At 53.7% G+C, this 51,141-nt stretch carries 40 protein-coding genes and 3 tRNA genes; 29 read left to right on the top strand and 14 right to left on the bottom strand.

All coding sequences use genetic code 11. The annotated features are described in order from the left end of the window. The coding region (locus tag ONB24_08945) for a hypothetical protein (GenBank protein MDZ7316233.1) at positions 1 to 184 on the bottom strand (184 nt) is incomplete at its 3' end. A 186-nt stretch (positions 185 to 370) separates the two neighbouring features. On the opposite strand from ONB24_08945, the gene ONB24_08940 reads away from it, so the two are divergent. Beyond that, positions 371 to 437 (top strand) — tRNA-OTHER (locus ONB24_08940). 65 nt (positions 438 to 502) lie between these two features. Beyond that, positions 503 to 1,528 carry a UDP-glucose--hexose-1-phosphate uridylyltransferase gene (locus ONB24_08935; protein ID MDZ7316232.1) on the top strand — a complete coding sequence of 342 codons (1,026 nt, stop codon included), beginning with the start codon at positions 503 to 505 and terminating at the stop codon, positions 1,526 to 1,528. A 36-nt stretch (positions 1,529 to 1,564) separates the two neighbouring features. Here the strand turns inward: ONB24_08935 and rlmB are convergent, their stop codons facing one another. From rlmB to ONB24_08905, 6 genes are all read right to left on the bottom strand, one after another. After that, positions 1,565 to 2,332, bottom strand: coding sequence for a 23S rRNA (guanosine(2251)-2'-O)-methyltransferase RlmB (gene rlmB, locus ONB24_08930; protein ID MDZ7316231.1), 768 nt, complete (start codon positions 2,330 to 2,332; stop codon positions 1,565 to 1,567). Further along, entirely contained in the window at positions 2,329 to 3,489 is a 1,161-nt protein-coding gene (locus tag ONB24_08925; GenBank protein MDZ7316230.1) for a D-alanine--D-alanine ligase, read from the bottom strand. Before ONB24_08925 ends, rlmB begins: the two co-directional genes overlap by 4 nt. 30 nt (positions 3,490 to 3,519) lie before the next feature. After that, positions 3,520 to 5,334, bottom strand: coding sequence for an L-fucose isomerase (locus tag ONB24_08920; protein ID MDZ7316229.1), 1,815 nt, complete (start codon positions 5,332 to 5,334; stop codon positions 3,520 to 3,522). 20 nt (positions 5,335 to 5,354) lie between these two features. Then, on the bottom strand, positions 5,355 to 6,296 hold the full coding sequence (locus ONB24_08915) for a hypothetical protein (protein MDZ7316228.1): 942 nt from the start codon (positions 6,294 to 6,296) through the stop codon (positions 5,355 to 5,357). 86 nt (positions 6,297 to 6,382) lie between these two features. Further along, entirely contained in the window at positions 6,383 to 7,078 is a 696-nt protein-coding gene (locus ONB24_08910; protein MDZ7316227.1) for a type 1 glutamine amidotransferase, read from the bottom strand. A gap of 46 nt (positions 7,079 to 7,124) precedes the next feature. Beyond that, positions 7,125 to 8,363, bottom strand: a complete 1,239-nt coding sequence (locus ONB24_08905) for a TonB family protein (GenBank protein ID MDZ7316226.1) — start codon at positions 8,361 to 8,363, stop codon at positions 7,125 to 7,127. Positions 8,364 to 8,753: 390 nt separating this feature from the next. Between ONB24_08905 and ONB24_08900 the strand changes: the two genes are divergently transcribed. Together ONB24_08900 and ONB24_08895 are read left to right on the top strand one after the other, a co-directional pair. Further along, positions 8,754 to 15,494, top strand: a complete 6,741-nt coding sequence (locus ONB24_08900; GenBank protein ID MDZ7316225.1) for an InlB B-repeat-containing protein — start codon at positions 8,754 to 8,756, stop codon at positions 15,492 to 15,494. A gap of 84 nt (positions 15,495 to 15,578) precedes the next feature. Then, positions 15,579 to 21,506, top strand: a complete 5,928-nt coding sequence (locus ONB24_08895) for an Ig-like domain-containing protein (GenBank protein ID MDZ7316224.1) — start codon at positions 15,579 to 15,581, stop codon at positions 21,504 to 21,506. Between the two features lie 98 nt (positions 21,507 to 21,604). Here the strand turns inward: ONB24_08895 and ONB24_08890 are convergent, their stop codons facing one another. After that, a complete protein-coding gene (locus tag ONB24_08890; protein MDZ7316223.1) occupies positions 21,605 to 22,594 on the bottom strand; it encodes a hypothetical protein in 990 nt (329 codons plus the stop codon). A 152-nt stretch (positions 22,595 to 22,746) separates the two neighbouring features. Here ONB24_08890 and ONB24_08885 point away from each other — a divergent pair, with 152 nt between their 5' ends. The 6 genes from ONB24_08885 (at position 22,747) to ONB24_08860 (ending at position 25,627) form a co-directional block, all read left to right on the top strand. Next, on the top strand, positions 22,747 to 22,977 hold the full coding sequence (locus tag ONB24_08885; protein ID MDZ7316222.1) for a hypothetical protein: 231 nt from the start codon (positions 22,747 to 22,749) through the stop codon (positions 22,975 to 22,977). Further along, complete coding sequence (locus ONB24_08880) at positions 22,974 to 23,510, top strand: TlpA family protein disulfide reductase (GenBank protein ID MDZ7316221.1); 537 nt, start codon at positions 22,974 to 22,976, stop codon at positions 23,508 to 23,510. Before ONB24_08885 ends, ONB24_08880 begins: the two co-directional genes overlap by 4 nt. Then, complete coding sequence (locus tag ONB24_08875) at positions 23,507 to 23,719, top strand: DUF1858 domain-containing protein (GenBank protein ID MDZ7316220.1); 213 nt, start codon at positions 23,507 to 23,509, stop codon at positions 23,717 to 23,719. Before ONB24_08880 ends, ONB24_08875 begins: the two co-directional genes overlap by 4 nt. Then, positions 23,716 to 24,135: an OsmC family protein gene (locus ONB24_08870; GenBank protein ID MDZ7316219.1), complete on the top strand. Its 420-nt coding sequence runs from the start codon at positions 23,716 to 23,718 to the stop codon at positions 24,133 to 24,135. The genes ONB24_08875 and ONB24_08870 overlap by 4 nt, the downstream gene beginning before the upstream one ends. A gap of 290 nt (positions 24,136 to 24,425) precedes the next feature. Further along, the gene (locus ONB24_08865) at positions 24,426 to 25,019 is read left to right on the top strand and encodes a sigma-70 family RNA polymerase sigma factor (GenBank protein ID MDZ7316218.1); all 594 of its coding nucleotides are present in this window, start codon (positions 24,426 to 24,428) and stop codon (positions 25,017 to 25,019) included. Between the two features lie 29 nt (positions 25,020 to 25,048). After that, a complete protein-coding gene (locus tag ONB24_08860; GenBank protein ID MDZ7316217.1) occupies positions 25,049 to 25,627 on the top strand; it encodes a hypothetical protein in 579 nt (192 codons plus the stop codon). Between the two features lie 38 nt (positions 25,628 to 25,665). Here ONB24_08860 and ONB24_08855 read toward each other — a convergent pair whose 3' ends face one another. Then, positions 25,666 to 26,100: an Hsp20/alpha crystallin family protein gene (locus tag ONB24_08855; GenBank protein ID MDZ7316216.1), complete on the bottom strand. Its 435-nt coding sequence runs from the start codon at positions 26,098 to 26,100 to the stop codon at positions 25,666 to 25,668. Positions 26,101 to 26,510: 410 nt separating this feature from the next. Here ONB24_08855 and ONB24_08850 point away from each other — a divergent pair, with 410 nt between their 5' ends. Both ONB24_08850 and ONB24_08845 read left to right on the top strand, forming a co-directional pair. After that, positions 26,511 to 29,483, top strand: a complete 2,973-nt coding sequence (locus ONB24_08850) for a fused MFS/spermidine synthase (protein ID MDZ7316215.1) — start codon at positions 26,511 to 26,513, stop codon at positions 29,481 to 29,483. Positions 29,484 to 29,621: 138 nt separating this feature from the next. After that, positions 29,622 to 30,974, top strand: a complete 1,353-nt coding sequence (locus tag ONB24_08845) for a hypothetical protein (GenBank protein ID MDZ7316214.1) — start codon at positions 29,622 to 29,624, stop codon at positions 30,972 to 30,974. Between the two features lie 70 nt (positions 30,975 to 31,044). Here the strand turns inward: ONB24_08845 and ONB24_08840 are convergent, their stop codons facing one another. From ONB24_08840 to ONB24_08830, 3 genes are all read right to left on the bottom strand, one after another. Next, positions 31,045 to 32,397 (bottom strand): Gfo/Idh/MocA family oxidoreductase, encoded by a 1,353-nt coding sequence (locus ONB24_08840; GenBank protein ID MDZ7316213.1) that lies wholly within the window; start codon positions 32,395 to 32,397, stop codon positions 31,045 to 31,047. A gap of 20 nt (positions 32,398 to 32,417) precedes the next feature. After that, entirely contained in the window at positions 32,418 to 33,935 is a 1,518-nt protein-coding gene (locus ONB24_08835) for an SUMF1/EgtB/PvdO family nonheme iron enzyme (GenBank protein ID MDZ7316212.1), read from the bottom strand. Positions 33,936 to 34,265: 330 nt separating this feature from the next. Continuing rightward, positions 34,266 to 34,463, bottom strand: coding sequence for a hypothetical protein (locus tag ONB24_08830; GenBank protein ID MDZ7316211.1), 198 nt, complete (start codon positions 34,461 to 34,463; stop codon positions 34,266 to 34,268). A 139-nt stretch (positions 34,464 to 34,602) separates the two neighbouring features. Here ONB24_08830 and ONB24_08825 point away from each other — a divergent pair, with 139 nt between their 5' ends. Next, positions 34,603 to 35,001: a hypothetical protein gene (locus ONB24_08825; GenBank protein ID MDZ7316210.1), complete on the top strand. Its 399-nt coding sequence runs from the start codon at positions 34,603 to 34,605 to the stop codon at positions 34,999 to 35,001. Between the two features lie 37 nt (positions 35,002 to 35,038). Here ONB24_08825 and ONB24_08820 read toward each other — a convergent pair whose 3' ends face one another. Together ONB24_08820 and ONB24_08815 are read right to left on the bottom strand one after the other, a co-directional pair. Next, positions 35,039 to 35,911, bottom strand: a complete 873-nt coding sequence (locus tag ONB24_08820) for a creatininase family protein (GenBank protein MDZ7316209.1) — start codon at positions 35,909 to 35,911, stop codon at positions 35,039 to 35,041. Between the two features lie 22 nt (positions 35,912 to 35,933). Then, a complete protein-coding gene (locus ONB24_08815) occupies positions 35,934 to 36,974 on the bottom strand; it encodes an amidohydrolase (GenBank protein MDZ7316208.1) in 1,041 nt (346 codons plus the stop codon). Between the two features lie 407 nt (positions 36,975 to 37,381). Between ONB24_08815 and carA the strand changes: the two genes are divergently transcribed. The 16 genes from carA to ONB24_08735 all read left to right on the top strand — a co-directional run. After that, positions 37,382 to 38,455, top strand: coding sequence for a glutamine-hydrolyzing carbamoyl-phosphate synthase small subunit (carA, locus tag ONB24_08810; protein ID MDZ7316207.1), 1,074 nt, complete (start codon positions 37,382 to 37,384; stop codon positions 38,453 to 38,455). Then, positions 38,452 to 41,643 (top strand): carbamoyl-phosphate synthase (glutamine-hydrolyzing) large subunit, encoded by a 3,192-nt coding sequence (gene carB, locus ONB24_08805; protein ID MDZ7316206.1) that lies wholly within the window; start codon positions 38,452 to 38,454, stop codon positions 41,641 to 41,643. The genes carA and carB overlap by 4 nt, the downstream gene beginning before the upstream one ends. Positions 41,644 to 41,672: 29 nt before the next feature. Then, positions 41,673 to 42,734 carry an NAD-binding protein gene (locus ONB24_08800; protein ID MDZ7316205.1) on the top strand — a complete coding sequence of 354 codons (1,062 nt, stop codon included), beginning with the start codon at positions 41,673 to 41,675 and terminating at the stop codon, positions 42,732 to 42,734. Next, positions 42,731 to 43,126 carry a DUF2809 domain-containing protein gene (locus ONB24_08795; GenBank protein ID MDZ7316204.1) on the top strand — a complete coding sequence of 132 codons (396 nt, stop codon included), beginning with the start codon at positions 42,731 to 42,733 and terminating at the stop codon, positions 43,124 to 43,126. Before ONB24_08800 ends, ONB24_08795 begins: the two co-directional genes overlap by 4 nt. Continuing rightward, the gene (locus ONB24_08790; protein MDZ7316203.1) at positions 43,110 to 43,847 is read left to right on the top strand and encodes a glycerophosphodiester phosphodiesterase family protein; all 738 of its coding nucleotides are present in this window, start codon (positions 43,110 to 43,112) and stop codon (positions 43,845 to 43,847) included. Before ONB24_08795 ends, ONB24_08790 begins: the two co-directional genes overlap by 17 nt. Positions 43,848 to 43,897: 50 nt before the next feature. Then, positions 43,898 to 43,971, top strand: a tRNA-His gene (locus tag ONB24_08785). A 19-nt stretch (positions 43,972 to 43,990) separates the two neighbouring features. Then, positions 43,991 to 44,065: transfer RNA gene (locus ONB24_08780), tRNA-Glu, on the top strand. Between the two features lie 114 nt (positions 44,066 to 44,179). After that, positions 44,180 to 46,246 (top strand): glycosyltransferase, encoded by a 2,067-nt coding sequence (locus ONB24_08775; protein ID MDZ7316202.1) that lies wholly within the window; start codon positions 44,180 to 44,182, stop codon positions 46,244 to 46,246. After that, a complete protein-coding gene (locus ONB24_08770) occupies positions 46,243 to 47,211 on the top strand; it encodes an acetyl-CoA carboxylase carboxyltransferase subunit alpha (GenBank protein ID MDZ7316201.1) in 969 nt (322 codons plus the stop codon). Before ONB24_08775 ends, ONB24_08770 begins: the two co-directional genes overlap by 4 nt. Before the next feature lie 14 nt (positions 47,212 to 47,225). Then, positions 47,226 to 47,483: a hypothetical protein gene (locus ONB24_08765; GenBank protein ID MDZ7316200.1), complete on the top strand. Its 258-nt coding sequence runs from the start codon at positions 47,226 to 47,228 to the stop codon at positions 47,481 to 47,483. An 83-nt stretch (positions 47,484 to 47,566) separates the two neighbouring features. Then, entirely contained in the window at positions 47,567 to 48,067 is a 501-nt protein-coding gene (locus ONB24_08760) for an HNH endonuclease (protein MDZ7316199.1), read from the top strand. A gap of 98 nt (positions 48,068 to 48,165) precedes the next feature. After that, entirely contained in the window at positions 48,166 to 48,885 is a 720-nt protein-coding gene (locus tag ONB24_08755; GenBank protein MDZ7316198.1) for a segregation/condensation protein A, read from the top strand. Further along, positions 48,878 to 49,537, top strand: coding sequence for an SMC-Scp complex subunit ScpB (scpB, locus tag ONB24_08750; protein MDZ7316197.1), 660 nt, complete (start codon positions 48,878 to 48,880; stop codon positions 49,535 to 49,537). Before ONB24_08755 ends, scpB begins: the two co-directional genes overlap by 8 nt. Next, the gene (locus ONB24_08745; GenBank protein MDZ7316196.1) at positions 49,524 to 50,258 is read left to right on the top strand and encodes an rRNA pseudouridine synthase; all 735 of its coding nucleotides are present in this window, start codon (positions 49,524 to 49,526) and stop codon (positions 50,256 to 50,258) included. The genes scpB and ONB24_08745 overlap by 14 nt, the downstream gene beginning before the upstream one ends. Next, positions 50,248 to 50,928 carry a (d)CMP kinase gene (cmk, locus tag ONB24_08740; protein MDZ7316195.1) on the top strand — a complete coding sequence of 227 codons (681 nt, stop codon included), beginning with the start codon at positions 50,248 to 50,250 and terminating at the stop codon, positions 50,926 to 50,928. Before ONB24_08745 ends, cmk begins: the two co-directional genes overlap by 11 nt. A gap of 3 nt (positions 50,929 to 50,931) precedes the next feature. After that, on the top strand, positions 50,932 to 51,141 hold a 210-nt coding region (locus ONB24_08735; GenBank protein MDZ7316194.1), incomplete at its 3' end, for a 4-hydroxy-3-methylbut-2-enyl diphosphate reductase.

Below are 51,141 nucleotides of genomic sequence, written 5' to 3'. Positions count from 1 at the left end.
AGATTAATTCAAACAGATAATCGGCTTCGAGGCCGAATCGGTCGAGGAAATATTCGTCTACGGCGTCGTACTGACCGGATTCGATTAAATCCAGCAGGTCGGCTTTAGCCTCGGCGATTTCGCGGTCGGCCTCATCAGGCGAAAGACCGTCGCGTTCAATCAGGATTTTTTTTATTTCCAGCATGTTATCGACTCCCCTAAAAATGACCGGTTGATTGACCAATTTTGACCGCCTCGACGGGCGGCGGAAAAGCGGAAAATCGGCGTTAATCATCAGGCCGGCGAATGGATTTAGGGAGGGCGGACGGAGCGGGCAATCAGATTTATTTTGGAATTTTCTGTAAATATATTTAATTTTTGCGGGTTAGTTACTCCCGAAAAGACAGAGCAGCGGTTTCCTAAACCGTTGGTCACAGGTTCAAATCCTGTCGGGGGTACAATTTTATTCGACTTTTCAGCCCTGCCTCGGCGGGGCTTTTTTGAATCGACTGTGGAGGAACCTGTGGAATTTCGCCTGGACGATCATCCGCATCGCCGCTACAATGCCCTGACCGGCGAATGGGTACTGGTCTCGCCGCACCGCGCCAAGCGTCCCTGGAAGGGACAAATCGAATCGCCGCCGCCCGACGAGCGGCCGGCCTACGATCCGCACTGCTATCTTTGTCCCGGCAACAAGCGCGCGGTCGGCGAAGTGAATCCGAACTATACCTCGACCTTTGTCTTTACCAACGATTTCCCCGCCCTGCTGCCGGACGTACCGCAGGCCGCCTGCGAGGACGAGCTGATCCGCTACCGCAGCGTGCGCGGCACGGCGCGCGTGATCTGCTTTTCGCCGCGCCACGATTTGACTCTGCCGCAGTTTGCCTTGCCGGATCTCGTCAAGGTGGTGCAGGTTTGGGCCGAGCAGGTGAGCGAGTTGAAGGCGCAGTATGCGTGGATCCAGGTTTTCGAGAACCGCGGCGAGATGATGGGAGCGTCCAGTCCGCATCCGCACGGCCAACTTTGGGCCGGCGACGCGTTGCCCAATGAAGCGGTCAAGGAGGATCGGCAGCAGGCGGATTATTTTCGAAAACACGGACGGCCGCTGCTGATCGACTATTGGGAGCGCGAAAAAAGGGAGGGGGTACGCGTCGTCGTCGAAAACGAACGCTGGCTGGCGGTGGTGCCGTTTTGGGCGATTTGGCCTTACGAAACGCTGCTTTTGCCCAAGCGGCATGTGCTTCATCTCGACGAGCTGACGGCCGAAGAGCAGGGGGATTTGGCAGACATTTTCAAGCGGCTGGTGACCCGCTACGACAATCTGTTCAAAGTTCAATTCCCCTACTCGATGGGGTGGCACGGTCGGCCGTTCGACGGCGAGGATCGCTTGCATTGGCAGCTGCATGCGCACTTTTATCCGCCCTTGCTGCGCTCGGCTACGGTGCGCAAGTTTATGGTCGGTTATGAAATGCTCGCCGAGGCGCAGCGCGACATTACCCCGGAAACGGCGGCTGAAACGCTGCGGAGACTGTCGGACTTTTACGAATAAATCTGTTATTCAGCGCAGGGGGAACAGGACAGGAGGTCAAAATGCGGTGCGCTGTCTCCTGGCTTCGTAGAACAGCAGCGCCGCCGCAACCGAGACGTTGAGCGACGCCACGCGGCCGAACATGGGGATGCGCACGATAAAGTCGCACTGCTCGCGCACCAGACGGCGCATGCCTTTGCCTTCGCTGCCCAGGACGATGACGGTTTTGCCGCGAAAATCGGCTTTATCGAAGGGGCGATCGCCGTCTTCGGCCGTGCCGGTTACCCAAAAACCTTCCTTTTTCAATTCCTGCAGAAAGCGCGTCAGATTGGTCTCCTGCACCAGCGGCACAAAAGCTGCGGCTCCCGCCGAAGCCTTTACGACCGTCGGCGTGAGGCCCACGGCCTGATCTTTGGGTATGACGACGCCGTGCACCCCGGCGGCATCGGCAGTGCGCAGCACGGCGCCGAGGTTGTGCGGATCCTGCACGCCGTCGAGCACGGCGAGCAGCGGCGGCTCGTTGCGCTCGCGCGCCCGCGCCAAAGCGTCTGCCGGCGTCGCGTAGGAGGGCAGTGCCGCTTCGGCGAGGATCCCCTGGTGCTTGGAGGTTTGGGCAAGCAGATCGAGCCGGCGCGCTTCGACTTGTCGAATGGAGAGACGCTGCTGTTCGGCCAGGTGCAGGATCTCTTTCAGCGGTTTGCCGCCCGCATCCTCAGCGACCAGCAGCGCCTTGACCGGCAAACCGCTTTCGAGCCATTCCAAGACCGGCCGCCGACCGTAAATCCACGCCGATTCCGCCTGCGGTCGATTTTCCCTGTTTTTCATTTGTACCATTCTTTTTTCGGTTGGAACGTCGTGCTGAGCGCCCGCTTTTTGGCGGCGCGATCCAGGGCCAGACGAATCAGCTCGTCGAGCAGGTCGGGATAGCTCAGTCCGCTCGCCTCCCAGAGTTTCGGGTACATGCTGATCGATGTAAACCCCGGAATGCTGTTGATTTCATTGAGAAAAAATTTGCCGGTACGCCTTTCAACCAGAAAATCGACGCGCGCCATGCCTTCCACCTCGCAGGCGACGACGGCGCGCACGGCCGCTTGGCGCAGAGATTCGTGCAGCTCCGGCGGCAGATCCGCCGGAATGCGGCTCTCGGAAGCGCCGTCCACGTATTTGGCGTCATAGTCGTAGAACTCGTTGGAGGGAATGATCTCGCCGGCAATGGAGGCGCGGGGATGCTCGTTGCCGAGCACTGCCACCTCGATTTCGCGCGGGTCCGGCACCGCCGCTTCCACCAGAACTTTGCGGTCATAGCGCAGCGCGGTTTCGATGCCTTCGATCAGTTGCCCGCGATTCTTTGCCTTGCTGATGCCGACGCTGGAACCGAGGTTGGGAGGCTTGACAAAAACCGGATAGCCGAGACGGCGTTCGATCTCAGCTGCGATGCCCTCCTGCGGCAGATTGGCGAGCTGATACGCCGCAACGGGTTCATCGGTCGAGCGCTCGCGCCAATCGATGCTGCGGAACCAAATAAAGTCGACCGTCGGCAGCCCGGCCTGTCGACAGACGAGCTTTTGCAGCACTTTGTCCATCGCCAAGGCCGATCCCAAGACGCCGGCGCCCACATAGGGGATATCCGCCAATTCCAAAAGCCCCTGTATGGTGCCGTCTTCGCCGAACGAGCCGTGCAGCACCGGAAAAATCACATCGAGCGCGTCGCCGAGCGGCTCGAGGCGGTTCAAGTCGAGCAGACGTCTGCAGGTGGGATCCGGCGGCAGAAAGCAGCCGTGCGGCGGCTCTTTGCCTTCTTTGAGCAGCGGGAGCGCGTCGTCGCCGCACAGCCAGCGTCCTGCAGGCGAGATGCCGATGGGGATGACCTCATACTTGTCTCGATCCAGCGCGGCCATCACGGATTGCGCCGATACCAACGACACTTGATGTTCGGTGGAGCGGCCGCCGAACAGCACGCCTACGCGTAATTTCTGCGCCAAAGTTTATCTCCCGTTAAACACGTTCCCACGTTAACGAATGCCGTAGAGCGGACCGAAATTTTTACAGGCGCGATAGTCGGCGCCCTCCAAATCGGCGGTGCCGAAGGCGCTCCAGGCAGCCGGGCGAAAGATGCGCCTTTCGTCCACGTTGTGCATGCAGACCGGAATGCGCAGCATGGCGGCAAGGGTGATCAGTTTGTCGCCGATGTGGCCGTACGAAATGGCTCCATGGTTGGCGCCCCAATTGGCCATCACCGTGTAAACGTCGCGGAAGGCGCCGCGGCCGGTGAGGTTGGGAACGAACCAGGTTGTCGGCCAGGTGGGACTGGTGCGGCGGTTCAGCGCTTCGTGCACCTCGGGCGGCAGCTCCACGGTGTAGCCTTCGGCAAGCTGCAGCACCGGCCCCAATCCTTTCACCAAGTTGATGCGCGACATGGTGACCGGCATTTCGCCGCGCGTCAAAAACTGCGTGGAGAACCCGCCGCCGCGGAAATATTCGAGCTCGGCCGGACACCAGCGCGTCGCTTCGAGGCAGGCTTGGACCTCTTCTTCGGTGATCTCCCAGAACGGCTTGAGGACCGGTTTGCCGTCGCGGGTCTGGCGGCCGGTTCCGTCGAGAGCCGTCGGGCCGGAATTGATGAGGTGGATAATGCCGTTCTCCGCTTTGCCGGTGAGCTTATGGCCGGTCACCCGCTTGACTGCTTCGGGGCTCCAGAAAGTGCGGACATCGGAAAAGATCTGCGCGGTGTCGGTCAGCAAATGGCCGAACAGCATGGCGACGCCGTTGAGGCTGTCGTTTTCCGTCGCCACGATGAACGGCTCGCGAATGCCGTTCCAGTCGAACGAAGAGTTGAGAATCGCCTCCAAAAAGTCGCCGTTGGGCAGATGGTCGGTCCATTGGCGCTGACCCTGAAAGCCGCCGGCAATGGCATTGTGGCCGAGCGCCTCTTCCGGCCAGCCGATTTCCGCCAGGCGGGGATTGCCGATCATCAGGTCGCGGGCGATCATGGCCATCTGCACGCACATCTCCCATTCGCGGTCGAGCCGCTCGCGGCTGCTGCGGATTTCCGGCCGGTTGATGTCCTCGCCTTCACGGCAATTCTTCCGTACCCATTCGTAAGCGCGGCGATACTCTTCCGGGTCGTAAATGCCGCGCTCCATGCGGCGGATGAATTCGGTCATGTCGACGTACTCGTTGCGCATGCCGAGGTAATCGTGGAAAAAGTGATCGTCGACGATCGAACCGGCGATGCCCATGGAGACGGAGCCCATGGCGAGATAAGACTTGCCGCGCATTTCGGCGACGGCCAGACCGGCTTTGACAAAGTTGAGTATCTTTTGCTGCACGTCTTGGGGAATCGAGCGGTCGTCTTTATCCTGAACGTCGCGGCCGTAGATGCCGAAGGCGGGCAGGCCCTTTTGAGCGTAGCCGGCCAGCGCCGCCGCCAGGTAAACGGCTCCCGGCCGCTCGGTACCGTTGAATCCCCAAACGGCTTTGGGGATCAGCGGGTCCGAATCCATCACCTCGGTGCCGTAGCACCAGCAGGGAGTAACCGTCAGCGAGACGCCGACGCCCTCGCGGGCGAATTTTTCGGCGCACTCGGCCGCCTCGGCAACCCCGCCGATGGTGGTGTTGGCAATGACGCACTCGACCTCTGCGCCGTTCGAATGACGGAGGTGGGTACGTATCAATTCAGCCGCCGCCTGCGCCATGGCCATGGTTTGCCCTTCCAGCGCTTCGCGAACGCCCTGTCGTCTGCCGTCGATCACCGGCCGAATGCCGACTTTGGGCAAAGAGCCCCGCAGTCTTTTTCTTCCTTTCGCGCTCTGAAACTTTTCTGCCATCTCATTCTCCTAAGGTTGAATCAGACATTTTTCAACAAATGATAGTTACGAAATCCGCCGATTGGTCTGCCGATTATCTTTTCCAATGCCGATAACAGCCGGTATTTGAGTCGTTCATGCTTGTGCGGTTCCCGCAGCGGATTAGGTCTGCCGCTGTACTGCAGCTTATCCCGCCAATCCATCTGCCGGATGCGCTCCTGCATCACTTGAGGATGAGTATCGCGAAAAACTTGCAGCCGATTGAGCGGCCCATAGTCAAAGAAGGGGGGAGCCTGACGATAATAATCCTCCGCCTTTGCTCTGCCCCAATGGACGCTGTCCAATGCGCGGCGTTTGTTCTGCATGAGGTGCGGCGGACGCACCCAGCCGTAGTGATAGATTTCCGCATCGACCAGCGCCACGTTAAGTTTGCGCGTGCCTTTTTCCTGGCGCGGGTGCTCGTAAAAGTCGAACCAGCGGAACGACTGAGCGCTCTCGTAAGAGTGAATCTGCGGCAGGTTGCGAATGATGCGGATTTCGAACGGATACCAGCCGTGGCCGCCGTGATAGTGATCGTAATCGCCCCAAAAATGCTTGTAGCGGAAGAGCAACCCCTCGACCTCGTGACGGTCCAAGAGTTCCGCACAGCGCTTTTGAATGACGGGCAGATACTTTTCGTGCACCACCTCATCCGCCTGCAGATAGAACAGCCAGTCGCCGCTGCAGGCTTGTTTGGCGATGTCGGTCTGTAGGGCGTTAATGATTCCTTTCTTGAAATAGGCCTCTTCCCAGACGGTATCGATAATCTTGATTTTCGGATCGCCGATGGCGGCGATTTTTTCCCGCGTTCGATCATCCGCGTCGCCGGCGCCGACGGCAATGACAAACTCGTTGCAAATCGGCAGGATGGAGGTAATGGATTCGACCACGGGATAGTAAAGCTTGTCGCCGTTGCGCACAAATGAAAAGCCGCTGATGGTCATGTTTGCGAATTCCTTTTTACGGTTTGCGCATCACCCGCAGAGGAGTCGAGTACCGCGGGGCAATGCCTGACGGGTGCATGCGCCGGTCAGCCGTCCCTGCTTATCAGAAAGGAAAGCACCTCGGCCATGAGGTTATTCATCTCTCGGTATTCGTCCGGCGATACACTTGTCATGACTGTTTCAGATTGCACATATTTTGACGGCAAGAGCTCTGCTCGACAGTGCGAAATGATCTCCCGCACCGACTCCGGAGTCATTTCAAGGTGAAACTGTAAGCCGATGACGGATCGGCCGAGCTGAAATGCCTGATTTTCACAGCCTTCACTTTCAGCAATCCGGACTGCTCCGGGCGGCAGATCAAAAGTTTCACCGTGCCAGTGAAATGCTCTAAACACCTTCGGAAAACGAAAAATCGACTCGTTGTCGGCAGGCACTCCTTGTACAGGAAACCACCCTATTTCCTTCACACGGTTTCGATACACTTGCGCGCCCATCGCACTTGCGATCAATTGTGCGCCCAGACAAATGCCCAAGACGCGTTTTCCTTGCCGGATACATTCCCGAATGAATGCTTTTTCGTCAATCAGCCAGGTCAGTTTATCTTCATCGTTGGCGCTCATCGGGCCGCCCATCACGATGAGCAGATCCACCTCATCGGGAGCGGGAAGCCTGCCCGATTCAAAAAAGCGTGTGCTCGTTAGTTCGAGTCCTTGTGCCTTGAGCCACGGCGCTATGCTGCCGAGTCCCTCAAACGGAACGTGCTGCAGGCAATGTGCACGCATTTTCTCTCCAATGAACGGCCGACGAAAGCATAGGATTAGGGGATGCTTATTCTTTTTTATCGCTTTCTTTTTTATCGATCTTGAATTGCAGAGTCACGACGGCTGTGCCGTCGACTATTTTTTTGCCGCGTTTGGCCGGCTTCCAGCGGGTTGCCCGTACCGCCGCCTCTGCGGCTTTTTCACACTCTTTGTCACCAAAGGATTTAAGGATTTTGACCGATTTGATTTGGGCGTAGCGGGTGACGGTGACTTCCAGTGTGATTTCGCCTTCCACACCGGCTTCGCGCGCTTTTTTGGGATACTTGAGCCGTTTCTGGATGCCTTCCATGCCGCCGATGGGTTCGGGCGGCGTCAGGGTCGCCTCCGGCTCTTTTTCTTTTTGTCCCTCCGTACTCTCCTTAACGACCGCCTTTGTAGAATCGACCTTAATCTTGACGCCCGTCGTATCTGCGCCCTTTTCGATCAAAAAGGTCACAATGTCCGAGTATTCCTTTTTGTTGGCCAAAGTCAAGGCGGTCTCGCCCTTTTCCGATTGGGCATTGAGCGGCGCTCCTTTTTCTACCAGCAGCTGTACCAAATCGGTTTGACCATTTGCAGCAGCGATCATCAGCGCCGTGCGCCCGCGAATGTCGGCGGCCTTGACGTCGGCGCCGGCATTCAGCAGCATCAATGCAATGTCGGGCTGATTGAATTCGACGGCATAGATCAGGGCCGTATAGCCGATGAGGGAGGCATCGTTGACCCGCGCTTTGCGGCTCAGCAAAAGATCGACGATTCTCGCGTGACCATACTGCGATGCCGCCATCAAGGGGGTTACACCGTAAACATTGCGATAATTGACGTCAGCCCCTTTGTCGAGCAACAGCTCCACGATCTCCGAGTGACCGTATTCTATTGCTTTGAGGAGAGCATTGAAGCGCCGCTTGGGTTCTTCACGGCGCGGATCGGCGCCGGCATCAAGCAAGAGACGGACCATGTCCGTGCAGCCCTTGGCAGCCGCAGCCATGAGGGGCGTATTGCCGAGCTTGGAAGCGATTTCGACATTGGCTCCGGCAGCGATGAGTTCTTTCGCGGCCTCAATGCGGCAGGTCTCGGCGGCCAGAAGGAGCGGTGTTTCGCCGAGAATATTCCTGGTATTGACGTCCGTCCCTTCGCCGAGGCTTGACCGCAACGCTTCGAGATCGCCGTTGCGGACTGCCAGGAACAGGTCGGCCGCTTGATTGACTGCTCCCGCGCTGATAAAACAGCAGAAAAAAGGAAAGACGATAAAACCCATTTTAAACATGGCGGCATCCTGTTTCAAGTGTCATAATTTAAACATTTCGTGCCAAGACGCAAAAGGTTTCCACAACGAAAAGCAATTATCAGAAAAAGACAATGAATCAAAATGAAACATGTTGTCATATAAATTGATCATGAAGCCGTGTTCGGTTAATCAAGGAGTTCTGACTGATAAAAAAACTGCCGCTGAAGATTCGCTCTATTTCAAGCAAAGTCATGAACTTTTGCAGTGTTTTGATCCTGCCGGCTTTTTGCAATTGATTTTCGGCAAATCTAAAAAATTGGCCTAAATAGTGCATAGGAAGCTTTGTCATCGTCTATTTTGGCCGTACTATGCGGCAAAGTGAAAGGTGTGTAGGACGCAATAGAGGTGCAGAGAATGAGAGTCGGCAGCATGTTTCGCAGCATAATCTGGCTTTTATTGCCGGTCGCGGTTTATTCGCAAACCCATTTTACCCCGCCGACCAGCAATTACCAACCGATGAACATTTACATCATCAGTGCAAGGATCAACGGCAACAACCTGGTGGCGGGCGATGAAATCGCCGTATTCGACGCCTCAACCTGCGCCGGCATGACGGTGCTCGACCATCCGGCTTCCAGCAGCAATCCGGTTAGTATTGTAGCTTATAAGGCGCATGGAAGCGACACGGGATTCCGCGAGGGTTATCCGATTACCTTCAAATGCTGGATGACCAGTTACGGGGTCGAGCATACGTTTACGAGCAGCGAAGTGCAATTTTACGATCCGGCCACGGGGAATCCGATTGGGCCGAAAAATTTCGAGGGATTGGGCAGCGTTATGGTTTCGCTCAACGGCACCCACGCCATCACCTCCTACACCTTGACGATGCAGGCCGGCACCGGAGGATCGACCTCACCCGCTCCCGGCACCTATTCCTATGCCGTCAATACGGTGGTCAACATTCAGGCGCTGCCGAGCCCGGGCTATCAGTTCGATTATTGGGAGGGGCCGGTTGCCGACCCCAACAGCGCTTCTACGACCGTTCTCATGAATGCCAACAAAACGGTCAAAGCGAACTTTCGTTGTGTCCAATACACCCTCACTTTAGCCGTCTCGCCGACAGGCTCCGGTACCACTTCGCCCGCCGTGGGCAGCCATTCTTTTTGTCAAGGGAGCGAGGTCACCATTACGGCGACGCCTTCGCCGGGCTACGAATTTGTCAACTGGACCGGCGACGTCACCAATCCCAACAGCGCGACGACGACTGTTTTCATCAATTCCAACAAGACCGTCACGGCCAATTTTCGCGACATTTCCGTTACCAATTTTACGCTGACCATGCAGGTCAACCAGACGGGCTGGGGCACAACCACGCCGCCGATCGGCAACAACACCTATCCCGCCGGCACGGTGGTGACGATTACCGCCAATCCCGCTTCCGGGTACCGGTTCGTCAACTGGACGGGCGATGTGGCCAATCCCAACAGCGCCACGACGACGGTGACCCTGAACAGCAACAAGACGGTCATGGCGAATTTTGAGCGGTTACAGTATACGCTGACCATGGAGGTCAATGAAGCGGGATGGGGCACGACGACGCCGCCGATCGGCACGCACAATTACAACAGCGGCGACATCATCAGCATTTTGGCCACGCCGAACAGCGGCTATCGCTTTGTCAGCTGGACGGGCGAGGTTGCCAATCCGACCAGCGCCTCCACCACCGTCATAATGAACGCCAATAAGACGATTCGAGCTAATTTTGAGCGTATCCAGTACACTCTCACCGTTGAAGCCGGTACCGGCGGCAGCACCTCGCCGTCTCCCGGCACGTACACCTTTTACTCAGGGGATATCGTATCTTTGACCGCTATTCCCAATTCCGGATACAGCTTTGTGCGTTGGGAAGGTGACGTCACCAACCCCAATTCGATTTCCACGACGGTGATCATGAACGCCTCGAAAACCGTACGGGCGACGTTTGCCGTCTCGGGCAACTACCCGTTGACCATCAACATCTCACCGGCGGGCGGCGGAACGACCAATCCGCCGGCAGGCACGACAAGCTATCCGCCCGGAACGGTCGTAACCGTTACCGCTACTCCCAATCCGGGATACACGTTCGTTAATTGGACCGGCGACGTCTCGAGCAGTAATGCGACGATTTCGGTAACCATGAACAGCGCCAAGACGATCACCGCCAATTTTACATCCTCGACTCAGCCCCAGTTCACACTAACCATGCAGGTTAATCAGTCGGCTTGGGGAACGACTGATCCGGCTGTGGGCAATCATCAATATACGCAAAACTCGACCGTTACCATAAGAGCTCTGCCGGCCACCGGTTATCGCTTCGTCAATTGGACTGGGCCTGTGGCCAATACGACGGCAAATCCGACTACGGTTTACATGGACGGCAACAAAACCGTGACCGCCAATTTCGAGCCGGTGCCGCGCTATACCTTGACGATCCAGACCGATCCGGCCGGCGGCGTGGGAGGGACTACCTCTCCGCCTCCTGGAAGCATCGAATATGATGCAAATACTTTGGTAACCCTCCAGGCTTTTCCGAGCAACGGCTACCGCTTCGACCGCTGGCAGGGGGATGTGGCGTCAACTACGAGTCCTACAACCACTATTCTGATGACGGGCAACAAGACGGTCATTGCATTTTTTACGGCCATTCCCCGCTATACCATCACCGTATTGCCGCCCGACGACCCGAATCAGCGCTACACCGATCCTGCAGCCGGCTCTTATGTCCTCAACCAGAACGAGTCTATGACTCTGCGTGCCTTTGCCCGCAGCGGCTATCGTTTTAGGAATTGGAACAACAACCCGAGTTTGACCAGCGCCACGATCACCGTCGTCGCCGATGCCAATAAAAGCTATAAGCCTTTCTTTGATCCCGTCACGGATGTAAGATTGACCATGGAAGTCAATGACCCGGCTAAAGGCAATGTCTTCCCTGCCGTCGGTACCCATACCTATCCTCAAGGCCAGGAAGTTACGATAGAGGCTTTTCCTGCCGCCGGTTATCGTTTTGTGGAATGGCAAATCGACGGGGTTCGAAACGCCTATTTTAATCCGCGCATGACGCTGACAATGGACCGCAACCGAACGGCGAGAGCTATTTTTGACAACATTATTTACCGACTGATTATGGACGTTTCCCCTGCAGGCGGAGGCACAACCACGCCGCCCGTCGGCACCAATACCTACAAGTCGTTCAGTACCGTGAACATCAGCGCCGTTCCTGCGGCCGGTTTCAAGTTCGTCGGCTGGACGGGACCCGTGGCGGATCCTTCGAGCGCCAATACGACGGTCTATATCGATGGTGACAAGAATGTTCGTGCTAATTTTGCCCGCGTCGATCGCTATACCCTGAATATTAATGTGACTCCGACAGGGGGCGGTACCACTAATCCGCCGGTAGGGGTACACGAATACGATTTAAATCAAGTCGTCACCCTAACGGCTACGCCGGCTCCCGGCTATGTCTTCCAAGAATGGCAGGGAGATGTCGCCAACCCAACGAGTCCCACGACGACGATAACGATCAACGGCAATAAAAATGTTACGGCTGTTTTCCGTCAACTTCCGCCGACGACCTACCAGTTGACGATTTTGGTAAATCCGACAAGCGGCGGCACCACGGTACCCGCGCCTGCGACCTATACCTATCCCGCCGGACAAGTGGTAACGGTGCAGGCGGTTCCCGCAGCCAATTATCACTTTGTCAATTGGAGCGGCGATGTTGCGGATCCTTTTCTGTTGACGACTACCGTGACGATGAACGGCAACAAGACCATTATCGCCAATTTTGCTCCTGGAGCTGCGCAATATCGACTTACCATTGACATCAACCCCGTAGGAAGCGGCTCAACCGTGCCGGCGGCCGGCACTTATTATTACGCTCAGGGAACGCTGGTCAACCTGCAGGCGATTCCCGCACCGGGGTATGAGTTTGCTTACTGGACGGGAGACGTAGCCAATCCGTCGAGTCCTACGACGACGATTCTCATCAACGGCGACAAGAGCATTATTGCGCATTTCCGCACTGCTTCGCCGCGTTATACGCTGACCCTTGCCGTAAGTCCGGCCGGCGGCGGCACAACCATGCCGGCAGCGGGTCAGTACCAGTATGACGCCGGCGTCGTCGTCGCCGTACAGGCTTTCCCGGCCAACGGTTTCGAATTCGTCAATTGGAGCGGACCGGTAACGGATCCCAACAGCGCTGCGACGACGATCGTGATGGACGGCAACAAGCAGGTGACGGCCAATTTCAGACAAAAGCCCAATCAGGTGCTTTTGACCATGATGGTCGATCCGGTCGGCGGCGGCAATACCGGCCCCGAGCCCGGCGTACATGTGTTCGGGCTGAACGAAAAAATTTACATAACGGCGGTAGCCAATCGGGGTTATCACTTCTCGCATTGGACAGGCGACGTCAATGATCCGGAGCGGCCGACGACGTTCATCGTGATGAACAGCAACAAAACCGTCATTGCTCACTTTGTCGCCGGACCGCCGGATTCGGTGCAGTTAACCATCCGCGTTAATCCGGACGGCAGCGGTTCGACGCAGCCTGCAGCAGGGGTGTATACCTACCCCTACGGAGCGGTGGTCACCCTCAAGGCGACGCCTGCGACCGGTTACCGTTTCGTCGGATGGAGCGGCGGCGTCGATTCGCCGTTGTCTTCTACGACCAGCATTACGCTGAGAGACGACGTGACCGTCTATGCGAACTTTGAGCGAATCGGCAGCGGACAAACTGTGCTGAGCATGAACGTCAGTCCTGTGGGAGCCGGAACTACCTCTCCGCCGCCCGGCATTTCGCTGCATGCTCCCGGTGAAGTGGTCAACATTTCGGCCATTCCTTATGAAGGCTACACTTTTGCCGGTTGGCACGGCGAAGTGGAAGACAGCACGCAGCAGACGACGCAGGTCGTGGTCGATAAAAACAAGGAAGTCTATGCCAAGTTCGTGCGCGGTCAAGGCCGTAAGTTCAATCTGACCATGATCGTCTATCCGCCCAATGCCGGTCTCTGTGCGCCGCCGGAAGGCACCCATAGTTTCGACGAAAACACCTATGTCAACATTGCGGCGATTCCCAATCCCGGTTGGGTGTTCAAGAACTGGACGGGCGATGTGGAGACGCCTACAGCCCAATCGACGCGCATTTTGATGACCGGCAACAAGACGGTCATTGCGCAGTTCGAGCGGGTGGCGCCGAATCAGGTCACCTTGACGATGATCGTCAATCCTCCCGAAGGCGGCACGACCCAGCCTGCCGCCGGAAGTTATGCCTATGATCTCGGCCAGGTGGTTACATTGACCGCCACGCCGCGCAGCGGCTATCGGTTTGTCGGTTGGAGCGGCGACGTCGCAGATCCCACCAGTCCCACGACGACCATCACCATGACGGCCAATAAAACGGTCATCGCCAATTTCCAAGCCTCAAGGTTCACCATTACCATGCGCGTGAATCCGCCGAACAGCGGCACAACGACACCGGCTGTCGGCGACACGACGGTGGAAGCGGGCGCTACGGTCACCTTTACGGCCACACCGGCTTCCGGCTATCGATTCGCTTATTGGAGCGGCGACCTCAGCGGCTCCGAATCGCCGACGACTATGCGGGTGGATAAGAATCTGCAGATCGTCGCCAACTTTATCCCGTTGGAAGAGACTGTCTCGACGCCGAGAATCTTTGCTCCGACCAGCGCATTCCGCAGGCAGCGGGTCGACTTTTTCGTCCGCAATGCGGCGAGCAGTTTGGGGCATGATCTGGAATATCAATTCGAATGGGGCGACGGCACCACGTCGCCGTGGGTTGATTTGAGCGCGCAGCGTTCCGAAAAGATCACCACTTATACCTCTCCCGTCGGCGGAAGCGGCCTGCCGAGCTCGGGTCCGCTGGTCAATTATGCGACGGGCGAGGCGCTGTCGGTAAGGCTCAGCATAAGCGGCGGCATCTATGCCGGGCGGCAGGAAGCGTGGGCTGGAGAAGAACCGGCCGAAAACACGGATGCCGGCGAGGTGTTCGGCAATATTTTGAACTGCCGAGGCGCTATCTCGTACATCGACACACCCAACGATGAGCTCGTTCTGGAATTCAGCAACCTCAATCCGCTGCGCAGCTATCTTGTGGTTTTCTATTCAAACCGCAATGAATTCGGTTGGTTGCGCGGCTCGATCGTTACGCTGAACGGCGCGGAATCGTTCGTCAACCTCAGCTCCGCAGGAAAAGACGACATGGGCAACCCGTTGTTCAGCGGACCGCAATCGCCCAATACCCGCCTGCCGGCCGACAATACGGCTACTGGTTACGTAGCCAAGTTCGGAAACATCGTTCCAGGCAGCGACGGCAAATTCCATCTCACCGTTCGTTTCGGCGGAAAATCCGGTCAGGAATACAAAGGCAAATACGGCAGCGCCGTCATGCTTCAGGAGATCAACCCGTTGACGCAGCAGGCGACTTTTACTGCCTACAACGACTTGGCGTGGGACGGCGGTTATTATTCGCACGCTTATGCCGCGTCGGGCAGCTATCTCGTGCGCGTGCGCGCCCGCTGCAAGAGCCACACTTCGGCCGTATCGAGCTGGTCGAACGCACACAGCGTGCTCATCTCCGGTTGCGTGCTGACCACCGCTATCACAGAAGGGTCGGACGGCTCGCTGGTCCGCATGCCCGACCGCGCCGATTACGATTACGGCTCGCAAGTCGTGTTGACGGCCGCGCCTGGAAAGAATTGGGTCTTTACGCATTGGAACGACGACCGCACCGACACCTTGCCTTCCAAAGCTGTATTTGTTAACAACAGCAAGGTTTTTCGCGCCAACTATCGCCTCATTGCCGACGTACTCAAGGAAAAGAACCTTTTGCCGGAGGCTTTCTCGCTCAAGCAAAACTATCCCAATCCCTTCAACCCGGTTACCGAGATTCATTTTGATCTGCCGCGCAGCGAGCATGTAAGATTGGAAATTTTCGACCTTCGCGGCCGACAGGTCAAAGTCTTGGTGGACGAAGAGTTGCCGCCGGGCAGCCATCGCGTCATCTGGGACGCTTCGGATGCCAACGGTCTAAAGTTGGCAAGCGGAATCTATTTCTATCGCTTGAAAGCGGGAACCTTTGTTGATACCAAGCGATTGGTTTTGCTAAAGTGATATTCCAAAAAACAATGGGCACGTCGTTGAAAGGCGTGCCTTTTTTAAATGCAGCACAAAAAGGGAGGATGTAAGGAGAATCGAATGAAAAGGCTTTTTATTCTTGAGCATCGATATTTTTTCAAAAATATAGTTTTAATGATTGCCGTGACTTTATCTGCAAGTCATCTGAATGCGCAGACATGGTTTACAGAAGTAACCTCGCAGAAAAAAGTCCCGGGCAATATGGTAAAAAATGAAGAAGGCCGGATGGTCAGTGCTTACGGCCACGGCGTGGCGGCGGCAGATATCAATAATGACGGTCTGCCGGATATCTATATTTCGAATGCCGTTCGATATGCGAATAAACTTCCGGAAACCCTTTATGTTACAACGCCCCAAGGCTACAGCGAGGAAGATCAAAAAAGAGGTATTGATGACCCCTACGGCTGGACCGGCTCTCACGGTATATGCTTTTTCGACTATGATAATGACGGTGATTTTGACCTTTTTAATGCCACGACCGACGACCGAAACCGTCTTTATGCAAACGACGGAAACGGATTTTTCCGCCATGTCAGCGATCAGGCGGGCCTTCCGCTCATCCGAGAAGTTTTTCCAGAGTTTGACAGCAAACCTTACGGCTACGGTACGCGCGGCGTTATTGCTTTTGATGCGGACAATGACGGTTACTTGGATTTGTTGGGCGTCAATTGGGGTCCCGCGGAGAATCGCTACGACATGAAAAAAATTATCGTAATCCCTCCGCAACCCAACGAATTTTACCGCAATAACGGAAATGGGACGTTTACTCCGGTTGATAACGGTTTGACCCTGCCGAAAAACCATTCTTATATGGGAACACAAGGCGTAGCTGTAGGCGATATCGACGGCGATGGAGATTTGGACGTCTTTATCGTGCATCGAAATTATACCGCAAAAACAGAGAGCGGGCAAATCATCGGCGATTATAATCCCGCGTACAAGATTTATAACCAGCTCATGATCAACGATGGGACTGGCAGGTTTATTAATGAAACGGTCGCAAGAAGGCTGGATGATGCTTATAATAATGCCAACGGAGCGACATTGGTTGATATCGATAATGACGGTGATTTGGATATATTAGTACCGCAGGTCAGCAGAAATCCTGGACTGTTAAAAGTCTTTCGTAACCGGGGCGACGGCGTTTTCGGCGATCACTCAAAGCAATTCAATATTACCCAATGGGGCTTTTCAACTTTTGTGTTTGACGTTGATAACGACGGAGATGTCGATATTGTAGCGCCCAAAACAGAAGGCGGCATAAGCCTTTACCTTAATGACGGCAGCGGGTCTTTCTCTTTGGCCTCGAGAAGCGGAATCGAGGTCTATATGAATGACCCGCGCGGCGGTGCAGTGGCCGATTTCGATGACGACGGCGACTTGGATATTTATATAGCGGATGCCAATAAAGACTTGCGCGCCGACTCAGGCAATCGGTTTTTCCGCAATGACCTCAACAACACCAATCGTTGGGTCAAGATTTTTGGACGCGGACCAAAGGGAGACTTGGGCGGATTCGGTACGAAAATTTGGGTCTTTGAAAAGGGGTTTTTGGGAGATATGACCCGCTTGGTTCATTATCGGGAGGTCCAAAACGCCTACGGTTATTTGTGCCAGGATGACCCCGTACAGCACATTGGGTTGGGCCAAAGAGATTCTGTAGACATCCGAATAAAACTGCTCGACGGCACCACGCTGCATATGCTTTCGGCTCCAGCCAAGACCAAGCTGTTCTTTTCGCGGCCCCAGCAGGTCTCGGTGGTTGAGGGTAACAATCAAAGCGCTGCCGCGAACAGCGACCTGCCGATCCCTTTGAAGGTTGTCGTCAAAGATGCCTACGGCAATGCCGTTTACGGCGCCAAAGTGACTTTTTCCTCAAACGATCCGAGCGGCACTTTTCTCACGCCCGCCGTCGTTTATACCAAGCTGGACGGCACTGCTTCGGTACGTTATCGCTTAGGGAATATGGCGGAACAAAGAGTCAATGCAGTTATTGCGGAACAGCCGAACAGTCCGGCTGCATTTACTCTGTCTGCCTCGGCTGTTAATATTCTTCGACTGACCATGATTTCCGGCGACGGCCAGGCCGGATTCCCCAATCAGCTGTTGCCGCAGCCGTTGGTCGTGCAGGTCAATCGGGCTGACGGCTCCCCGGCGCCGGGAGTACAGGTAACCTTTCAAGTTGTTTCCGGTCAAGCCACCTTTGAGCCTGCAGCCGTTGTCCTGAGCGGTCCTGACGGCAGGGCGCAGGTCAATGTGCGCTTGGGAAGCGTCTTGGGCGGCATCACGATTCAGGCAACTGCGGCAGGGGCGCTCAATTCCCCCGTGATTTTTCATCTGCAGGCTGTGCAGCGCCTCGCCGTCATGACGATGATTTCCGGCGACGGGCAGACCGGTTATGTCGGCCAATTGTTGCCGCAGCCGCTTCGCGTTCAAGTTGCCTGGAGCGACGGCACTTGGGCGGCAGCTCAAACCGTGACCTTCCGTGCCGTGTCAGGAGATGTTACTTTTGAGCCTGCGGCGATGGTCGTCACCAATCTGCAGGGCATTGCGGAGGTCAACGTGAGACTGGGACAAACTCCAGGACCGATCATCGTCCAGGCGGAATTCAGCGCCGCTCAGAACTCGCCGATCCGTTTCACCCTGCAGGCGCTGCCCATAACGGTTTTGGTCACTAAGCTGAACGGAGATGAGCAGACAGCAACCGTCGGCAGCGTGCTGCCGATCCAGCCGGAAGTGAGAGTGACTTTGTCCACCGGCACCCCGGTCGTCAATGAAACGGTGACCTTTCGCGTAATGCAGGGCGGCGGAAGCTTAGACGGTGTCGTTTCGAAAACCGTAGTAACCGACTCGGAAGGCAAAGCCAAAGTATCCTGGACCTTAGGCGGACAGGCCGGGCAACAGATTCTTTCAGCAAGTGCCGGAGGCTTTACGGTGCAGTTTACCGCCACGGCGCGGCCTGACCGGCCCTTCCGCGTGGTCATGAGCGGCGGCGGCAATCAGACCCTGATCCCCGGCACAATTTTCCCGGAACCTTTTTCCGTTCAGGTCAAAGATCGATTCGACAATGTGCTGGAAGGCATTCCGGTCCTCTTTACCGTTACGCAAGGCGAAGGACATCTGGAAGGCGAAAGGCAAAAGACCGTACAAACGGATATCAACGGCATTGCCTCCGTGCGATGGACGCCGGATCCTTATCTCGGCGCGGCGAATGTGCTTACCGCGGCAGTCCAGGCCGAGCAGCCGGTGCTCAATTCGCCGATTTATTGGGCATTTCCGGCGGCGGACATCAGCGCCGTCAATTCGCTGCTGACGGCCACTACGCCGGTTCTGGCCGACGGCGACGATCGCTCCGTCATCACTGTTGAATTGCGTAACAGTCTCAATCAGCCGCTCGGCAGCGGCTATACGGTTGTGATTAATTCAACCGGAGATGGGAACCGGATTATTTATGAACGACCCATTACCAACGAACAATCGATTTTGCGGGCTTTTTTAACAAGCACGGTGCCGGAGCCGAAAGTCATTTCGGCCAAGGTATTGGGCGCCAATGTAACCTTAAAGGCACAGGCTGTCGTTGATTTTCAGCCGGCGCAGCAGACGCCTGACCGCATGATCGTTCTTTCGGGCAATGCGCAGGTCGGCGTCGTCGGCGAGCCGCTTCCCCAGCCGTTCGTCATTAAATGCATCGATATTGCAGGAATGCCGATGCGTTCCTGCGACGTGCGCTTCGAGGTAACCGATGGCGATGGTCACTTTGGGGGACAGAGGGGTATTACCGTCCGAGTTGCCGGCGACGGCCTGGCGAGCGCGTTACTGACTCTCGGCCGAACCGCAGGAGTACGCACTTTGGTTCGCGTCAGCTCGCCGGGAATGAATAATTCACCGCTTACGCTTTATGCCGAAAGCCGACGCGGCGAAGCGTCGCAGCTTTTTATCGCCGGCGGTGACAGGCAGGTGGGCGCGCCGAATACCGAACTGCCGATGCCGTTGACGGTGCAGGTTACGGATCGATTCGGCAACTCGGTCGAGAGTTACCCCGTCGAGTTCTCCGTGAAAACCGGCGATGCGGTTGTGAACGGCAGCCGGTCGGCTGCGCTGCAGACTGACGCGCAGGGCAAAGCTCAGGTAAAAGTAAAACTGGGTTCGCAGGTCGGCAGCGTTCTCGTTGAAGCGAGGACCGGCTTTAGCTCGGTAATTTTTTCTCTGCAGACGGCGGACAATCGACCGGAAGCCGATCTGCAGCGTTCCACTTTAATTTGTACCTCGCCGGTGCCTGCCGACGGGGTCAGTCGTTCCCAAGTGATCGTCACCTTGTTGGATAAAAACGGAAACCCCGTTGTCGGACAGGCGGTGCATCTTGTCGTCATCGGCGAGGCCGCGCAGGTTGTGCAGGCCGACTCACTCAGCGACTTGCAGGGCATTGTTCGCGGCTATATTACCTCGACGGCCGTGGGCGTCAAGATCGTTTTAGCTTATCTGATGCCGGAAAATTTGGTATTGGAACAGCGCGGACTTGTTGAATTTAAACGCTATCAGGCAATCCTTTCTTTGGTTTCCGGAAACGGACAACAGGGAATTGTCGGCCAAAAACCCGCTGAACCGCTGCAGGTGCGGGTCACCAGCGACGGCATCGCTTTGCCCCGCCAGGCGGTGCAATTCATCGTCGTTTCCGGCGGCGGACATTTCAACGGCTGCGATTCTCTTATAGTGGAAACCGACGCCGACGGCTTGGCACTTGCGGAACCGGTGCTTGGAGTCATTGCCGGTATGAACCGTTTTCTCGCTCGTCTGCCGCAGGCGGGATCGCCGACGGTAACGTTCAACGTACAAGGGATGCCGGATATGCCTTACGCATTGTCTCGAATTCAAGGCGAAAATCAAACGGCAAGCGTCCGGATGCCCTTGCCGCAAAAATTTGTTGTCGCGGTACGCGATCGTTATAATAATCCCTGCCCCAACACGGCTGTCTTTTTCGAGGCGCTCGACGGCGGAACGATCCTTACGCCGCAACCGGTAGTTTCCGACTCTACAGGTCGCGCCGAATGTCAGGCGGCGCTCGGGACGCGCGAAGGCCGTTACACCTTCAAAGCTTCCGTTCGCAGCGGCGCCTTTGTCATCTATACCGCGACGGCCGTTAACAGCAATCGTCCGCCGATTATCATCGGAAAGCGGCCGTTCGATTCGACCGTACCGTTTCATTACGGTGACCGGCTGACTTTTGAAATCACCCAAGTCTACGATCCCGATGAGGACCCAATTCATTACACCTGGTACCTCAACGATAAGCCAATCGGCAGTCAGTCATCTTTTTCTCTCTATATGAATTCCTCTTTTCCCCAAACGAACCGAGTCCGTTGCGTGGTTTCTGACGGTCTCGACGCCGTCGAGGTCGTATGGACACTCGTCCTGCAAACCAAAGTCGAGGTCTCTTCTTTTACAGCCCATTTTATGCCGCCTTCAAACGTGGAGCTCAAATGGCACATCTCCACTATGACAGACATTGCCGGATTCAATCTCTACCGAAAAGGAGAACAGGAGGAACGAAAAAAGATCAATGCAACGCTGATCCAGCAGGAGGGGGGAGAATACAGATTTCGGGATGACGATAATCTGCAGCCCGGCACCTATGTCTATGATTTAGAGGCGGTCGACCGCACGGGTGCGTTGGTACAGGTCGATTCTGCCTCTGTTACGGTTGCCGCGCCGCAACAGTTTGTCCTCCGGCCGAGCTATCCCAACCCATTCAACCCGACGACGACGATCGCCTTCGATTTGCCTAAAGAAGGCCAAGTTTCCGTCTGTATTTACGATGGGCGCGGCAGGCTGGTGCGTCAATTGGCCGATAATTTCTTTGCCGTCGGTCGCCATTCATTGACCTGGGATGCCTGCGATGAGGGCGGCAATCCTGTGCCTTCGGGCATTTATGTCGTAACCGTAGCTTTTAACGGTGAGAGACACAGCGGTAAATTGACCCTGCTCAAGTAGGGAACCGTCGAATAATTCGCGATAAAAGATTTTACCCCCCTAGTAATCGAGCGCGCTGCATCCCGTCAGTTTGCGGCGCGCTCAAATGATTCCTTTAGCTATTGACTGCAATATAGATTAAAAATTTCCCGTAAAAGGCGATCTTTGTTTTTAAGCATTTCCTCTTTCGAGGAGCACGCCAACATGCCGGCGGCGGCTCCAGGATGGCCGCTTCCCAGATTGAGGATGCGCATGATCTCTCCCAAGTTTTTATGGTGCTCGACCTGGTTCATGTTGAGGCTCAGCGACATGGAAAAGGAGAGATTGTTGGTTTTCACCTGATCCTCGTAAAGGTTCGCCACCTGCAGCACCGCTTCGGCTTGCGGATAGACCAGATAAGCCAAATGCTTGATCAGATTCGGGCGTCGATTGTGTCGCGTCAGATCGATGATCATCACCCGATGTTCCGTGTCCTCCGGCAAAAAGCTGATCTCATCTTTGATCTGTTCAATCATCCGCTCTTCTTCCTGCTGATAAAGGCGATAACGCTTTTTCACGCTTGGCATTTGGGCTATCTCTTCCAGCGGATGATCCTGCATGTGCCGGACAAGCTGACGCAGATATTCCCATTTGGCTTCGGCGCTTTCTTCTTTGACTTTGATGGTCGAATCGACAATGCGCGCCGGTGTCTCGCGCCGCCACTCTTCAATGCTTTTATAGTTGAAAGCATCGATGATATCTGCCTCATCGACCAGTTGCGCCATATGAGGCGGGAATGCAACGTCGGCATAATGTTCGAAAATCACCCTGGCACAGGAGTCCTTCACTGAAAAACGGCCGGGCACTAAAGAAGGATCGATTTTTCGGTAAATAAGATCTTCCAGATTGCCTTCATGATGGTCAAACCACATACCGCATACAAGCGGATAAGGAAGATCGCAGACAATGTCCTTTTCGGTCAAAGAGATGCGCGCCTCGGCGATTAGGCGCGGCTGCGTAAAAACGATAAAGTTGATGCCCAAAGCAAACGATACCAACGACGCGCTGACCACGCCGTCGAAATCCGAATGCGTAACAATGCGTTGAAATCTGCTGTTTGTCGAATTCATCTTGTTTCCGCTGCTCCTTTGTAAAGGTTGCGAAAATTATCAGTTTTTCGTTAGAAATCAAATCGGAATTATTTGCTCCGCATTTTGTTTAATGCGCGTAAAGATTCCTATAGAGTGAATCTTTTCGTTTCCTTTTTCATCATATTTTTGCAATGGAAAAGGAAACAGACATTATTCGACATTATTGCGGTGATATTCGAGCGCGTCTTGCCGCTTGCCGCAATCGCAGTGTGGCCATGGCACTAAAAGAAAGGCTCTGTCAGGAGCTGGATGCTCACTGCGTCAGTTCCATGATCAAGAATGTGCTGGTTAGGAACGTCGAACAAATCATGGATGAACTTTTCGATCAAGACGGCAATAACAAATTATTGGAGAAGCAATGAAAAGACTCATGACTCTCGGCATAATTTCGGTTATGGTTTTATCGCTTGTCGTTCCGGCATGTTCCAAGCAGGAAAAGAGCGCCGTCGGCGGCGGCACCGCGTCGGCACAGACCAAAGACAACGGCGGCCTCGATTTTACGATTATAACCATCGACGGTCAACAAATGAAACTTTCCGATTTTCGCGGCAAGGTGGTCATCGTTGATTTTTGGGACACTTGGTGCCCGCCGTGTCGGATGGAAATTCCCCATTTTATTGATCTTTATAAACAATACAAGGGAAGCGGTTTCGAGATGATCGGCATTGCCTTCGGCCGTGAGGGAGTAGAAGCAGTCAAACGCTTCTCGGCGAGTTACGGCATCAACTACACCAACGCCTTGGCTACTCAGGAGATTATGAGCAAAGTCGGCGAGATCAATGCTATCCCTACCACTTTTGTTCTCGATAAAAAAGGTAATATCTACAAAAAATATGTAGGGTATCAGGACAAAGCGGTGTTTGAGAGAGACATCAAAACTCTTCTGGGACTATGACTGATCTCAAGCGCCTTTATATCGAAGAACTGGTTAGTGCCTATCCCCAAGCGGTCGGGTATCTTGCACGAAGAGGTATCGCCTGTCTTTCATGCGGCGAGCCGGTTTGGGGTACGTTGGAAGAAGTGTTGCGTAAAAAAGGCTTTAACGATTCAGAGATTGAAGCTTTTGTGAACAAATTAAACGACTATTTGGAAATAACAAAATGAACGCAATAGTCAAGCAAATTGATGGACTGACTCTCGCCGGTAAATCAGACTCTAATCATTGGGTCGTTATGGATACCGGAAAGGTTTTGGGGGGATCGGAGGCAGGCAACAAGCCGATGGAATTGGTGCTGATCGCCATGGGCGGCTGCACATCCATGGACGTTATTTCGATTCTCAAAAAGATGCGGCAAGATGTGCGGGATTATCACATCGAATTGGAAGCGGAAAAAGCGACAGAACATCCTGCCGTATTCAAAAAAATTCATCTCAAATATGTAATCGTAGGAAAAGGGATCAAAGCTGAAAACGTGGAAAAGGCCATCGAGCTTTCAATGACGAGATATTGTTCGGTTTCGGCCATGTTGAAGCATTCCGCTGAAATTACCTGGGAATATGAAATCAAAGAAGTAGAATAAAGTTGCCCTGCCCTCTCACGCAAGCCCTTCTTGACGAAGGGCTTTTTTGTTTTCGGTATCATTCTTTTGGACGGTTTGGCAAAAGGCATCAGGAGGGAAAGCAGACTCGTATCCAACCGTCCTCGCGCAGGCGGAAAGGTTGCGCCGCGCAGCTTGGCCTATGGATGAGCTTCAGCAGTCAATTGACAAGCAAAGGAGCGTCATCGAAAGCGCTTGTTTTTCTCTTTTGATTTTTCTAACTTTTCGGCGGTCAAGACAAAGGCTTTATGATCGAAGGTCGGTTGAGAGACATGAGCGGGGAGATTCCAGAGACGGAATTGATCGAGTTGGCCAAAAAGGGCGACAAGAAGGCGATGGCCGCGATCGTGAAGCAGAATGAGAAACTCGTCTTTAATACCGCGCTGCGCCTGCTCGGCAATGAACAGGATGCCGAGTGCGTCATGCAGGAAACTTTTCTCAAGGTCTTTCAATCTCTGCCTCAGTTCAGGGGGGACTCTGCTCTTTCCACCTGGATCTACCGGATAGCAGCCAATTTTGCCCTCATGCGTCTGCGTGAGCGTAAAAAGGATTTCGGTCATCTCGACGACGCAGAAATGCAGGTCAGCAAAAGCGCATTGGAGGCTTTTAATCGTTCGGTCGGCAACAATCCGCATCGAGCAGTGGAAAACTCGGAATTGCGCGAAAAAATGGAGGAGGCCATTCGCCAACTTCCCCCCAAGTTCAAAACCGTTTTCGTGATGAAAGATATCGAAGGCCGATCTTTGAAGGAAATCTGCGAACTGACCGACATGAGCCTGCCTGCAGTAAAGTCGAATCTTCATCGCGCCCGGTTGTTTCTGCGCAGTAGGCTGGCCGAATATGCTTACGGCAAAAGAAAAGGTTGAGCTTTGACTTTTTTAAGCGTGAGAAAACCATGAAAAAGACCGGCTTTGTTCCCTTGTTGATTGCCGTTGCGTCACTCGTTCTTTCCGCCTTTGCCCTTTTACAGTCCTTTCAGGCAAAATCTCTGGCGCAATCCGAGATTGCCGTCGAGGAAGAGAACTATCTCGCCTTACCGACCTTCGACGAAGAAAGCAGTTCACTACAATATTTGGTCCTTTTCGACCTCAGCGTCACAAACCATTCCGGACCGCCCGTCAAAATAGCTGAAATCCTTCCTGCAAATCAGGGATTATATGCCTCTTTTCTAGACGGAGAAGAGATTGCATCCGCTGATATTCCGGTAAAGGCTTTTTCAGCTCCTTTTACCATCGCCGAGTTCAAAAAAAATCCCCGACTTTTGAAAGAGGCGAAATTAAAAGATCTAAAGGGTGAAAAGCTGCACATTGCCGCAGGCGAAAGCAAAGTTCTGCATTTGGGACTCTTGTTTTCCCCTTATAACCCAGAAAAAAAACGCCTTGTGTCGACGGCGCTTTGTTCTTTTCAGATTGTATTTGACAACGGCAAAAGCTTTTGGTTTCGCAGGGCGGTGCCCGTTTACCCCATAGAATAAAAAAAGCCCCGAGTATTACGCTCGGGGCTTTTTCACTATTATTTAATCTCGATTTCCCGCGCTTTGGCTTCTTCCGACTTGGCCAGCTTGATGCGTAAAACACCGTCCTTATACTCGGCCTGCACCTTTTTCTCGTCGACTCGATCCGGCAGACGGACGCTGCGGAAGAACTGACCGTAGGATCGCTCGTAATAGCACCGATCTTGATCCTCCTGCTTTTCCTCGTACCGTCTCTCGCCTTTCAACGTCAGAACGTTATCGTGCAAAGAGACTTGGATATCTTTTCTGTCGAGGCCCGGCAGATCGGCAAGAATTTCATAACTGTCTTTGCTCTCTTTAATATCGATTTTCGGCGCCCATACAGTCGAATCCATCGTCAGATCGAGCCACGGAGTGCTGAAAAACTCATTGAACAGTCTATCAGCCAAACGCGGAAAATCCATCTCTATTCTCGGTCTCTTGATCAGCCACATATTCATACCTCCTTTCCGTTTGCTATTTTTCCAGCTGCCGCCTTGTATTTAGCAACCGGTATGCCAGAAATGGATGAAATATTTTCAAATGAGATTAGTCTAATAAAATCAATATTCAATAGCTGCCTATCCGATATTTGCGTTCAAGCTGAAAAAAAAGTGTATGACTGACATTCATCTGTCGATTTTTCTGTGTTGAGCGAAAAATCGGCATACAAAGCGACAAACAATCGTCAGAGTCCAGTCAAGACCGGTTCGACAAAAACTGATAACGGGACAAAACGCCTTAACCCTGCGCATTGTCCATGCGGTTACATCGGCATTCCGACCTCATTCCCGAAATGAGGATTGTTTTTGACTTTAAGAGTCGCTACTTTGTAAATAAAAAGCTTCTAAATGGGAGTTTGACAATGGCTTTTATGCTCTTGTTTCTCTTTTTTCTTTCCGGATTCTCCGCTCTTGTCTATCAAACCGTGTGGATTCGTCAGTTCGGTCTTGTGTTCGGCGTTGATGTTTTTTCCACTGCAGCCGTTCTGACGGCCTTTATGGCCGGATTGGCTCTGGGCAGCTATATATTCGGCAGATATGCTGACCGCCATCCGCGGCCCCTATTCCTCTTTGCCGTCTTGGAATTGGGTATCGGTCTTTTTGCTCTTGCTTTTCCTTTCGCTTTCAAAGGGCTTTCTTGGCTGTACCTCGGACTGTATCAAGTCTTGCCGCTTGGTTTCTATGCCACCCAGATTTACCGTTTTCTTTTGGCTTTTTTATTATTGTTGATTCCTACACTGCTCATGGGAGGCACACTTCCGGTTCTCAGCAAATTCTTTGTCACCAAAATGAATACGATGGGACGGCAGGTCGGCGGGCTTTACAGCGTCAATAACTTGGGTGCCATGCTCGGCTGCTTTCTAGCCGGATTCGTATTGATCCGCTCCTTAGGCCAAACCTGGACCATGACGCTGGCAGCCGGTCTGAATCTATTTACAGGTGCAGCGGCGTTTTTGCTCGATTTGAAGGCCAAGAGGCTGAAACCGACGGGGGAGAGGTTAACCGACCTTAGAGGCACGCCGGTCCAGGTTTTGCCCGAAAGGGTCGTTCGCTTTGTCCTTATTGCCTTTGGAATCGAAGGCTTTACGGCTTTGGCTTATGAGGTTATTTATACCAGAATCCTGCTCGGCTTTTCATATGATAAAAGCCTCTATTTCTACACTACGGTTATTTTCACCTTCATTTTTGGTTTATCCCTAGGCAGCTTTATCATTTCCAAATTTATTGACCGACATAAAAATTTGCTCATGCTGTTTGCGGGGTTGGAAATTGCCATCGGCTCTTTGGCGATCCTTGTGCTTCACGGTTTTGCCCGTTTGGCTGAGTTTTTGGCAAAGTGGCGATTGGACTACGGCGAGGACTGGTGGCGATATCTGGGAAAAGAGTATTTGCTCTTTTTTCTGGTGATGGTTCTACCTGCCGTGCTGATGGGCATGACCTTTCCGGTAGTCAGTCGATTGTGTACCGACAACCTGAAGCGGCTCGGCAGCCGACTGGGCGTTTTGGGCTTTCTCGATACCGTCGGCTCGATATTCGGCTCTTTTGCGGCCGGATTTATCCTTATACCCCTGCTGGGAGTCGTGTATTCGGTGGTCGCGGCTGCGGCGATCAATTTGGTAATTGGACTTTTATCAATCCTTCTCAACCCTTTGCTGACACAGCGCAGCAGAAGGATCTGGACTATTGCCGCTGCGGGGCTTTTTGTCCTGCTTGCGTTGATCGTGCCGGATTCCCGCTATTTTCGCTACTGGCAGACGCGTCGCCCCGGCGATCGTCTCTTGTTTTACAAAGAAGGCGCCGATGCGGCGATTGCCGTGCCGCAGCACAGCGACGGGGTCAGATTTCTTGCCATTAACGGATCCGTCACCGCTTTTGCCGAATACGGCGACATTCGGGTTCACAAAATGCTCGGCTGTCTGCCTGCTCTGCTGCACGAGCAGCCGAGAAATGCTCTTGTCATCGGCTTGGGTATGGGAGTGACGGCAAAATCCTTGGTTGCGCAGGGGATCGAACGCATCGACTGCGTCGAAATCAACCCCGGCGTCGTCCAAGCCTGTGCCGGTTACTTTAAAGATCTGAACGGAAACGTTCTTGATCTTCCAAATGTCCATGTAATCAAAGACGACGGCCGAAGCTACCTGCAGATGACGTCGAAAAAGTATGATCTGATCACCAGCAATGCCGTGCATGCGCGTCTAAGCGGAAACTTGTACACAAAAGAGTTTTATGAAATTTGCCGAAATCGGCTCAATTCCAATGGAATCATGTGCCAATGGACCTCCACCAATTGGCTCTCGCCAATCGAATTCAAATCACTAATTACCGCCTTTTCTGCGGTCTTTCCGCACACCAGCCTTTGGCTGGTCAATCCCGGCCACCTGCTGTTGATCGGCACTCAGGAACCGCTGCGCATTCCTTACGAACGGCTGGAATCCCGACTGGCACAACCCGATGTTCAGGCCGATCTGTATATCTATGCGTTGGGAAATGCTCCTCAACTTTTGGCTCATTACGTAATGGATGAAACGTCTTTTCCGGTTTTCCTCAAAAACATCCCCATGAATACCGATGATCGACCGATTGCCGAATTGAGTCGCGTGGTGAACAAAACGCAGATTCCGGAAATCCTTTTGGAGTTTATTAAAATCAAAGCTTCCCCGTCGGGAAAACTGGTTTTTTCCACCTTGGAATCTAATGAGCAACAAGAGGTCATTACTAAGGTAAATCGATATGCAGAGGCCGAAAAATATTATTTGGAGAGTACTTTTGCGCGCAATTTCTACCGCGAATCTTTACTGGCTCTGCACATGGTCACCGAGGCGCTGCGCATAGAGCCCGAAGACTATCGGTATCGCGAAGAGGCGGCAAGTCTTAACTTGTTGATCGCCCAGGAGTTGGTCTCGCCGGAAAGCGAAAGGCTGAAATTGCTCGACAATGCCGTCGAGCATCTCGAAATCATGATAAGATTGGCGCCCGATTTCGCCTACGATTGGACGAATTTGGGCTTTGTCCTTATGAACCGCAACCGATTGGATGATGCGGAGCGAGCGTTTCGCCGCGCCATCGAACTCGATCCCGAAGTGCCTTTGCCCCGCAACTATCTGGCGGCTATTCTCGGAGGGACCGGCAGACTGTCCGAAGCGGAACAAATCCTCAAACCGGTTCTCACCCTTTTTCCGGATGAGCTCGAGACGTACTATCGGCTTGGTTTGATCTATGAGCTGCAGAAAAAGCCGACATCGGCGGCAGAGTGCTACGCAGAGATCGTCAAACGCGACAGCCATTACCGCGACGCAGCCGATCGACTGCGGAAGATCCAACAACGAAAGAAATAGACGCTTCCAAGCGAACATGTTAGAAAATGTAACTAAATTTGAAAAAGTCCTTGAATTCTTTGAGTTGAATTCATATATTGAATAAATTTCAGGCGAATGAGTCCTGAGAATTGCTAACCAACTCAGAGAGGAGACCGTATGAAGAAACTGGTGATCTTGGTAGCTTTGTCGGCGACGATTCAATTCGCTTTCGCCGGCGGTGTCGTCACCAATTCCAATCAGAGCGCCCAATTCATCCGCAGCATGGCGCGGAATGCATCGACGGAAATCGATGCCGTCTACTATAATCCGGCAGGCTTGGCCAACCTCGCCGACGGTTGGCACTTTGCGCTTTACAATCAAACCATCATGCAGGAGAAAAAAGTCAACAACACTTTTCCGCTTCTGGGCACCAAAGAATTTATCGGCAAAGTGAACGCGCCGGTATTTCCGAATTTTTATGCAGCCTACAAGCGGAATGAATGGACGGTGGCGTTGGGATTCGCCCCAGTCGGCGGCGGCGGCTCGGCTGATTTCGACAAAGGCCTGCCCGCCTTCGAGATGCCTATCTCCGGTTTGCCGGCGGCCGTCAGCAAGCTGGGCATTCCTACGACCGGCTATAAAGCCGATATTGCATTCAAAGGCAGCTCCGTTTACTATGGCGTTCAGCTGGATGTTGCTTACAAGCTGAGCGATGTCACTTCGATTGCCTTCGGCGGACGGTTCGTTTCGGCCGTGAATACCTATGAGGGAAGCATTAAGGGCATTCAGATCAATCCGACTTTCCCAGCGTTGGGATTGAACGGCAACTATATTCCCGCGACGGCTTTCTTTCAGCAGCTTGCTGCTGTAAATCCGGCTGCTGCAGCCTATGCCGCCCAGGTCGCCGATAAAAAAGTCGATGCCAAACAAACGGCGAACGGCTTTGCTCCGATTCTCGGCGCCAACGTCAAGGCCACGGACAAGCTGAATGTGGCCGTTCGTTACGAGTTCGCCACGCCGTTAGAATTCACCAATGATACCAAAGTCGACGATGCCGGTCTTTTCCCGGATAAGGCCAAGTCCAGAAACGATCTTCCGGCGTTGCTGGCATTGGGCGCGCAGTATGAGGTTTTCAAAAGCCTGCGGGCTGCGCTGGCCGTCAACTATTACTATGATCAGGAAACGAATTGGAACGGCCGGGAAAAACTGATGAAAGACAACACCTATGAGGTTGCTTTGGGTCTCGAGTTCGATGTGACCAAATGCCTGCTGGTCAGCGCCGGATACAACCGCACTCAATCGGGTGTCAGCGAGGCCTACCAAACCGACATCAGCCACCATTTGAGCAGTAATACGGTCGGCGTCGGTTTGCGCTATTTGCTTTTCAACAAGCTGGCCCTCGATTTGGGCGCCGCCTATTCGCTCTATGACGAGATGAGCCGCAAAGGCGCCTATGCCGGCGTGCCTTTCGTCGAAACCTACAATCGCAACAATATCGCTGTTGCCGTAGGATTAGGATACCATTTCTAATCCAAGGTAAATCGAACAAAAAAAGCCGCCTCCCATATGGGGGCGGCTTTTTTTATCTGCTAAAACCGGATTAAGCTTGGCCGACCACCGGTATGACCGGCTTGACGACCATTTCGTACTTTTTCGTAAACTCGAGTTCTTCCGGTTTGGGACCAATCTGCAGGTTGCTGTTCATCACCTCGTCCCAGGTGACCAGCTTGCCGGAATAGGCCGAGAGGCGCCCCATGATGGCGACCATTGTCGAGATCGCCGTGTTTTCTGCTTCGACGATCTGATTTCCCGTGCGGATGGCCCAGATCAGATCGACGTGCTCCTGTATATACGGACTGATCGGCTCGGCAGGCATACCTTCGGACTTGACGGCATCGTTGTAAGTCCAAATCACTTTTCCGTTGCGGTCGAGCAGGTAGGTCTCTTTGGGCGACTGATTGCTGGTCGAATTGGCAAACCCTTTGGTGCCGCTGAAATATTCAGAAACGTTGTTGGTGCAGCCGTTGATCTGTCGGCAGGTGCTGTGCATATGCCGGCCGTCGTCGAACGTATAATCGACGCTGAAATTATCGAATTGATCGCCGGTGATGCGGCGCTGACGGCTGCCGAACCCCAACGCTTTGACCGGATGCTTGCCGAAAAACCAATAGGCAACGTCGATATTGTGCACGTGCTGCTCGACGATATGATCGCCCGACAGCCAAGTCCAGTTCACCCAATCGCGCAGCATCCACTCCAAATCGCTCCAGCCCTTTTCACGCGTACGGTACCAAAGTTGACCGCCGTTCCAATAAACGTTGGCGGAAATAATGTCGCCGATCGCCCCGGACATAAGCTTTTTATACAGCGCGACATAGTGATGTTGATGCCGACGCTGCGTGCCGGTCACCACGCTCAGGCCAAGACTTTCGGCCTTTTTCGAGGTCGCCATGATCGAACGCGCGCCGACCGGATCCACAGCCACCGGCTTTTCCATGAATACGTGTTTGCGGGCATTGATCGCCGCTTCGAACTGATAGGGTCTAAAATAAGGCGGCGTGGCGATGATGACATAATTGATCTCTTTGATCTCCAGGAGCTTTCGGTAGGCGTCCAGACCGACAAAGCAGTACTCCTCGGGAATCTCGATGTTTTTTTCCTTTTTGAGTCGGTCTTTTAACGATTGGACACGGTCCTTAAAGGCATCGGCCAGAGCTATCACTTTGAGATTGTTGCCTGCACTCAAAAAATCCATGACTGCGCCGGAACCGCGCCCGCCGCAGCCGATGACGCCGGCGCGGATTTCCGCCCCATCCGGCGCTTTGGGAAGCAACGAGGTAAGCTTATAGTCGACCGATTTTCCTTTGCTGCTGCAGGCAAACGCCAATACCCCGGCAGCGGTCGCCGCGCCGATGAATTGTCTTCGATTGAAACCGCGGAATTCTTGGTCCATGAGTGCACTCCTAAGGTTTATTATCTTTGGGTTATGATTGATGGGTCTGGTTCACAAACGACGCGAAAACCGACGTCTTTGACATCCGAATACCACCACTTGCTTTTAGGCTGCTGCGGATCGGTTTTCCACCAGGCAGCGCTGTCCGTATGGTCGCGCGCAGCACAGCGAACATCGCCGGCATCGCTCATGAATGAGCCGCCGCGAACAACACGCTCGGTTCCGGTTTCCGGACCTTTGGGATCGCGCACACGGCTTCCATAAGCGGCATAGGCATCCGGCGCGTACCAGTCGGCGCAGAATTCACGGACATTCCCCAACATATTCAGCAAACCAAAGGGATTCGGCTTGACAAAGGAAGGCTCCTGAGTCTTGTTGCCGCTGTTCAACTGATAGACGATGTAGGAGGCAATGCCTGTCGTGTCGGGCTTGAAGAGGAATCTCAAAGCGCCTTTAGAAGAAAATCGGCGCGGATCGCCCGCAAAAAAGTAGGGAGTTTGTGTGCCGCCGCGGGCTGCATATTCCCATTCGGCTTCTGTCGGCAGGCGATATTTCTTGCCCGTCACTCTCGATAGCCACTCGCAATATACGGTTGCAGCATGATGCGTCATGGTGATGGCCGGTCGGGAGCCGCGGCCCCAGTTCTGATCCGGCGGCTGATAGGGCGGGGTGGGGCCGGTGATCGCATCCACGGACCGCTCCCGCATCAGATCCTGCGTATCGGATCGCCCTTCTGTTGCCGTGGCGGCGTAAAAGGCCTCGTATTCATCCCATGTGACTTCGGTTTTGCCCATCCAAAAGGGGCTGATCTCCACTTCTACCTGGGGTCCTTCATTCGGTCGTCGGAACGGCTCCTTTTCCGGACTACCCATGAGAAAGGTACCGCCGGGTATGGCAATCATTTCAAAACTGACAGAGGTTGCGGGGATGAATTCAATGAAATTTTTGAACGAATTGACCCGCGCCGGTGCGGTATAAATCGGTCCGGAGATCTTTTGTACCACCTGATAGCTTTCCGCCTTTTGTTCTTCGTGCGAATAGTGTCCGACGCGCAGATGGCAATTCAGGCAGTTAACATTCCCCTTTTGCTGGAGATAATACAAATGGGCATCCTGCCCTTTTTGATTGAGGGTAAGGGGAAACAGGTTCTGATGACAGCGCCTGCAGGATGACTCGAACGTATGTTCGACAGCCGCCTCGACGGTTGATCTCGCCTCCCAATCCAGTTTGGACTTGTCTTTAAAAAGATAGCTATACACATCGCGGCCGCCGGTTATCGCCTTGGCAATATAGTAGCGGGGACTATCCTTGGGCGGCAGATGACATTCGACGCAGTGTACATAAATGCCCGCCGAGTTGTCATAATGCGGCGAGGTTTTCCAACTCGTCGTCGAGTGGGGATGGACATGGCAGGCATCACAAAATTTGTCGGTGGATGTGACTTTTGCCCCCCATTCAATGGCAATGATGATCATTACACCGAAAAGAAGTCCGACAAAGAAGTAAAGGCGTCGGTGCGGCTTGCGGCGTCTCTCCATTAAGGGAGGTCCTTCCAGAGCTTGTGTTTCGATTAAAGGTCGATTTGGCCGTTCAACGGCTCAAATATATCATTTTAGCCTTATCAATGCAAGGTAAAACCCCTTTATCGTTTTCATTAAAGATTGAGAATAGTAAAATTGTGTCAGATCGCTCCGACGAGTGTAAAAAGCGGCAACTTACAGAGTCGACCCCAAAAAGATTGGGAACTTGACGATTAGATAGGCATTAAAGAGCTGGACATTGGAAACGAAGACCAGTCGATGTCCCTTTTCATGACTCCCTCCTCAGAAAGCGCACGGCTTCAAGTCGTGCGCTTTTTTATTGCAGGATCATTTATTGTGCAGTATTTCGCTTTCGGCAAAGAGGGGAAGTTGGCGGATCGAAAGATAGCTGTGCATTGAGGAGCGGCATTCTCCCGGGCAACGAAAAGAGGCGACTTTAGCGGATATTTCCTCCTCGCTTTCTACCTCCAAATGCTCGACATGGCCGCATTCTTCGCAAATAATAATTAATTTGATGTTTTCCATGTCATGCCTCATTTTACCCAGGTGCTTTATCTTTCATATTATACCGAATAAACTGCCGGAATGCGCAGAAAAAGAGTTCTTGAAAAAGTGATTTAAAAAAGCAACATTAAAAAGCCATATTAAATAAAAAGGTGCCTCGATGAGACATTGGGCGGCTGAACAATGGGAAATCCAGTTGGATCAACTCATGCATGAGCTCGATGACTATTTTGAGCGGAAATATTCGGGACGCTATAGTCTTCATCCCGCGCGCCCCGCTAAAGGCACGACTGCGAATCCCTCTCAGGACGGTCTGTTCAGCATCACGGCTTTTTTTACCCTTGGGCTGGGTTCGGAATTCGGCAAAGGGTATGTGGTGGACATTAAACTCCGCACGCTCGAACCCGTGCCTGAGACGATCCGAGAAGAGATTGAAAACGAAGCCTTGCGCTTTCTGCGTCGAAAAATCGGCCAGGCCTTTCCGGGGCGAAAATTGTCCGTCACCCGAGACGGAACGGTCATCAAAATATTCGGTGATCTCAGTTTGGGCATGGCTTAAAACGCCCTACTTTTTCGTCGTTTAAATTGATTCAATTCTATTGCGGCGTTTTTGTCGGTTGTGCGGCCTGTTTGTAGAACTCGCGCAACAGTTCCAGCGGCCGATGATCAGTTTTCAGACGCTTAATTAGGTCGGCCAACTGTCTTGCTTCGGAATTGATCAACAAATTTCCGATGCGCGGGTCAGCATATCGGCCGTCGCCTGCATAGTGATTCGGATACTTGGCATACCACCAGATACCGGTGTAGGCGTGCGTGAGCCCCGCCAGTCGATTCAAATCCTCACCTGATTGTTCCCCCGCCTTCTCAGTATGCACCAGATCCGGCCGATGCGACAACAGGGTTGATGTTTCCTCCTCATCGGCATGGCCGCCCGTTGCGGTTTTGCGCAGTTTGCGAACCTCCTCGCTGATCGCCGGATCCTCTTCCGGCTGAAATAAAAAGACTGCATAGCTGCGCGGTGACTGCAGCTGCGCCTGACAAAAATAGGGCAAAAAGTAATTGTTGCCGCCGTGACCATTCACCAAAATAATTTTTTCAAAGCCGTTGCGTCCCAACTCATCACAGGTTTCCTGCAGAATGTTCCACACCAGCTGGGGACTGTAGGCGATGGTGCCGGGCTGATGCTGTGCTTCGTAAATTTGGCCGAAATAATAGGGCGGAAAGACGACCGCATATTCCTGCTCCGCCGCCGACAAACAGATTCGACGGGCATCCAGCAGGTCGGTACCCAACGGCAGGTGCGGCCCGTGCTTTTCCAAGATGCCGAGAGGAATGATGCAGATTTTCCCGGATCGCTCAAGTGCCTGCAGAAACTGAGGAGCCGACAGTTCTTCATATTGAACCGGCAGCGGCTGAGCAGCGATCAAACAGCCGGTGAGCGCGAGAACCATCCTCCATGTTTTGGTCATGGCATTTTCCTCCTACAAGAAATTATCGTTTAAAATCCGTCTCCAATGCAAACCATTTGACGGCGTTATCATGATAGATCTTTTTCAGAACGCTTTTCGGCAAATCCAAGCCGCAGAAGGGCGTGCGGACAGTGGGCGAAGTCAATTTTTCCTTTGTCGTAAAATAACGCCAATCTTCCAACCATGTCGAAACATGGCGGGCATAGGCATTCGCATTGTCCGTGACGAGAATATCGGTGCCGTAGATCAACCGGTCCTGGTACTTTAAGAAAAATCGCCGCACTCTGTCTCTATTCTGCACCTGAAAATGGCAAATGCGCGCCGCCATATCCACCGCCATATTGGGAAAACGGTCAAGACGGGCGGCGAGTTCATCCACATTCCATTCCAGACTGCCGAGATGAGCGCCGACAAAGCGGAGATCGGAATGCCTGGCGAGCATATTGTCGCGCGCTCGGATTTGCTGTTCGTAGGAAGGAAAATCGGGATGCAGGTACATGTGATATTGGGGATTCTGAGCAAAATAGCTGCTGTCATTACGGACGGTCATCGAGTCGAGCGGCAGCCAGCAGTTGCGGGGTTCGCCCAGATGGCCGACGAGGGTTTTGCCTTGGGAAGCAATAAAGTCGAGAATGGGATCAAAGCGAGAGTCGTCGATGAAAATAAAGCTGCCGTCCGAATCGCGAAAAGTCATGCCGATATCTTTCCAAACCTTGACGCCGACGGCACCGGCCGCAAAGTCTTTTTTCAGCCCGTCGATGACGTTTTGCTGCCAGGATTCCGTTCCCCACCCCTGCATGGAAAAGGTGGTGATCCAAGCAACCACATGGGGAAAGCGCTTTTGCTGCTGCATTGCCCAGGTCTTCTGACGGTTTATATTTATCGAATCCTCGGAACCGGTGCAGATGGTAATTAGTTGGAAATTTAGGCCTTGGGAGAGGAGCGGAAAATCGGGTGAAAAGGCGTGAATATGAATATGAGCGTCGATTTTTGGAAAGGTCTCCCAAGCCGGACCGGCACCGCAACGGCATAGGAGGAGAAGTAGAGGAAGCAGCTTTTTCATTACAGGCCTCTTGCTGGAATGGGTTGCGAAAGCAGAACAATTTAATTTTATTCCTTTCCGTTATCAAGGGAAATATTGAAACCGAAACTCGAAAAACAATAGTGTTCATATTTCGCTTATCCTGAAACGACCTCGCCCACCTTAGATCTGTTCAATTGATATTTTATGCGGCTAATTTCTATTAATTTCTGAAAGTTAACCATTCAGCGCCGACGGCGTCGACGCGGCTGCTGAAAACGAAATTTTACAAGTTAGTGCAGAAGCAACCTTACCGGAAAAGAATCCCGAAATGAAAGCGTTGTAATTTTGTCAAAAACTTGATATTTTCCGTTGTCAAGTTAAAACCCCAAAACACGCCGTAACGGTTGTGTCTTGGGGTTTTCAGTACCTATACGACAGGGAAAGAGATGGACAGAAAGAAAATTAAAGCCCGCCTTGAATTGGAAGACGGTTCGGTTTTTTACGGATGGTCTTTCGGTGCAACGCGCTCGGTTACCGGTGAAGTTGTTTTCAACACCGGCATGGTCGGCTATCCGGAAAGCTTGACCGATCCATCCTACTACGGTCAGATTCTGGTGCTGACCTATCCTTTGATCGGCAACTATGGCGTTCCTGAATCGCGAATCGTCGACGGCCTCGAGCAATGGTTCGAGTCTACCGGCATCAAGATTACCGGGCTCATCGTTTCGGAGGTCTCGCAGCATTATAACCATTGGAATGCCGTAAAAAGTCTGAGCGAATGGTTGGTCGAGCACAATGTCCCGGGACTCTACGGCATCGACACGCGCATGCTCACCAAGCGTCTGCGTGAAGAAGGGACCATGCTGGGCAGAATCCTCTTTTTCAACGAGGAGCTTCCCTTTTATGACCCGAACAAAATCAATTTGGTCGAAAAGGTGAGCTGTGCGGAGCCGATTGAATACGGAGAGGGAGAAAAGACGGTCGTTCTTGTGGATTGCGGGGCCAAGGATAACATTGTACGCAGCCTCTTGCAACGCGGGCTGCGTGTACGCAAGGTACCTTGGAACTATGATTTTACCCAAGAGCCGTACGACGGCGTGATGATCTCGAATGGACCCGGCGATCCCAAAATGTGCCGCGAAACGGTGGAAATCGTGCGCAGGGCGATGGAGCGGGGCAAGCCGATTTTTGGCATCTGCATGGGCAACCAAATCCTTGCCCTGGCGGCAGGAGCCGATACGTACAAGCTCAAATTCGGTCATCGGAGCCAAAACCAGCCGTGTGTCGAGGTCGGCACCAAACGCTGCTACATTACTTCGCAGAACCACGGCTTTGCGGTGGACGGCCGCACGCTGCCGGAGGGTTGGGAACCCTGGTTCGTCAACGCCAATGACGGCACCAACGAGGGGATTCGCCACAAAACTCGGCCTTTCTGCAGCGTCCAATTTCACCCCGAAGCTGCTCCCGGCCCGGTTGATACGGCCATTTTGTTTGACGATTTTAAAAGGATGCTGATATGACGGTTTTGCCTAAAAAAGTCATCATTTTGGGAAGCTCGGCGCTGAAAATCGGCGAGGCGGGAGAGTTTGATTATTCCGGCAGTCAGGCCATCAAGGCGCTCAAGGAAGAGGGGGTTTATGTCGTTTTGGTAAATCCCAACATCGCGACGATCCAGACCTCCGAGCATCTGGCGGATCAGGTCTATTTCCTGCCGGTGACCCCCTATTTTGTCGAGCAGGTCATTCAAAAAGAAAAGCCCGACGGCATTCTGCTCGGCTTCGGTGGTCAAACGGCGTTGAACTGCGGTTTAGAGCTGGACAAGAGCGGGGTGCTGGCCCGCTACGGTGTGCGCGTGTTGGGAACTCCCGTAGAAGCCATCCGCAACACCGAAGACCGCGAGCTTTTCGTCGCCAAACTGAAGCAGATCGGCGTCAAGACGCCACGCAGCTTTGCCGTGACCGAGCTCGAAGAAGCCGTCCGCCGCGCCCATGAGATCGGCTTTCCGGTCATGATCCGCATCGGCTTTGCACTGGGCGGATTGGGTTCGGGCGTTTGCCGTAATGAGGCCGAAGTGCGTGAACTGGCGCAAAAAGCCTTGTCCTACACCCACCAAATCCTTATTGAGGAATACCTGCAGGGCTGGAAAGAGATCGAATACGAGATCGTCCGTGATCAGTACGACAACTGCCTTGCGGTCTGCAATATGGAAAATTTCGACCCGATGGGCATTCATACCGGCGAGAGCATCGTCGTGGCCCCCAGTCAGACCCTTTCCAACCGCGAATACCACAAGCTGCGCGAGATCGCCATCCGCACGGTGCGGCATCTCGGCATCGTCGGCGAGTGCAACATTCAGTACGCTCTCGATCCCAAATCCGAGGACTATCGCGTTATTGAGATCAACGCCCGTTTGTCGCGCAGTTCGGCTCTCGCCTCAAAAGCCACCGGCTATCCTCTGGCCCACGTTGCGGCAAAATTGGCGCTGGGCTACAGCCTGGTGGATATCCCCAACTCGATCACCCGCGTAACCAAGGCGGCGTTCGAACCTGCGCTCGATTATATCGTCGTCAAAATTCCGCGCTGGGACTTGAAAAAGTTCAAGCAGGTTTCCAAACGCATCGGCTCGGGGATGAAGTCTGTCGGCGAAGTGATGGCGATTGGACGAAAGTTCGAGGAGGCGCTGCAGAAAGGACTGCGAATGCTCGAAATCGGCGCCGACGGCTTGGTCTTGAACCGAGCGTTCCAATTCGAAGATCTGCGCAAGGAACTGGCGGAACCGACCGATCAACGCGTCTTTGCCGTCGCCGAAGCAATAAAAGCCGGAATTTCTATTGACGAGATTTACGAGCTGACCTATATCGATAAATGGTTCCTTTACAAGATACAAAACATCGTCGAAATCGAGAAGCGGCTGCTGGAGGTGGGCGAGCAGCGATGTCCCAAAGAGCTGCTGGAAGAGGCCAAGCAGCACGGCTTTTCGGACAAGCAGATTGCCCGCGCGCTCAAGATGACCGACCACGAAGTGCGGGAGTTGCGCAAAGCCTACGGCCTGTCGCCGAAGGTCAAACAGATCGACACGCTGGCGGCAGAGTATCCGGCGCAGACCAATTATCTGTATCTTACTTACAACGGTGCCGAAGACGACATCGATTTTCTCAACCGCAATTCGGTCATTGTGCTGGGCGGCGGCGCCTACCGCATCGGCAGCTCGGTGGAATTCGATTGGTGCTGCGTCAACTGCGTCAAAACCCTCGACGAGCTCAATTATCAGACCATCATGGTCAATTACAATCCCGAAACCGTCAGCACCGACTATGACGAATGCGACAAGCTCTATTTCGACGAACTGAGCTTCGAAACCGTCATGGATATTTATGAGAAGGAAAAGCCGCTCGGTGTTGTGGTCTCCATGGGCGGGCAGATTCCCAATAATTTGGCCCTTAAGCTGCACCGCGCCGGTGTCAAGCTATTAGGCACTTCGGCGCACAGCATCGATCAGGCCGAAGACCGCCACAAGTTTTCCAGGCTGTTGGACGAGTTGGGGATCGATCAGCCGCAGTGGAAGGAGCTGACATCGGTGGATGAGGCGATTCGGTTCGCCAATCAGGTCGGCTATCCGGTGTTGGTGCGGCCGTCCTACGTTCTTAGCGGCGCCGCCATGAGTGTGGCGACCCATGATGAAGAGCTGACGAAATTCCTCGGCAAAGCCGCCGATGTTTCAGCCGACCATCCGGTGGTCATCTCTAAATTCATCGAAAATGCAAAAGAGATCGAAATCGACGCGGTTGCGCAGGAAGGCGAGCTGCTGCTCTATGCCATCAGCGAGCACGTCGAGAACGCCGGGGTTCATTCGGGCGATGCGACGCTGGTTTTACCGCCGCAGCGGACTTATTTGGAGACGACCCGCCGCATCAAAAAGATTGCCCGTCAGGTAGCACAGGCGCTCAAAATCAACGGTCCTTTCAACATGCAATTTGTGGCGCGCGGCAACGAGGTCAAGGTCATCGAGTGCAATCTGCGCGCATCGCGAAGCTTTCCGTTCGTCTCCAAAATCTTTAAAATGAACTTTATCGACATCGCGACGCGCGTGATTATGGGGCATCATGTGCCGCGCATCGACCGTTCGGCGTTCGATTTGGAATACGTCGGCGTCAAAGCGCCGCAGTTTTCCTTCACCCGACTCATTGGCGCCGATCCGACGCTGGGCGTCGAAATGGCTTCAACTGGTGAGGTGGGCTGCCTGGGCGATGATTTCGAGGAGGCTTTCCTCAAAGCGCTATTATCCGTGGGATACAAGCTGCCGATCAAGAATATCCTGCTGTCCACCGGTCCCATCGAATCAAAGGCCGAGTTTCTGGAAAGCACCCGTCTCCTGCAGAAAATGGGCATGAACTTTTATGCCACCGGCGGCACGGCTCGATTTATGGAGGCCAACGGAATTAAAGTTACACATTTGCATTGGCCGCTTTCCCAAGAAAAACCGAACGTACTGGACTATCTTGGAAATGGAAAGATCGACTTGGTTATCAACATTCCCAAAAACTATCAGGAAGAAGAACTGACCAACGATTACATCATTCGTCGCCGTGCCGTCGATTTCGCCATTCCTCTGTTTACTAATCTGCAGTTGGCCAGACGTTTCGTCGAGGCCGTAGCCAAACATACTCTCGCCGATCTTCAGATTAAAAGCTGGTCCGAGTATGTCTAGATGAAAAGTTACTGAGAACGATCATCATCATGCCGTCGGTGCTGAAAGAAAGCAGCTACAGCTATCGTCTGGCTTTTCGCGAATACCGCAGAGTCTTACGGCGGCTTTTTATTGCCGTAGCTCTTTTATTTGTGCTAATTGGACTCGGTGTGATCGGCTATCGCCAGTTGATGGGTTGGAAACTCATCGACTGCCTCTACATGACCGTTATAACCATCGGCACGGTTGGTTTTCGCGAAATTGCACCGCTGACCCCTGAAGCGCAGTTGTTTACCATTTTTTTGATTTTCGGAGGACTGGCAGTCGGCGGCTATGCCTTCGGCAATATTGCCGCTTTTTTTACCGAAGGACAGTTGAACAATATTCTAAAAGGTCGGCGTATGGTATGGGAAATAACCAATCTAAAAGACCATGTCATTGTGTGCGGCTACGGCAAAATCGGCCGCGAAGTATGCCGCCAACTGACCGCCGTTGGACATCCGTTTATCGTGATCGATAAAGATGAAAGCAAAATCGACGAGGCGCTCGAACAGGATATCTTGGCCGTTATCGGCGATGCTTCAGAAGATGAGGTTCTGCTCAAAGTCGGAGTAAGAAATGCCCGTGCGCTTGTTTCGGCGATTTCGGACGATTCGGCGAACGTCTACCTGGTGTTGACGGCCCGCGCTTTGAACGAAAAGCTGTACATTGTGGCGCGCGGCGCCGATGAAACGGCGCGTAAAAAGCTGCTGCGCGTCGGCGCCAACCAGGTGGTTTCGCCTTTTGAAATCGGCGCGCGGCGAATGGCCGCCTATGCCGTCAAAGCGGAAATGGTCGATCTGGTCGATGCCCTTTCCTTGGGAGGAAAGAGCGATCTGCTGGTTGAACGGATCAAAGTCGAAGCCGGAAGTGAACTCGACGGCGTTCGCCTGAACGAGTCGAAAATCCGCACCAAAACCGACGGCGCAATGGTCATCGGGGTTGGCACCCATGAGGAAAAGATCGAGATCAATCCTTCCGCCGACCTCACTCTTTATGCCGGAAATTGTCTCTTGGCCATCGGCACAACGGCGCAGTTGGAAGCCCTGCGTAAACTCGCGCAAACCCGATGAGATTGACCAAAAAGCTCGCTTATTGCGCCGTAGCGTCTGTATGGTTGGCCGCGGCTTTTGCTTCGAAATATTACCGCGGGCCGGGAGACGCTTTTGCCGAGGCCTACCTTGGCGATTTTTTTATCGTCGGCGTGCTCTATTACGTTCTTTCGGCCGTTGCGCAGAAATTGACTCCCCTTAGGCGATTGGCGGCCGTGGCGCTGTTTGCGTTGGCGGTCGAAGCCTTTCAGGCAACCGGACTGCCGCGCTCCTGGAATCTGCCGCGTCCGTTAAGTTTTGTATTCGGCACGCAATTTGACTTTTATGACACGGCGTTTTACCTTGCCGGTTTGGGCTTCAGCCGAATCGTCGAACGACTTTATATTGAAAAAGCAAATGCCGAAATCCTTTGACGACCCTTTTCTCATTCTCGCTCACCGCGGCGCCTCCCGCGAAGCGCCTGAAAACACTTTGGCGGCTTTTCGTCGCGCCTTTGCCCTCGGCGTGGACGGGATTGAATTGGACGTGCAGCTGACGGCAGACGGCGAACTAATTGTCATCCACGACGAAACCGTCAACCGAACCACGAACGGCCGCGGCCGAGTCGAGCGCAAAACATGGGCCGAGCTGCAGACGCTCGACGCCGGAACGTGGTTTTCAGAGCAATTTGCCGGTGAACGGCTGCCCTCTTTGGCGCAAGTGCTCGACGAAGCGGAGGGGGTTCTCGTCGACGTCGAAATCAAAAAATGCCGCGACAGTAAACTTTTGAAGGAACGCCTTTCGGCCCTTATTCCGCCGCACAAAGCAAATGCGTTTTTGATCACTTCGTTTGATTCGAGCATTATCGAGGAATTCAAAACGATGCGTCCCGATCTGCGAACCGGCCTGTTGTTGAACGGCAGGAAAAAATTGGCAGGGAGCTGGGAGTTCGTCCTGCCGCATCATCGTTTAGTGGATGAACTCTTTTGTGCGCGTGCGGCAGAGGCGGGGAAAAAAATCATCGTGTGGACCGTGGACGAGGAAAAAGATGTAAACCGACTTTTGCAGCTTGGCGTCGGCCGATTCATCACCAATGAACCGCAGAAAGTGCAAAAGATCGTGCAAACGGCTAAAAATGGCTTGACTCTAATCTGAAAAACTCTTAAATTTGTTTGCTTTGTGGGAAAGGGCTCACAGAGGAGACGGTGGGCGTAGCTCAGCTGGTTAGAGCTCCAGGTTGTGGCCCTGGAGGTCGCGGGTTCGAATCCCGTCGCTCACCCACAAATGATCAGGATTACGTCCCGTTCGTCTAGTGGTTAGGACTCAGGATTTTCATTCCTGCAACAGGGGTTCGACTCCCCTACGGGATGCCAAGCCGACATATCGAAAGATATGCCGGCTTTTTTGTTTTGAAGAGAATTCAGAATCTGATTGTTTCTCACCCTCCGCTTTTGTAAATTCAAGATCGATATTCTTCTGAGGCCGACTTGACGCTGAGCATCGTTATCGTAAATTATAACGTTCGGGAATTCCTCGAGCAGGCGCTGGTTTCCGTTCAGAAAGCCGTCAGGCATATCGACTGCGAAATCTGGGTCGTTGACAACGCCTCTTCCGACGGCAGCGCAGCGTTTCTGCGCAGAAAATTTCCCGATGTTAAGCTGATAGCCAATGAGCAAAACCTGGGCTTTGCGCGCGCCAATAATCAAGCTCTGCGGCAGGCGACCGGTCAATACATCTGCCTTTTGAACCCGGACACCATCGTTCAGGAAAATACGTTCGATGTCCTTTTGCGCTACATGGAAGATCATCCGGACGTCGGTATGGTCGGCGCCAAGATCCTGAACGCGGACGGCTCTCTGCAGCCGGCCTGCCGACGCAGTTTCCCGACGCCGTGGGTGGCTTTTACCAAGATCGTCGGTCTGGCCGCTCTTTTCCCCAAAAGCCGCTGGTTCGGACGCTACAATTTGACTTTTCTCGATCCGGATCAGGAGGCGGATGTTGAGGCCATTTCCGGCTCGTTTATGTTCGTCCGTCGTTCAGTCATCGAAAAGGTCGGCGGGCTGGACGAGGATTTTTTTATGTACGGCGAGGACCTGGATTGGTGTTACCGAATCCGTGAGGCCGGTTACCGTATTCGCTATGTGCCGTACACGCAAATCATTCACTTCAAGGGTGAAAGTTCCAAAAAGAGCCTGCTGCAGCAGCGGCTTTTGTTCTATGAGGCCATGCGGCTGTTTGTGCGCAAGCATTTCAAAAAAAGGATCGCCTGGATTTCTCTTTGGGGCCTGCTGATGGCCATTTATCTTCGTGCCGCGCTTTCGTTTATCGGCGCACTCTTTCGTAAAGCCGCTTGGCCCCTTTTCGATGCCGGTGTTATGGCAGCTTCGTTGGCTGCGGCGATTTTGTGGCGGTTTTTCCCTTCTTTTCCTTGGCAGCCGTTTCTGCCGGTCTATTTAATCTACTCGATCGTTTGGATAACCGCTCTGGGGGCTTACGGGTGCTATTCGCGCCATCACCTCTCAGCGGCCAAAGCCTCATCGGGCGTCCTATTGGGATGGCTGATCAACACGTCGATCACTTTTTTCCTGCGGCAATATGCCTTTTCCCGCGCCGTCGTTCTGCTTTCGGGCGCTATCAATCTGCTTCTCCTTCCCGGCTGGCGCATAATGCTCAATTTTTTGCTGCGGCATCGTGTCTCCTTTTTATCCAAGATATTCGGCAAATATTTGCTGGAACGCCGTTCTTTGGTCGTCGGCGATGCGCAAGCCTGCGCCCAGATTATCCGTCGTCTGCGCAATGCCGGCTCCGGACGTTATGAGGCGACCGGTGTTGTGCTCATCGAAAACGATCCGTCGGTGGAAACCATTGAAGGGGTATCAGTGGTGGGATTTCTCCCCGACTTGCCGGAAATCATCAGACGGGAGCGGGCGCACGAAGTTATTTTTGCCGCCGAAGCGCTTCCCTATGAAAAAATGCTGGCTGCGATCGCCCGATCCAAAGGCCTGCAGATCAGTTTCAAAATGGTGCCCAGTCAACTGGATGTGGTGATCGGCAAAGCCACGCTTGATTATCTGGAAGATATTCCGTTTATTGACATCGATTATCGGCTTTACAAAAAGAGTTTTCAATTTCTCAAGCGTTCTTTCGACATCTTTGCGGCCGGTGTATTGTTGACGGCGGGATTCCCGGCGTTTTGTCGGTTGCGGTGGATTTGTAAAGCGCCGCTCGTGTCGTTGCCGATAAAGGACGGACGCAACAGAACCGTATCGGCGCAGATCTTTCAAAGCGATTCATTCTGGCGTATTTATCCGCTGCTTCCTGCGGTTCTGCGCGGAGAGCTGTCTATCGTCGGTCGCAGCTTTAACAACGGCTATGAGATCGAAACCGCATTGTTGAAACCAGGAATAGCGGCGCTCGACGATTTTCCCTCTCCGGCCATCACCAATGATGAAGAACGGAAGCGATTCATCATTTATTACTTAAAAAATTATTCGCCTTTTCTTGATTTAAAGATTCTCTTTATGACGGCAAAATTGCGAAAGAAGAAACCATGAAAACGCAGCGAAAATACATCCTAGAGTTCGAAAAGCCGATCGTAGAGATCGAACGGCGCATTGCCGAGTTGAAGGAATACTCTTTGAGCGAAGACCTCGAGATCATAAAAGAGATCGAGAGACTGGAGCTCAAGGCGCAAAAGCTGCGCCGGGCCGTCTATTCGCGGTTGACCCGCTGGCAGAGGGTGCAGCTGGCGCGGCACCCCGAGCGGCCTTATACGTTGGACTATATTCAGCGAATTTTCACCGATTTCATCGAGCTGCACGGAGATCGGGCTTTTGGCGATGACCCGGCCATGGTCACCGGCATCGGCAAATTGGACGGCAGGCCGGTGGCCATTGTCGGCCAGCAGAAGGGGCGGGACACCAAGGAGAAACTGCGCCGTAATTTCGGTTCGCCGCATCCTGAAGGCTATCGGAAGGCGTTGCGCATCATGAAGCTGGCGGCCAAATTCAATCGGCCGGTCATTTCCTTCATTGACACGCCGGGGGCTTATCCGGGCGTCGGCGCGGAGGAGCGCGGTCAGGCGGAGGCGATCGCCCGCAACCTTTTTGAAATGTCGCGACTGCCGGTCCCCATTCTCATCCTGATCATCGGTGAGGGAGCCAGCGGCGGCGCTTTGGGGATCGGCGTCGGCGACCGCGTAATGATGATGGAAAACACCTGGTATTCGGTGATCTCGCCCGAAGGCTGCGCGGCCATTCTTTTTCACGACTCTTCGCAGGCCGAGCATGCCGCCGAAGCCATGAAGGTGACGGCGCCGGATTTGGTCGAAATGGGATTGGTCGATCGCGTGGTCGAAGAGCCGGAAGGAGGCGCGCACACAGACCATGATGCGGCCGCCGAAATCGTCAAGCGGGTCCTTATCGAAGAGCTCGATGCGCTGTGCCGAATCCCGGCGGACGAGCTGGTCCGGAGGCGAATCGAAAAGTATGCGGCCATGGGCGTTTGGAAAGAAGAGTAAGAGTGTGAGGAATTATGGTTGATGCAAAACTGCTCGAGTTGTTGGTTTGTCCTTCCTGCAAGGGAGATCTGCTCTATGATGCCGAACAGGACACTTTGACCTGTCTGAATCGGCATTGCCCTTCCTGCGGCATGCCGTTGGATGAAAACGGCAAGTGCACCGCTTCGGAGTGCGGCCTGATTTCGGAAAAAGCCGTCGGGCTGCGCTATCGAGTGGAAGAGGACATCCCCATCATGCTGATCGACGAAGCGGAAAAGCTTCCGCTGTCTTGACTCGTCAAAAGCAATAAATTTCTTGCTTTATTGCGGTTTTTCCGCTAAATTGAATTTAAAAACCGACGGGAAAAACCGCGATGATGAACTCAAAGGTCCTTTTGTTGAACCAAAACTACGAGCCGCTGGGCATCGTCAGCGCGCGCAAAGCCGTCATTATGATGTTCCTGCAAAAGGTTGAAATCATCGAAAGCCGCAACCTTTTGATTCGGTCGCAGTATTTGGCGATTCCGTTGCCCAGCGTTATCCGCCTCAAGAGCTACGCCCACGTTCCGTTCAAGCGGGTGGAGCTGAATAGAGGCAACATTATGCGCCGCGACGGCTTTGTCTGTCAATACTGCGGCACAAAAAAGGGTCCTTTGACCATCGATCACGTGATCCCCAAGACTCGCGGCGGCGACGACAGTTGGGAGAACCTGGTCTGCGCATGTGTCAGCTGCAATAACAAAAAGGGTAACCGCACGCCGGAAGAAGCGGGTATGACGCTGCTGCGCGGCCCCAAGCGACCGAACTATCTTTTCTTCATGCAGCATTTCATCGGAATGAACGAGCAGTGCTGGAAGCCTTATTTGTACATGAATTAACCAAACTTGTGTTTCCTGCATGATGGACCGATCGGCCGCTTCAAGGCGGCCTTCTTTATGCTCGGCGGTTTCGCCTCCCCGTTTGGAAAGACTCATCGATGTCATATAGAGTACGACTGGATGCTTTTGAAGGTCCTTTGGATCTTCTATTGTTTCTCATCAAGAAAAATGAAGTCGATATTTACGACATCCCTATTGCCGAGATTACGCGGCAATTTTTAGAGTACCTGGAGATCATCCAGTTGCTGGACATCGAAGCGGCCGCCGATTTCATTCTGATGGCCGCCACGTTGATGCGCATCAAAGCGCAGATGCTTTTGCCGCGGCCCGAGGTGGAAGAATTCGAAGAGATCGAAGACCCGCGACAAGAGTTGGTCTACCGTCTATTGGAATATAAACGGTTCAAGGACGTCGCCGTCGATCTCGCCGAAAAAGAAAAGGAAGCGGCAAAGCTCTTTCCGCGCGGCGCGTTTAAAATCGAACAAAGCGGCTTTGACGAGGAGCTGTTGAGCGCCTCAGAAGTGACGCTGTTCGATTTGGTCGCGGCGTTCAAAACCATCCTTGAAAAGCGCAGCCGGGTGCCCGTTCATCGCGTTGTAGACGTCAGCGTGTCGCTCGAAGAGCGCATGGAAGTGGTTCTGGCGGCTGTGAAGGACCGAGTGCGGATCGAGTTTGCCGAACTGTTTGCGCCGGAGGATGACAAACTGACAATGATCGTCACCTTTATCGCCGTGTTGGAACTGATCAAGCAAGGGAAAATTCGCGCCGTGCAAAGCGAACCGTTTGCACCGATACAAATCGAAAGAGTCGATGGATAGCTATCCGCTGAAAACCATTTTGGAAGCCTTAATTTTTGCGTCACAGACGCCGCTCACAGAAAAGCAGATACTGGCAATTTTGCCGGAGGAGACGAGCGAGTCCATCAACGCCGCTTTGGCCGAACTGCAGCAGGATTACGCCGAGCGGCCTTTTACCATTAAAAAGATTTCGGGCGGATGGCAGTTCGTCTCGCGGCCCGAGTTTTCGCCCTGGATTACGCGGCTTTTTGAAGAAAAAGCCCGCAGCCGGTTGTCGCGCGCGGCCTTGGAAACTTTGGCCATCATTGCTTTCAAGCAACCAATCAGCCGCGTCGAAGTCTCGGCCATTCGGGGCGTCAACTCGGACGGCGTCATCAAGACTTTATTGGATGCGCGGCTGATAACCATTGCCGGACGCGACCAGGGTCCCGGGCGCGCGCTGTTGTTCAAAACGACGCCCGAGTTTTTGCGCTATTTCGGCATCAACGACATTTCCGATCTGCCCAAGCCGAAAGAAGTCGAAGAGCTGTTGGCGGCCGGCGAAGGCAGTCAACTCCTCAAGGAAATGCCGGAAGTCGGGCTGGAGCCGGTACTTGAGCCGGAGGAAGCGAGAAAAGACGACGCGCAGGCGGAGCAGGAGCAAAACAGCGAGCAGGTCGATGCGGCTGAATAGATACCTGGCTTTGTGCGGTTTGGCTTCGCGGCGGGGCGCAGAAGAGCTGATCACCGCCGGTCGGGTGACGGTCAACGGCAAGCCGGTGACCGATCTCGCGACGACGGTGGAGGAAGGCCGCGATCGGGTGTGCGTCAACGGTGTCCCGGTTTATCCGCCGCGGAATAAAGTCTATGTACTGCTGAACAAGCCCAAAGGCGTCATTACCACCGCCAAAGACGAAAAAGGCAGGCGCAGCGTTCTGGATTTGGTCAAGCTGAAGGAACGGGTATTTCCCGTCGGACGGCTCGACCGCAACAGCGAAGGGCTACTCTTGTTAACCAACGACGGTGAACTTGCCCATCGGCTGATGCATCCGCGCTTTAAGGTACAAAAGACCTATCGGGTTCAGCTCGAACAGCCGTTCGATCCGAACGATTTCAGCGCCCTCACGCAGGGAGTCGAATTGGAAGACGGCAGAACGCAGCCCTGCAGCGCCCGCTATTACGGCCCAAGCCCCGCGCAGATCGAAATTCGCATCCGCGAAGGGCGCTATCACCAAGTCCGGCGCATGTTCGAGCAGCTGGGCTATTCGGTGCGCAGCCTCAAGCGCGTCCAATACGGGCCATTGGTGCTGGAAGATTTACCGCGCGGACGCTGGCGAATGCTGAAACAGCAGGAAGTGGATGCCCTGTTCAAGGCCGTCGGTCTGCAGCGCAAAGGGAAGCCGAATGACGCGTAAAAACGGCATTATCATTGCGATAGACGGCCCGGCGGGATCGGGGAAAAGCACTGCGGCCAAATATGCGGCGCATAGGCTCAATTACCTTTACCTGGACAGCGGCGCCATGTATCGCGCCGCCACTTTGTTGGTGCTTCGGCACCCCGAAGTCATGGATGACGCGACACGGCAGGCGGAACTTGTCCGTTCGGCAATCATCGAGCTGATCAAAAGGGAAGAAGGCCTGCAGGTTCTGCTGAACGGTTGCGACGTTTCCTATGAGATTCGCACGCCGGAGGTAACCCGCGCCATCGCACCGGTCGCCGCCAATCCGGGGGTACGCGAAGAGTTGGTCAAAAAACAGCGGCTCATCGGCCAAGACGGCGGCGTTGTGGCGGAGGGGCGCGACATCGGCACCGTCGTTTTCCCCGACGCGGAATTAAAGGTCTTTATGACCGCTTCATTGGAAAAAAGGGCGGAGCGGCGGGCAAACGAATTGCGCAAGATGGGCATAGAGGTTAATTTCGAGCAAATAATGGAAGAAATTCGCCGGCGCGATGAAAGCGACATGATGCGCGCTCACGGCCCGCTGCGCCGAGCAAAAGACGCGCTGGAGCTCGATACGACCCTGCTCACCATCGAGCAGCAGGTGGATGTGATCGTCCGCTGGGCAAAGGAGCGCGGTGCCTAAGCCATGAAGGTGGTGATCGACCCGAATGCCGGTCCGTGCAGCGGCGTTCGCCGCGCGCTGGCACTGCTGCAGCAGGAGCTGCAGGAACATGGCGAGTGTTATGCGCTCGGTGAGGTAATTCACAATCCGACGGAACTGGCGCGCCTCGAGCAGGCGGGTCTGCGGACGATTGCCCAGGAGCAGGCGGAACGCGGCGATTTGGACTCTTTGCGC

Source organism: candidate division KSB1 bacterium, from assembly GCA_034505495.1.
Lineage (GTDB): Bacteria > Zhuqueibacterota > Zhuqueibacteria > Residuimicrobiales > Krinioviventaceae > Fontimicrobium_A.
This window is presented reverse-complemented; position numbering and strand designations above follow the sequence as displayed.

What these genes read in the sequence shown, in the direction of transcription:
- rlmB (MDZ7316231.1), bottom strand. Translation starts at nt 2,332, where the DNA reads ATGAAAAACAGGGAAAATCGACCGCAGGCGGAATCGGCGTGGATTTAC.
- ONB24_08920 (MDZ7316229.1), bottom strand. Translation starts at nt 5,334, where the DNA reads ATGGCAGAAAAGTTTCAGAGCGCGAAAGGAAGAAAAAGACTGCGGGGC.
- ONB24_08915 (MDZ7316228.1), bottom strand. Translation starts at nt 6,296, where the DNA reads ATGACCATCAGCGGCTTTTCATTTGTGCGCAACGGCGACAAGCTTTAC.
- ONB24_08910 (MDZ7316227.1), bottom strand. Translation starts at nt 7,078, where the DNA reads ATGCGTGCACATTGCCTGCAGCACGTTCCGTTTGAGGGACTCGGCAGC.
- ONB24_08905 (MDZ7316226.1), bottom strand. Translation starts at nt 8,363, where the DNA reads ATGTTTAAAATGGGTTTTATCGTCTTTCCTTTTTTCTGCTGTTTTATC.
- ONB24_08900 (MDZ7316225.1), top strand. Translation starts at nt 8,754, where the DNA reads ATGTTTCGCAGCATAATCTGGCTTTTATTGCCGGTCGCGGTTTATTCG.
- ONB24_08895 (MDZ7316224.1), top strand. Translation starts at nt 15,579, where the DNA reads ATGAAAAGGCTTTTTATTCTTGAGCATCGATATTTTTTCAAAAATATA.
- ONB24_08890 (MDZ7316223.1), bottom strand. Translation starts at nt 22,594, where the DNA reads ATGAATTCGACAAACAGCAGATTTCAACGCATTGTTACGCATTCGGAT.
- ONB24_08885 (MDZ7316222.1), top strand. Translation starts at nt 22,747, where the DNA reads ATGGAAAAGGAAACAGACATTATTCGACATTATTGCGGTGATATTCGA.
- ONB24_08880 (MDZ7316221.1), top strand. Translation starts at nt 22,974, where the DNA reads ATGAAAAGACTCATGACTCTCGGCATAATTTCGGTTATGGTTTTATCG.
- ONB24_08875 (MDZ7316220.1), top strand. Translation starts at nt 23,507, where the DNA reads ATGACTGATCTCAAGCGCCTTTATATCGAAGAACTGGTTAGTGCCTAT.
- ONB24_08870 (MDZ7316219.1), top strand. Translation starts at nt 23,716, where the DNA reads ATGAACGCAATAGTCAAGCAAATTGATGGACTGACTCTCGCCGGTAAA.
- ONB24_08865 (MDZ7316218.1), top strand. Translation starts at nt 24,426, where the DNA reads ATGAGCGGGGAGATTCCAGAGACGGAATTGATCGAGTTGGCCAAAAAG.
- ONB24_08860 (MDZ7316217.1), top strand. Translation starts at nt 25,049, where the DNA reads ATGAAAAAGACCGGCTTTGTTCCCTTGTTGATTGCCGTTGCGTCACTC.
- ONB24_08855 (MDZ7316216.1), bottom strand. Translation starts at nt 26,100, where the DNA reads ATGTGGCTGATCAAGAGACCGAGAATAGAGATGGATTTTCCGCGTTTG.
- ONB24_08850 (MDZ7316215.1), top strand. Translation starts at nt 26,511, where the DNA reads ATGGCTTTTATGCTCTTGTTTCTCTTTTTTCTTTCCGGATTCTCCGCT.
- ONB24_08845 (MDZ7316214.1), top strand. Translation starts at nt 29,622, where the DNA reads ATGAAGAAACTGGTGATCTTGGTAGCTTTGTCGGCGACGATTCAATTC.
- ONB24_08840 (MDZ7316213.1), bottom strand. Translation starts at nt 32,397, where the DNA reads ATGGACCAAGAATTCCGCGGTTTCAATCGAAGACAATTCATCGGCGCG.
- ONB24_08835 (MDZ7316212.1), bottom strand. Translation starts at nt 33,935, where the DNA reads ATGGAGAGACGCCGCAAGCCGCACCGACGCCTTTACTTCTTTGTCGGA.
- ONB24_08830 (MDZ7316211.1), bottom strand. Translation starts at nt 34,463, where the DNA reads ATGGAAAACATCAAATTAATTATTATTTGCGAAGAATGCGGCCATGTC.
- ONB24_08825 (MDZ7316210.1), top strand. Translation starts at nt 34,603, where the DNA reads ATGAGACATTGGGCGGCTGAACAATGGGAAATCCAGTTGGATCAACTC.
- ONB24_08820 (MDZ7316209.1), bottom strand. Translation starts at nt 35,911, where the DNA reads ATGACCAAAACATGGAGGATGGTTCTCGCGCTCACCGGCTGTTTGATC.
- ONB24_08815 (MDZ7316208.1), bottom strand. Translation starts at nt 36,974, where the DNA reads ATGAAAAAGCTGCTTCCTCTACTTCTCCTCCTATGCCGTTGCGGTGCC.
- carA (MDZ7316207.1), top strand. Translation starts at nt 37,382, where the DNA reads ATGGACAGAAAGAAAATTAAAGCCCGCCTTGAATTGGAAGACGGTTCG.
- carB (MDZ7316206.1), top strand. Translation starts at nt 38,452, where the DNA reads ATGACGGTTTTGCCTAAAAAAGTCATCATTTTGGGAAGCTCGGCGCTG.
- ONB24_08800 (MDZ7316205.1), top strand. Translation starts at nt 41,673, where the DNA reads ATGCCGTCGGTGCTGAAAGAAAGCAGCTACAGCTATCGTCTGGCTTTT.
- ONB24_08795 (MDZ7316204.1), top strand. Translation starts at nt 42,731, where the DNA reads ATGAGATTGACCAAAAAGCTCGCTTATTGCGCCGTAGCGTCTGTATGG.
- ONB24_08790 (MDZ7316203.1), top strand. Translation starts at nt 43,110, where the DNA reads ATGCCGAAATCCTTTGACGACCCTTTTCTCATTCTCGCTCACCGCGGC.
- ONB24_08770 (MDZ7316201.1), top strand. Translation starts at nt 46,243, where the DNA reads ATGAAAACGCAGCGAAAATACATCCTAGAGTTCGAAAAGCCGATCGTA.
- ONB24_08765 (MDZ7316200.1), top strand. Translation starts at nt 47,226, where the DNA reads ATGGTTGATGCAAAACTGCTCGAGTTGTTGGTTTGTCCTTCCTGCAAG.
- ONB24_08760 (MDZ7316199.1), top strand. Translation starts at nt 47,567, where the DNA reads ATGAACTCAAAGGTCCTTTTGTTGAACCAAAACTACGAGCCGCTGGGC.
- ONB24_08755 (MDZ7316198.1), top strand. Translation starts at nt 48,166, where the DNA reads ATGTCATATAGAGTACGACTGGATGCTTTTGAAGGTCCTTTGGATCTT.
- scpB (MDZ7316197.1), top strand. Translation starts at nt 48,878, where the DNA reads ATGGATAGCTATCCGCTGAAAACCATTTTGGAAGCCTTAATTTTTGCG.
- ONB24_08745 (MDZ7316196.1), top strand. Translation starts at nt 49,524, where the DNA reads ATGCGGCTGAATAGATACCTGGCTTTGTGCGGTTTGGCTTCGCGGCGG.
- cmk (MDZ7316195.1), top strand. Translation starts at nt 50,248, where the DNA reads ATGACGCGTAAAAACGGCATTATCATTGCGATAGACGGCCCGGCGGGA.